General features: G+C 46.0%; 37 protein-coding genes and 3 pseudogenes. 17 read left to right on the plus strand and 23 right to left on the minus strand.

The annotated features are described in order from the left end of the window. The 8 genes and pseudogenes from N5P32_RS01615 to N5P32_RS01650 form a co-directional block, all read right to left on the minus strand. A partial coding sequence (locus N5P32_RS01615; protein WP_265727459.1) for a response regulator occupies positions 1-502 on the minus strand: 502 nt, incomplete at its 3' end. 84 nt (positions 503-586) lie between these two features. Beyond that, a pseudogene (ubiA, locus tag N5P32_RS01620) lies at positions 587-1,440 on the minus strand (4-hydroxybenzoate octaprenyltransferase). Beyond that, positions 1,437-2,012: a chorismate--pyruvate lyase family protein gene (locus tag N5P32_RS01625; RefSeq protein ID WP_265727460.1), complete on the minus strand. Its 576-nt coding sequence runs from the start codon at positions 2,010-2,012 to the stop codon at positions 1,437-1,439. Before N5P32_RS01625 ends, ubiA begins: the two are co-directional and overlap by 4 nt. A gap of 8 nt (positions 2,013-2,020) precedes the next feature. Then, on the minus strand, positions 2,021-3,289 hold the full coding sequence (locus N5P32_RS01630) for an HDOD domain-containing protein (RefSeq protein ID WP_265727461.1): 1,269 nt from the start codon (positions 3,287-3,289) through the stop codon (positions 2,021-2,023). A 97-nt stretch (positions 3,290-3,386) separates the two neighbouring features. Continuing rightward, positions 3,387-4,166, minus strand: a complete 780-nt coding sequence (locus tag N5P32_RS01635) for an amino acid ABC transporter ATP-binding protein (protein ID WP_322783802.1) — start codon at positions 4,164-4,166, stop codon at positions 3,387-3,389. A gap of 22 nt (positions 4,167-4,188) precedes the next feature. Further along, positions 4,189-5,289, minus strand: coding sequence for an amino acid ABC transporter permease (locus N5P32_RS01640; protein WP_265727462.1), 1,101 nt, complete (start codon positions 5,287-5,289; stop codon positions 4,189-4,191). A 10-nt stretch (positions 5,290-5,299) separates the two neighbouring features. Continuing rightward, complete coding sequence (locus tag N5P32_RS01645; protein ID WP_265727463.1) at positions 5,300-6,475, minus strand: amino acid ABC transporter permease; 1,176 nt, start codon at positions 6,473-6,475, stop codon at positions 5,300-5,302. 110 nt (positions 6,476-6,585) lie between these two features. Beyond that, positions 6,586-7,611 (minus strand): amino acid ABC transporter substrate-binding protein, encoded by a 1,026-nt coding sequence (locus N5P32_RS01650; protein ID WP_265727464.1) that lies wholly within the window; start codon positions 7,609-7,611, stop codon positions 6,586-6,588. A 554-nt stretch (positions 7,612-8,165) separates the two neighbouring features. Between N5P32_RS01650 and lrp the strand changes: the two genes are divergently transcribed. After that, positions 8,166-8,642, plus strand: coding sequence for a leucine-responsive transcriptional regulator Lrp (lrp, locus tag N5P32_RS01655; RefSeq protein WP_265727465.1), 477 nt, complete (start codon positions 8,166-8,168; stop codon positions 8,640-8,642). 24 nt (positions 8,643-8,666) lie between these two features. Here lrp and recG read toward each other — a convergent pair. Then, positions 8,667-10,749 (minus strand): annotated as a pseudogene (gene recG, locus N5P32_RS01660) (ATP-dependent DNA helicase RecG). Positions 10,750-10,758: 9 nt separating this feature from the next. Next, positions 10,759-11,664: a hydrogen peroxide-inducible genes activator gene (locus N5P32_RS01665; RefSeq protein WP_265727466.1), complete on the minus strand. Its 906-nt coding sequence runs from the start codon at positions 11,662-11,664 to the stop codon at positions 10,759-10,761. A gap of 110 nt (positions 11,665-11,774) precedes the next feature. Here N5P32_RS01665 and N5P32_RS01670 point away from each other — a divergent pair, with 110 nt between their 5' ends. Beyond that, positions 11,775-12,620 carry an NAD-dependent epimerase/dehydratase family protein gene (locus tag N5P32_RS01670; protein ID WP_265727467.1) on the plus strand — a complete coding sequence of 282 codons (846 nt, stop codon included), beginning with the start codon at positions 11,775-11,777 and terminating at the stop codon, positions 12,618-12,620. 75 nt (positions 12,621-12,695) lie between these two features. Here N5P32_RS01670 and N5P32_RS01675 read toward each other — a convergent pair whose 3' ends face one another. The 4 genes from N5P32_RS01675 to gmk form a co-directional block, all read right to left on the minus strand. Next, a complete protein-coding gene (locus N5P32_RS01675; protein ID WP_024024215.1) occupies positions 12,696-13,082 on the minus strand; it encodes a RidA family protein in 387 nt (128 codons plus the stop codon). A 24-nt stretch (positions 13,083-13,106) separates the two neighbouring features. Then, positions 13,107-15,251 carry a RelA/SpoT family protein gene (locus N5P32_RS01680; protein WP_265727468.1) on the minus strand — a complete coding sequence of 715 codons (2,145 nt, stop codon included), beginning with the start codon at positions 15,249-15,251 and terminating at the stop codon, positions 13,107-13,109. A gap of 62 nt (positions 15,252-15,313) precedes the next feature. Then, positions 15,314-15,538 carry a DNA-directed RNA polymerase subunit omega gene (gene rpoZ, locus N5P32_RS01685; protein ID WP_265727469.1) on the minus strand — a complete coding sequence of 75 codons (225 nt, stop codon included), beginning with the start codon at positions 15,536-15,538 and terminating at the stop codon, positions 15,314-15,316. 57 nt (positions 15,539-15,595) lie between these two features. Then, on the minus strand, positions 15,596-16,219 hold the full coding sequence (gene gmk, locus N5P32_RS01690) for a guanylate kinase (protein WP_265727470.1): 624 nt from the start codon (positions 16,217-16,219) through the stop codon (positions 15,596-15,598). 251 nt (positions 16,220-16,470) lie between these two features. Between gmk and N5P32_RS01695 the strand changes: the two genes are divergently transcribed. Together N5P32_RS01695 and N5P32_RS01700 are read left to right on the plus strand one after the other, a co-directional pair. Beyond that, positions 16,471-18,675: an EAL domain-containing protein gene (locus N5P32_RS01695; RefSeq protein WP_265727471.1), complete on the plus strand. Its 2,205-nt coding sequence runs from the start codon at positions 16,471-16,473 to the stop codon at positions 18,673-18,675. Between the two features lie 49 nt (positions 18,676-18,724). Then, positions 18,725-20,584 (plus strand): sensor histidine kinase, encoded by a 1,860-nt coding sequence (locus N5P32_RS01700; protein WP_265727472.1) that lies wholly within the window; start codon positions 18,725-18,727, stop codon positions 20,582-20,584. Positions 20,585-20,624: 40 nt separating this feature from the next. Here the strand turns inward: N5P32_RS01700 and N5P32_RS01705 are convergent, their stop codons facing one another. After that, complete coding sequence (locus N5P32_RS01705) at positions 20,625-21,827, minus strand: MFS transporter (RefSeq protein WP_265727473.1); 1,203 nt, start codon at positions 21,825-21,827, stop codon at positions 20,625-20,627. A 94-nt stretch (positions 21,828-21,921) separates the two neighbouring features. Between N5P32_RS01705 and N5P32_RS01710 the strand changes: the two genes are divergently transcribed. Continuing rightward, on the plus strand, positions 21,922-22,728 hold the full coding sequence (locus tag N5P32_RS01710) for an AraC family transcriptional regulator (RefSeq protein ID WP_265727474.1): 807 nt from the start codon (positions 21,922-21,924) through the stop codon (positions 22,726-22,728). Here the strand turns inward: N5P32_RS01710 and N5P32_RS01715 are convergent. Further along, complete coding sequence (locus N5P32_RS01715; RefSeq protein ID WP_265727475.1) at positions 22,725-23,042, minus strand: DMT family transporter; 318 nt, start codon at positions 23,040-23,042, stop codon at positions 22,725-22,727. The two genes, N5P32_RS01710 and N5P32_RS01715, sit on opposite strands and share 4 nt — an antisense overlap. A gap of 93 nt (positions 23,043-23,135) precedes the next feature. Here N5P32_RS01715 and N5P32_RS01720 point away from each other — a divergent pair, with 93 nt between their 5' ends. The 7 genes from N5P32_RS01720 (at position 23,136) to N5P32_RS01750 (ending at position 30,364) form a co-directional block, all read left to right on the plus strand. Continuing rightward, entirely contained in the window at positions 23,136-24,023 is an 888-nt protein-coding gene (locus N5P32_RS01720; RefSeq protein WP_265727476.1) for a LysR family transcriptional regulator, read from the plus strand. Between the two features lie 231 nt (positions 24,024-24,254). Beyond that, on the plus strand, positions 24,255-24,560 hold the full coding sequence (locus N5P32_RS01725) for a transcriptional regulator (protein WP_265727477.1): 306 nt from the start codon (positions 24,255-24,257) through the stop codon (positions 24,558-24,560). After that, positions 24,557-25,147 (plus strand): hypothetical protein, encoded by a 591-nt coding sequence (locus tag N5P32_RS01730; RefSeq protein WP_265727478.1) that lies wholly within the window; start codon positions 24,557-24,559, stop codon positions 25,145-25,147. Before N5P32_RS01725 ends, N5P32_RS01730 begins: the two co-directional genes overlap by 4 nt. 159 nt (positions 25,148-25,306) lie before the next feature. Beyond that, on the plus strand, positions 25,307-28,450 hold the full coding sequence (locus N5P32_RS01735) for a DUF3427 domain-containing protein (protein ID WP_265727479.1): 3,144 nt from the start codon (positions 25,307-25,309) through the stop codon (positions 28,448-28,450). 40 nt (positions 28,451-28,490) lie between these two features. Then, positions 28,491-29,513, plus strand: coding sequence for a virulence RhuM family protein (locus N5P32_RS01740; RefSeq protein ID WP_265727480.1), 1,023 nt, complete (start codon positions 28,491-28,493; stop codon positions 29,511-29,513). A 292-nt stretch (positions 29,514-29,805) separates the two neighbouring features. After that, positions 29,806-30,030 (plus strand): hypothetical protein, encoded by a 225-nt coding sequence (locus N5P32_RS01745; RefSeq protein ID WP_265727481.1) that lies wholly within the window; start codon positions 29,806-29,808, stop codon positions 30,028-30,030. Beyond that, a complete protein-coding gene (locus tag N5P32_RS01750) occupies positions 30,023-30,364 on the plus strand; it encodes a type II toxin-antitoxin system RelE/ParE family toxin (protein WP_265727482.1) in 342 nt (113 codons plus the stop codon). Before N5P32_RS01745 ends, N5P32_RS01750 begins: the two co-directional genes overlap by 8 nt. 72 nt (positions 30,365-30,436) lie before the next feature. Here the strand turns inward: N5P32_RS01750 and N5P32_RS01755 are convergent, their stop codons facing one another. After that, positions 30,437-30,571, minus strand: a complete 135-nt coding sequence (locus N5P32_RS01755; protein WP_265727483.1) for a hypothetical protein — start codon at positions 30,569-30,571, stop codon at positions 30,437-30,439. 253 nt (positions 30,572-30,824) lie between these two features. On the opposite strand from N5P32_RS01755, the gene N5P32_RS01760 reads away from it, so the two are divergent. Further along, entirely contained in the window at positions 30,825-31,658 is an 834-nt protein-coding gene (locus N5P32_RS01760) for an ion transporter (protein ID WP_265727484.1), read from the plus strand. 13 nt (positions 31,659-31,671) lie between these two features. On the opposite strand, the pseudogene hepT reads toward N5P32_RS01760, so the two are convergent. The 3 genes and pseudogenes from hepT to N5P32_RS01775 all read right to left on the minus strand — a co-directional run. After that, positions 31,672-31,983 (minus strand): annotated as a pseudogene (gene hepT / locus N5P32_RS18135) (type VII toxin-antitoxin system HepT family RNase toxin); the annotation flags it as partial. 64 nt (positions 31,984-32,047) lie between these two features. After that, positions 32,048-32,215: a nucleotidyltransferase domain-containing protein gene (locus tag N5P32_RS01770; RefSeq protein ID WP_265727485.1), complete on the minus strand. Its 168-nt coding sequence runs from the start codon at positions 32,213-32,215 to the stop codon at positions 32,048-32,050. A 23-nt stretch (positions 32,216-32,238) separates the two neighbouring features. Continuing rightward, positions 32,239-33,105, minus strand: a complete 867-nt coding sequence (locus N5P32_RS01775) for a YicC/YloC family endoribonuclease (protein WP_265727486.1) — start codon at positions 33,103-33,105, stop codon at positions 32,239-32,241. A 227-nt stretch (positions 33,106-33,332) separates the two neighbouring features. Between N5P32_RS01775 and rph the strand changes: the two genes are divergently transcribed. The 4 genes from rph (at position 33,333) to N5P32_RS01795 (ending at position 38,070) form a co-directional block, all read left to right on the plus strand. After that, positions 33,333-34,052 carry a ribonuclease PH gene (gene rph, locus N5P32_RS01780; protein WP_265727487.1) on the plus strand — a complete coding sequence of 240 codons (720 nt, stop codon included), beginning with the start codon at positions 33,333-33,335 and terminating at the stop codon, positions 34,050-34,052. 161 nt (positions 34,053-34,213) lie between these two features. Continuing rightward, the gene (locus N5P32_RS01785; RefSeq protein ID WP_265727488.1) at positions 34,214-34,942 is read left to right on the plus strand and encodes a substrate-binding periplasmic protein; all 729 of its coding nucleotides are present in this window, start codon (positions 34,214-34,216) and stop codon (positions 34,940-34,942) included. A 76-nt stretch (positions 34,943-35,018) separates the two neighbouring features. Continuing rightward, positions 35,019-37,433, plus strand: a complete 2,415-nt coding sequence (locus tag N5P32_RS01790) for a putative bifunctional diguanylate cyclase/phosphodiesterase (RefSeq protein WP_265727489.1) — start codon at positions 35,019-35,021, stop codon at positions 37,431-37,433. 106 nt (positions 37,434-37,539) lie between these two features. Then, complete coding sequence (locus N5P32_RS01795) at positions 37,540-38,070, plus strand: hypothetical protein (RefSeq protein WP_265727490.1); 531 nt, start codon at positions 37,540-37,542, stop codon at positions 38,068-38,070. Positions 38,071-38,150: 80 nt separating this feature from the next. Here the strand turns inward: N5P32_RS01795 and N5P32_RS17885 are convergent, their stop codons facing one another. The 3 genes from N5P32_RS17885 to N5P32_RS01805 all read right to left on the minus strand — a co-directional run. Next, positions 38,151-38,366, minus strand: coding sequence for a 5'-nucleotidase C-terminal domain-containing protein (locus N5P32_RS17885; RefSeq protein ID WP_322783803.1), 216 nt, complete (start codon positions 38,364-38,366; stop codon positions 38,151-38,153). A gap of 14 nt (positions 38,367-38,380) precedes the next feature. After that, positions 38,381-39,760, minus strand: coding sequence for a bifunctional UDP-sugar hydrolase/5'-nucleotidase UshA (gene ushA, locus N5P32_RS01800; protein WP_322783804.1), 1,380 nt, complete (start codon positions 39,758-39,760; stop codon positions 38,381-38,383). A gap of 249 nt (positions 39,761-40,009) precedes the next feature. Next, the coding region (locus tag N5P32_RS01805) for an ABC transporter ATP-binding protein (protein ID WP_265727491.1) at positions 40,010-40,905 on the minus strand (896 nt) is incomplete at its 5' end.

Genomic DNA, 40,905 nt, shown 5'->3' on the forward strand with positions numbered 1-40,905 from the left:
TCAAAAATTTGAGTAAACGGTATTCGGTAGGTCCCATCTCCAAAGGACGACTGCCAATGGTGACGCGTTGGCTAATCGGATCCAAGACCAATCCTTCTATTTCAATTGGTTCATCAACCCCTTGAGGCGTTGCGCGGCGTAGCACAGCTTTGAGTCGAGCAACCAACTCACGAGGTGAAAAAGGCTTGGTAATATAGTCGTCAGCGCCAACTTCTAGTCCTTGGATCTTGTTGTCTTCTTCACTTTTCGCGGTCAGTATAATGACCGGAATTTCTGCCGTCGTGGTGTCTTTTTTGAGTCGGCGAGTGAGCTCTATGCCACTGCCACCTGGCATCATCCAATCAACAAGGATTAGGTCAGGACGGTGATCCACAATAATTTCATGGGCTTGCTGAATGTTTTCTGCTTCCAGATACTCGTAACCCGCCATTTCAAGTGCAATGGCGATCATTTCGCGTATGGAAGACTCGTCGTCAATAATTAATACTTTTTTACCGGTCACAGGATTTATCCTCATCTCAGGAACGGTTTCATTAAAGCGACCTAATGTGACAATTTAGTTAAACTGTCACAACTTTGCCATATATTACATAAAATAGCTTAAAACCAAGCCTATAAAGACACAGTAACCAATCCGGTTATTGTCTAAAAAGGAGCGGAAGCAAGCTTGGCGATCGCGGTCCTTAGCTTGTTTAAACTGTTGATAAAAAGCCCAATACACATTACGAGAGACACAAAGTATAGCCAATGGAGTTCGGCTAACACACCTATCCATGTCAATAAAGACAAGGTGAATCCCTGTAAACACACAATGATGAACAAATCGTAGCGTCCAAAGAGGATGGCGGTTGATTTGATGCCGATTTTTAGGTCGTCAGGGCGATCGGTCATCGCGTAATAAGTGTCGTAGGCGATTGTCCAAAAACAGTTTGCTACAAACAGCATCCACAGCTCTGGGTCGGTAAGTGCGCCACCTTGTGCACTGTAAGCCATTGGAATGGCCCAAGAAAAAGCCAAACCCAGAAAAAGCTGAGGCAGATGGGTGTATCGTTTCATGAATGGGTACAGAGCAGCAAGCCCCAAGCCGACAAATGACAGCAAAATGGTTTGTAGGTCGGTAAACAATACCAAGACAAAGCTTAATATCGACAGTACACCAAACAGTAAAAGCGCCTCTTTTTCAGACACTCGCCCCGATGGTAATGGTCGATTTTTAGTGCGATCTACAAAGCCATCAACTTTTCTGTCGGCGTAATCGTTAATGACGCAACCTGCTGAGCGCATGCTGAAAACGCCTAAGATAAAGATAATCACCAAATGCCATTGTGGCATGCCATCGGCCGCCAGCCATAAAGCCCACAGTGTTGGCCACATTAATAAAAATGAGCCAATTGGACGGTTAAAGCGGGTTAGTTCGGCGTAATCTTGCAGCTTGTTCATAAGAATCCAGACAAAGGTTTTACGTGGTTGAGTTCATCAAAAAATGCTTCATTGACCAAAATTCCTGGTCCAAATTGGTGAAACACGGAGCGCCGAGCCCAGACGGCTTGCGGTTGATGAGGGAACATGGATTTTGGCAGTTGTGTTATTTCAATGCCACTGCGAATCAAGGCGCGATGCTGAAATAGATAGCCGCCCAAAGGCTTGTCTTGCAGGTGTTTGACTTGGCGCCAATGACCTTTTAAAGACTGAGCAGGAATAATGGATCGGGCGTAGATCAGAGGGATGCCATCGACTTTTAGCAACACGGTACGAATTCTGGCGGCTTCTCTTGGGCGCAGTTTAAGGCGCTTTTTCTCTCTCGCTGTTGGTGTTCCCCATGAGTCTTCTAAGACCTCGACAGTGAGTGTGCCAAGGCATTTAAGGCGAGCGGTGAGAGAATCATGAGTAATAAGCCAAGGCCATAAATTCTGCGTAACCTTTACTTTGTTAACACGATGTACCGGTGCCCAGCGATAGTCGAATTGCTGGGCGGCAGACGCGTTCATGACCGCTTTTTTCTTCACTGTCATACGAAAGGTTATGCGTTCATTTTGTTGATTAGGGCGACCATTTTGTGCAGCTCTGCTGATTTTTGGTAAATCTGATCTCGGCAGGACTCAGCTTCTTCAAGCGATAACCCTATTTCTAATAAGACGGACGGCTCAATTGTACCGTTATGGCGCAATTGATAGGAGACATACAGCAGCTTGGCTAGCATGGCGTGTTCTCCATAATAATGTGGTTTTTTGCTGTAGCGAATGGCCATCCAAATATTGTCTGGTAAGCTCCAGTAACGCAGCAGCCAAGACCCAAGTTGTTCTTTGGTGAAATGCAGAATCTGCATCTCAATGACGTCGGAAGGCAAGTGAGCATTGGCTTCTTGATAGCGAGACAAAATCGAAAAATGCGGCGGTAAAATGGTGCTAATGGCCAAATAACCAAAGTTATGAAGCAAGCCTGCAAGGTAAGCGTGGCCTAGCTTTGGTCGATCCTGAACGGGCATAGATTTAACCAACGCCTCCATCAACACAGCATTGGAGACAGAATCCAGCCAAAAATCTTCGTAATGTCGAGGGCCATCTTCTGGTGCTTGGAACGCGTTGCCCATAGACAGGCCTAGCGCGAGGTTCATCACCATGTCAAAACCGAGAACACGAATAATAGCGTCTTCGACCGATTCAATAGAACCCGGAGCGCCGTAATAGGGCGACGATGCCCAGCTAATGACTTGCGCGGCTAAGCTTGGATCTAATGCAATCACTTCGCACAGCTCGTCCGTGCCAGCGGATTTATCGGTCGACAGGCGAATAATGCGGTGTGAAGACGCGGGCAATGGCGGGATTTCTAGGGTTTCTTCGATGCGCTGTTTCAATCGAATGGATTGAAAACGCCCGAGTGCTTCTAAAATTTGTTCTTCGTCGTCTTCGTGATTTTCTACGGAAGGCTTAATGAGTTGAGCGTTAATCGAGATGTTTTCGAATCGGTTCAAAGGACCGGAGAACATATTTTCCAATTCGGCGGAGGTGATGTTGCGATATTGTCCACCGACCTTGGTGCGAATTGAAAAGACAGATTCTTTCAACATGCTGGCTTCGAGCAGAGTGTTCACGCTGTTCGGCTTGATTAATGGGTCGCCAGAAACATGGTAGTGGTTTACAGGCTCAAAGCGACGTTTGGTGATACGAGACACCGCTGAGATATCTAGCATATTGCTTTCAGGAAAAATAACCTGCAAACGACCTGTGTGGTCGGCTAAATGCACCACACGAAGTTTTTGAGCTGGCTGAAGGTTAATGGAGGCTTCCATGATATTTCCTGTAATGAATGACGACGATAAAAAAAGCCCCAATAAGGGGCTTTGAGAATATAACAGATTTTAAGTTTCAGTTCTGAATACTAAGTGATTAGTGATTCAAAATTTGGCTTAAGAACATCTGAGTACGGTCGTGTTGAGGATTTTCGAAGAACTCGTGAGGCTCGTTAGCCTCGACAATCTCACCGGCATCCATGAACACAACGCGGTCAGCGACGGTTTTAGCAAAGCCCATTTCGTGTGTTACACACACCATGGTCATGCCTTCTTCCGCTAGCTGAACCATGACGTCCAATACTTCTTTGATCATTTCAGGGTCAAGTGCAGAAGTTGGCTCATCAAACAGCATGATGCGAGGCTGCATGCACAAACCACGAGCGATCGCCACACGTTGCTGTTGACCACCAGATAACTGGCCTGGATATTTCAATGCTTGGTTAGCGATTTTTACGCGTTCCAAGTAATGCATCGCCATTTCTTCCGCTTGCTTTTTAGGCGTTTTACGAACCCAAATTGGCGCCAATGTCAGGTTTTCTAAAATGGTTAGGTGAGGGAACAAGTTAAAGTGTTGAAACACCATGCCCACGTCTTTACGGATCGCTTCGATGTTTTTCAAGTTGTTGTTCATCTCAACACCATCGACCAAGATCGTGCCTTTTTGGTGCTCTTCAAGACGGTTGATACAACGCGTCATGGTGGATTTACCAGAACCAGAAGGACCACACACAACAATGCGCTCGCCTTTTTTGATGCTGAAATTTATGTTCTTTAGTACATGAAAATCGCCGTACCATTTGTTTACATCGTTAAATTCGATGATTGCTTCTTCGCCCTGCGCTAGTTGGGCACGAGCCATATTTGTATCTGTCATAATAAAGACCTCAAATTCTTAACTAATTTCGCTTGTGCCCAGTTTCTAACTTACGCTCGAGAGCCATACTATAACGTGACATACCAAAGCAGATAGCCCAATAGATAAAGCCTGCAAAAGCATAACCTTCAACCGTTGTCCCTAGCCAGTTTGAGTCATGGTTAGCGGCTTGGATTCGACCTAAGAAGTCAAACATACCAACGATGTATACTAGGGTTGTGTCTTTGAACAAAGCAATGAAGGAGTTCACGATACCCGGAATAACCAGCTTTAGAGCTTGTGGCAAAATCACAAGAATCATCGACTGCCAATAGGTTAATCCCATGGCATCAGCGGCTTCATATTGTCCTTTTGGAATGGCTTGTAAACCACCACGTACTACTTCGGCCATGTAAGCGGCAGAGAATAGCGTGATACCAATCAGTACACGCAACAACTTGTTGAAATTCAGGCCTTCCGGCAAGAACAATGGAATCATTACGGACGCCATGAACAAGATGGTGATTAACGGTACCGCACGAATGGTTTCGATAAAGACCACACACACAGACTTTGCAATGGGCATCTCAGAACGTCGACCAAGCGCGAGCACAATCCCTAATGGGAACGACGCCACAATACCGATCACACCGAGCAGTACGGTAAGGAAAAGACCACCCCACAAAGAGGTTTCTACTTTTTCTAGGCCGAACACACCGCCAGCAAACAAAAAGTAAGCCACGATCGGATACACCACGATAATCGCGATAGAAAGGTACAGTTTATTGACTGCCTTGATAGCAAACGCACCGACCATCAATACCAGCATAATGACCGCTAAATTGATGCGCCACGTTTCAGCTTCTGGGTATAAACCATACATAAACTGATCGAAATAGACGGCTATAAAGGCCCAACATGCGCCACCAGCCGTACAAGATGCCTTAGAAGTCCCTTCCCACGTTGCATCTATGAATGCCCATTGTATAACTGGAGGCAGCAACAAATAGATAACATAAGCGCTAAAGAACGTGAGAAAGATATTCAGCGGGGACGAAAATAGATTTTGACGAACCCACGCGACAGCCCCAACAGACGTCACTGGTGGTGGAAGGCTAGGGGACGGTTTAAATATAATAGTCATGATTTACCTCCTAGCGCTCTACTAATGACATTTTGTTGTTGTACCAGTTCATGAATACCGAAATCGATAGACTTAATGAACCATACACCAACATACAAAGACCAATGGTTTCAATCGCCTGACCTGTCTGGTTAAGCGTTGTGCCCATTACCACCGCAACTAACTCTGGGTAAGCAATGGCGGCGCCCAAAGAGGAGTTCTTCGCTAAGTTCAAGTACTGACTGGTCAGAGGTGGAATAATGACACGTAAAGCTTGAGGTAAAACGATGAGTCGCTGAGTAAGATTGTCACGCAATCCCAAAGAGCGAGCCGCTTCGGTTTGTCCCCAGTTTACAGACAATATGCCTGCACGAACGATTTCAGCGATAAACGCACCAGTATAGGTAGATAGCGCCACCAATACGGCGACAAATTCTGGTGGTAACACCATTCCGCCGGTTACGTTAAAACGACTTTTCTGTGGTAGATCAAACTCAATTGGAAATCCTGCGATGGCCAAGAATAGGAATGTGATCCCTACAATCAAGCCAAGAGAAGACCAATACGCTGGGAACCACAAACCGGTTCTAGTTTGACGCTTTTTAGCCCAAATAATAAGGCCAACCGCGGCGGCGATTGAAAGGAAAAAGCCAAAAATAACCAAACCAAATCCATCTTGAGTGATTGGATTCGGAGAGTAAATACCACGTTTGTTCAGTAAAAAGTCAGCAAATTCGTAACTGTCACGTGGCGCTGGCAGTGCCGCAAGAACCGCAAAATACCAAAAGAACATTTGCAGCAGCAATGGAATGTTACGCAAGGTTTCAATATAAACCGTAGCCAAACGTGCCACTAACCAGTTTTTTGATAATCGTGCCAAGCCCATGACGATGCCAATCACGGTGGACAAAATTATCCCCAATAAGGAAATAACAAACGTATTGATGAGGGCAACAACAAACGCGCGTCCGTAAGTATTGGCTTCAGTGTATTCAATAAGGTGAATAAGGATTGGAAAGCCAGCAGGTTCATTGAAAAAGGCAAAACCTGTAGAAATTCCTCGGTTGTCTAAGTTGGCTTGTAGGTTGCTAAATAGGTAGTAACCCGCAAAAACCACCATAGCCAGCAGCACAATTTGAAAGATCATGGCACGAGTGCCAGCATCATTCAAAAGGCTGTTATTACTAGGATTAGTATTTTCGCTCATCTTGGTTCAGGCAATTAAATGCTCGTCAGATGTGTAAGAAAGGGGGAGAAACTCAGCGGCTGTTATGTAGCCGCTGAGCAAATACCCAAGCAGGTAGGTCGCTTTAGGTATTAACGAACTGGTGGCGCATACATGATGCCGCCCGCTTCAGTCCATAGTGCATTCAGACCACGTGGAAGATCTACAGGAGTAGATGGACCAACGTTACGTTCGAACACTTCACCGTAGTTACCTACTTGAGCGATAACGTTATAAGCCCAATCTGCTGGTAGACCTAGCTGAGCACCCATATCGCCTTCAACACCTAGTAGACGTTTGATGCCTGGGTCTGTTGTTTCGCTCTTGATCTTAGCCACGTTTTTAGACGTGATGTTCATTTCTTCCGCGTTAACTTGAACGAACATGGCCCAAGTTACGATGTCTTTCCACTGGTTGTCGCCGTGACGAACGACAGGACCTAATGGTTCTTTAGAAATAGTTTCTGGCAAGATCACGTGTGCAGATGGATCGGCTAGTTTTGTACGGTGAGCCGCTAGACCAGATTTATCTGTAGTGTATACATCACAACGACCAGAGTCATAAGCCGCTAACGCTTCGTCAGCTTTTTGTACGACAACAGGAACGTAAGACATTTTGTTCTTACGGAAGAAGTCCGCCATGTTCAATTCAGTCGTAGTACCCTGCTCAGTACACACTGTTGCACCAGCAAGTTCTAATGCTGAGTTAACACCCAAATCTTTACGAACCATGAAGCCTTGACCGTCGTAGAAGTTAACCGCGGTGAAGTCTAGACCTAGAGACGCATCACGCGTGTAAGTCCACGTTGTGTTACGAGCAAGAACATCGATTTCACCAGACTGTAGTGCTGTGAAACGTTCTTTCGCTGAAAGAGGGGTGAATTTTACTTTTTGGCCGTCGCCAAAGATAGCGGCAGCAGTAGCACGACATGCGTCAACGTCGATGCCTGACCAGTTACCTTTATCGTCTGCATTTGAGAAGCCTGGAACACCAGTACTAACACCACATTGAACAAAACCTTTAGCTTTCACGTCATCTAACGTTGCAGCAGCTGCGCCAGCACTGATAGTTGCAGCGATCGCGGCAGTCGAAAGTAATTTAGTAACATTCGATTTCATTGTATTGAGCCTCCCAGGCGTTTTATATATGTTGTTATCTTGCTGAATTTTACAGTTCAGAATTGTAATCTCAGTATTTATTGTCTAAGCAAATTTGATGCCAACATGTAATTATTCTTGTTGTAGGGTATATGCAGACGATTCCTCTAAAAGATCGCCACATCCCCCTATAGAATTACTCTTTTGAAGTGTAGTCAAGGATAAAATCTCATCTCTATGATAGGAAATGCGCATTTATTACACTTTTTTTGTTGAAAAAGCACAATGAGCTCATTAAAAAAAACGGAATGCATTTCTTCTGAATGTCAGAGTTCATGAGGGTTTCAAAGCATCTGAAATTCTATCGATGCACGCAAACAGGGCGCTTTTAACTTTTTTGTAAGTATTTATTGCTAAAAGTTAAATTTATGCATTCTTTTGGTGCGCCGATGAATTTTGTTGTGCTTTATTTGAATAACCTTACGCAATATATTGAATAAAGCACTTTCCATAATTTGCAATCTGCATGGTAGACTTGGACATTACTTGAAGGCATGTAAGGAGATCCATACCAGATGGATAACTCAGCAAAACCCCTTGATCGCTTAGACAAAAAAATTCTTCGTGAGCTGCAAATCAATGGTCGCTTATCAAATGTGGAGTTGGCGAGTCGCGTTGGACTGAGTGCCACGCCTTGTTTAGAGCGTGTGCGTCGTTTGGAGCGTAACGGTTACATTACCGGTTATTGCGCGCTCGTTAATCCCAAAAAAGTAGACGCTGGATTGCTTGTGTTTGTTGAGATTCGCCTTAAAACAACATCCCCTGAAGGCTTCAATGAATTCAAAGCCGCTGTGACTGAAATTCCAGAAATACTAGAGTGCCATCTCATTGCTGGGGACTTTGAATATCTGTTAAAAGCGCGCGTATCGAATATGGATTCGTATCGTCTTTTGCTTGGTGAGACGTTGTTAACATTGCCGCACGTTCGTGAATCTCGTACTTATGTCGCAATGGAAGAAGTGAAAAGCACCACCGTGGTCAATATTCCCTAGTTCCCCCATTTTTTTAGCGAGCGGTTACACATTAAGGTATTGGTCGTGGTTGGGAAGCCACCTCGACAATAACGGCGATACTCTGTCAGGGTATCGGCTGTGTAGCAGGCTAGCGGCCTTTTGAACATCATCCAGCAAGTTCTTATCACGTTGTAAATCCGCTACTTTGAATTCCCATAGGCCGGTTTGTCGTGTACCGAGTAATTCCCCTGGCCCGCGTAATTCGAGGTCTTTTTCTGCGATTTTAAAGCCGTCACTGGTTTCTCTCATGGTAGACAGTCGCTCTTTACCTTGTTGTCCCAGTGGCGCTTTATAAAGCAACACACAATGGCTGGCGGCTTGACCTCGCCCAACGCGTCCACGCAGCTGATGGAGTTGCGCCAGCCCGAGTCGTTCTGGGTTTTCGATGACCATTAAGCTGGAATTAGGCACGTCGACACCCACTTCAATCACAGTGGTCGCGACCAGCAATTGAATCTCGCCTGCTTTGAATTTGGCCATGATGTCGGCTTTTTCTTGTGCTTTGAGTCGACCGTGTACCAAGCCAATGGACAAATTGCCCAATTGTTCTTGTAGCAAAATCGCCGTGTCTTCAGCGGCTTGGCGTTGCAGGGCTTCTGGATTCTTCAATCAAGGTACAAACCCAATAGGCTTGTTTGCCTTCTTCACAGGCGCTCTTTACTCGATCAATGACCTCTTGGCGACGCTGATCCGATACCACGATGGTGTTGACTGGCGTTCGTCCGGGTGGAAGCTCATCAATGATGGAACAATCTAAATCCGCATACGCTGACATGGCTAGGGTACGAGGAATGGGAGTGGCGGTCATGATGAGCTGATGAGGCTGAAAGCCATGTTTCATGCCTTTTTCTCGTAAGGCCATGCGTTGGTGTACGCCAAAGCGATGTTGTTCATCAATAATCGCCAGCGCCGAACGGTCAAATTCAACCGTATCCTGAAACAGTGCGTGAGTGCCGACCACAATGTGCGCGGCACCTGAAGCGATGTCGGCGAGCTCTTTTTCTCGCACTTTGCCTTTGAGTTTTCCAATCATCCACGCGACGTTAAGCCCCAAGGGTTTGAACCACTGACGAAAGTTATTGTAATGCTGCTCTGCCAGTATTTCGGTGGGAGCCATGATAGCCACTTGATAGCCTGCCTGTACGACGGACGCAGCAGCTAAAGCGGCAACCAAGGTTTTCCCTGAGCCAACATCTCCTTGTACTAAGCGCAACATCGGATGACCTGCGCCTAGGTCTGTGAGAATCTCTTGAAACACTCGGCTTTGCGCATTGGTGGGCGAGAAGGGCAATTGTTGCAACAGTCGTTGGCTTAATTCACCTGCGGTTTGAACCTTAATTGCGGCATCTTGTTTGGCTTTCGTGCGTTTGCCTATTAAGGAAAGCTGATGCGCCATCAGTTCTTCGAAAGACAACCGGTATTGCGCAGGATGGCTGCCTGATCGCAGCAATTCGAGGTTGGCTTCTCTCGACGGGTGATGCAGAAAATGGATGGCATCACTCAGTGGCGGCAGGCTGAATTGCGTGCGGATTTCATCGGGTAGCCATTCTTGTAAATTGTAAGGCGTTAAACGCGCTAGCGCTTGTTCACACAGTTGGCGAATCTTGGTTTGCGTTAAACCTTCGGTCAGGGGATAGATGGGCGTGAGTTGTGCTGTCTCCTCCTGTGTTTCGTCCTCGCCAATGACTTTGTATTCTGGGTGATAGATTTCGAACCCTGTGCTGCCGCGGCGAATCTCACCAAAGCAGCGCACGCGTTTGCCGGCTTCCAGCTGTTTCTTTTGCGCGGCGGAAAAATGAAAGAAGCGTAAGCACAGGGTGCCGGTATGATCCTTAATCCGACACAGCAAACTGCGGCGTTTGCCCATTTTTATTTCGCTGCCTGTAATCTGGCCTTCAATAACAGCCTCGTCACCAAACCGCAGCAAGCCGATCGGCACCACGCGCGTTCTGTCTTGGTACCGGATCGGCAAATGAAACAGCAAGTCTTGTACGGTGTGGAGATGCTGCTTGGCGAGCTTCTCTGCCATGGCATCGCCGACGCCTTTTAGCTCGCGCACATCCTGAGTATCTAATCCATCCATCATGCTGTTGGCTTATAAATCCAGATGCTTGCAAGCTTCACGAATGGATTGGCTGACCACTTCGATTGCTTTTGGTCGAGGGAAGCTGGCGCGCCACGCCAATGCCACGGTGCGTTTAGGAGCAGGTGCAGTGAATGGGCGAACTTCCAAAAGATCATGATTGATATTGGTCACGGCGGATTTTGGTAACACCGTCACTCCCAACCCTGACGCCACCATGTAGCGAATGGTTTCCAATGAACTGCCGTTAACAATGGTGCGTCCTTCATTGAACTCGCTGTCGCTGACAATCGGGCACGCTTCTAATACTTGTTCACTAAAGCAGTGACCTTTGCCAAGTAGCAACAGATTGTCGGTAGAAAGTTGATCGGTCTCTATGCTTTTTAATGCTGTCCAAGGGTGTTTTTTGGGCATCAAAACCACAAATTCTTCTTCATAAATCGGCTGTGTGACGACGTCAGGCTCACGAAATGGCAAGGCGACGATAATGGCGTCTAACTCGCCGTTACGCAGCTTAGGACGCAAGTTTTCAGTGAGGTCTTCTTCGATGACTAAGGGCATCTCTGATGTGGCATTGTGCAGCGCAGGAATCATAAACGGGAACAAATACGGCGCAATGGTATAAATGGCTCCGACACGAAGCGGGCCTTTTAGTTGGTTTTTTCCAGAGCTGGCCAGTTCTTTGATCATGTTGGCCTGATCCAACACTCGCTTGGCTTGGGTGATGATTTGCTCGCCTAGTGGGGTGATGTAAACGGAGCTTTTGCTGCGTTCAAAAATCGCTGCACCAAGCTCTTCTTCAAGCTTTTTAACGGCAACGCTAAGCGTTGGTTGTGACACATAACAGCGATCGGCAGCGCGACCGAAATGCTTTTCTTCTGCTAGCATTACAATGTATTTCAATTCCGTTAATGTCATAGCACACCCTCTGACGTGGTCGATTCATTGTTAATAACTATGATAATACATATTTTGATAAAGTATACTCGTTACGAATATTTCTGTACTAGGTTGTCGGGAGAACGCGCATGGCAAACATTCTTATCGCAGGGTGTGGTGATTTAGGGTCGGACTTGGCCAGTGAGTTGGTGTCACAAGGTCATCATGTAACGGGCATACGTCGCACGCAGTCTGTGTTTCCCCATGGTGTGGAAGGCATCACAGGGGATTTGCTTGAGATGGATGACAGCATGCTTCCTGAGGCGGATGTGGTGTTCTTAATCATGACGCCAAATGGGCGCAATGAAGTGGCTTACCGTGCCGCGTACTTTGACACGGCGCAAGTATTAGTCCGTCGATACAAAAATACCGATCAGCCACCCACTGTGTTTTTTGTCTCCAGCACCAGTGTCTATGGTCAAAGCCAAGGGGAGTGGATCGACGAATCAACGCCAGCTCAGCCATCATCGGTAACCGCTGAGGTATTGCTCGACACAGAGCGACTGTTGGCGTCGGCTTTTGCCAGTGTGGCCGTTCGCTGCTCTGGCATTTATGGAGCGGGTCGCTTTCGGCTGCTCGAAACGGTATTAAGCGGAAAGGCATGGGAAGCGAACAGCTGGACGAATCGTATCCATCGTGATGATGTGGTTTCTGCTCTGGTGCTATTGGCACATTGCGCGCTGAGTAAAAAAACACTGCCAGCTCATGTGATTGTGACCGATCAAACACCTGTGTCTATGTGGGAAGTGAAGCTGTGGTTAGCGACGTGTCTTGGTGCGAATGTGGCGGTGAGCAATGGCGAAGGCTTTGTGCCCACGTCAGGAAAGCGCATTCAAGGCCAATACCTTTTCTCACAAGGGTGGCGCTTGCGGTATCCAAGTTATGTCGCGGGTTATCATGGCTTGCTCGATGCGTTTCGCGCACTGAAAAAATAGCCATTGCGAGGAATGTCAGCCACAAAAAAAGAGGCCTCGGCCTCTTTTTTTGTGGTCAGTATCAGAGCGAAGCGTTTAGTCTTCTAACACCATGATACCTTCGATTTCCACTTGTACGCCTTTTGGCAACGCGCGAACACCCATTGCTGCACGAGCTGGGTAAGGTTGCTTAACGAACTGAGTCATGACTTCGTTAACCGTTGCGAAGTTACCCAAGTCCGTCATAAAAATGTTGAACTTCACTACGTTTTCTAGAGAGCCACCAGCGGCTTCACACACGGCTTGTAGGTTTTTGAAAACCTGAGTGGTTTGCTCCACGATGTCTTCGCTGATGACTTCCATGGTTTCTGGCACCAAAGGGATTTGGCCAGACAGATACACTGTGTTACCTGCGCGAACCGCTTGAGAATATGGTCCAATTGCCGCTGGTGCGTTTTCAGTGTGAATGACTTGCTTTGACATAAATACGTATCCTATTTTAGAAGATCATTTAACAGTAAAGGTAGATGAACTTAGCGCCCAACAATGGTTTCTCGGCTGACCTTTTCCACACATCAGAACCGCTTTGATGCGGCGCATAACATCGGCGAGGCCAACGCGGCTGGAAATGGTAATGTTCAATCGTAAGCGACTGACTCGACCACGTTCAATAATGTCCAAATTGGACACTTGGAAATCCGTATCACTGATCGAGCTGGCAATCTTAGCAACCGCACCGCGTTCATTAATGTAAGTCACGATCAAGCTGATGTGCAGCTCTTCTTCGATCTCTTTGCCCCATGACATATGAATAAAACGCTCTGGATTAGAAAGATGATCCTGAACGTTAGGGCAGTTGAGATGATGAATAATAATGCCTTTATCGACCTGAACATAGCCCACAATGGGGTCGCCAGGAATGGGTGCACAACATTTCGCATAGGAAATGAGCATGCCTTCAGAGCCATTAACCTTAAACGATTTTGGCGTGATTAAGGTGTCTTCATCTATGTTCGGGAACAGCTCACGCGCCACAAGATAGCCCACATGACGACCCTTGCCGATGGACTCTAATAGATCATCCAGCGAGCTCAGTTGGTGCGTGGCCAATACTTGTGAAATTTGCTCGGTAGTCAGCTCTTCAATGTTGGTTTTAAACGCATTTAACGAACGAGTGAGCAAGCGATGACCAATCGATATGGCATTCTCGCGTTGTTTGTCTTTTAGATAATGACGAATATTTGTACGCGCTTTGCCGGTAATCGCAAAACTTAACCAAGCGACATTTGGCTGAGCGTTTTTCGCGGTAATGATTTCAACCGTTTGGCCACTTTCTAGCTGTGTACTTAGTGGTGCAAGACGGCGGTTAATTCGGCAAGAGATACAGGTGTTGCCGATCTCGGTGTGCACGCCATAGGCAAAATCAACGGGGGTTGCACCAGAAGGCAATTCAATAATTTGCCCATTCGGTGTGAAAACATACACTTCGTCTGGGAATAAATCGCTTTTCACGTTGTCGACAAATTCGACGGGGTTGCGTGCTTTTTGCTGGATTTCCAGCAAGCTTTTTACCCATTTTGTCGCGCGGTCATGGTTGCTAGGCATGCTAGATGTGCCGCCGACCTTGTATGCCCAATGGGCCGCAATGCCGTTATTGGCCACCAAATCCATTTCTTCTGTGCGTATCTGGACTTCCATCGGAATGCCGTTGGTGCCTAGTACCGTCGTATGAAGAGATTGGTAACCATTGGATTTTGGAACCGCAATGTAATCTTTGAATCGACCTTCAATCGGTTTGAACAGCGCATGAATCACGCCGAGGATTCGATAACAGCTGTCGTGTCGATCGGTGACGATGCGCACGCCCATCACATCCATGATTTCATCTAAAGACCGACGCTTCTTGTCCATCTTTTGATAAATGCTGTAAATGTGTTTTTCACGAACGCTGATACTGGCTTCTATGTAGTCTGCCGCGAGTTCCGATCGAATGGTGTCTTCCAGCTTTTGGGTGTCTTTAATGCGCTGCTGGCCATATTTTTTGTGGATGGCACGTTGAAGCATGCGTGCGCGCATTGGGTAGTAAGCTTGAAAGGCAAGGGATTCTAAATCTACCCGAACGTTGTACATACCCAGGCGGTTTGCAATAGGCGCATAAATGTCTAATGTTTCACGGGCAATACGGCGTTTTTTGTGGGCAGGCATGGCATCAAGTGTGCGCATGTTGTGCAATCTGTCCGCTAACTTAACCAAAATGACGCGAATGTCATCGGCCATGGCCATGGCCATTTTTTGGAAGTTATGGGCTTGTTTCTCAATTTGGCTATTGAATTCTAAGTGAGTCAGTTTGCTCACACCATCGACCAAGCCTGCTACACCTTCTCCAAATTGCTCGGTGAGTGCTTCGCGGCTGATGCCAGTGTCTTCAATAACGTCGTGCAGAAGCGCCGCAGTCAGTCCATCACAATCCATTCGAAGTTCCGATAGAATTTCGGCGACAGCGAGAGGATGGGTGACATAGGGCTCGCCACTTTTACGTCGTTGGCCATCGTGGGCTTGTTCGGCGTAATAGTAGGCACGTTTTACCTTCGAGACTTGCTCGTAAGGCAAATACTGACTCAAGGTCAGTGCTAACTCTTCAATGGTATACATCGCTCACCTCACTAGGGCAAAAAGGAAGTGCGACTGTTGTGATCTGAGCGACACCATAGAGATTAAAACTCGTGCAATGGGCGCTTTTGCTGATCAACATTCTTGGCGTTGATCAGGTTATCTGCGATTTCACGTAGTGCAACAACAGTAACTTTGTCGCCTTCTAAAGGCACTTTTGCGTCTTCGCCGCCAGTGGCAAGTTGACGAGCGCGTTTTGACGCGACCATCACTAGTTCAAAGCGGTTATCAACATTTTCTAAACAATCTTCTACGGTAACTCGAGCCATTTTGACCTCTGTGTTCGGTTATCTATTTTTCCAAGGGTAATTCTACTTAACGGCTTCTTACAATGACAAGAGATCATTTATAAGAATGGTATTTTTTTCTTTCATTACAGTGGTTTTCGAGCGCATTGCGGTGAAAATGGACTGTAATTGTGACAAGGCGGTATCGAAGTCGTCATTGACGATCACGAAATCGTATTCATCGTAATGCGACATTTCATTAACGGCTTTGCTCATGCGTCTTTGGATGACGTCATCTGCGTCGGTTCCTCGACCACGTAAACGCTCTTCAAGAGAGGCCAGCGACGGTGGCAGAATGAAAATCCCCATGGCGTCAGGGTAAAGTTGTCGAACTTGACGCGCCCCTTGCCAATCAATTTCTAAAATGACATCCAAGCCGTCTTCAAGCATGGTGAAAATCGATGCCTTTGATGTGCCGTAATAGTTATCAAACACTTGGGCGTGTTCGAAGAAGGCATCTTCCGCAATCATATCTAAAAAGTCTTCAACGTCTGTGAAATAGTATTCTCGACCGTGTTCTTCGCCGGTTCTTGCTGCGCGAGTGGTATGAGAAATAGATATTCGCACCTGGCTGTCTTGACTCAATAGCGCCTTGTATAAGGTCGATTTACCGGCACCAGAAGGCGCAGATAAAATGAATAAATTGCCTTTATGTTTGTCCATGGGGTTTTTTTAATCCGCCTGTCGATGTCTTTTTCAACGTTTTACTATATCACAAACCTACGAAGCAAATGTGTGTTCTTGGTAAAGACAATAGCGTGTATTCTTTATAACGTCATACAAATTGAAGAGAATGCCTGGTTACAAAAAATTTCTTAAATATTGAAGAGATTTGCAAAAATATCACTACTCTTAACGGAACGTAATCATCGTTCTAATTTACACCGCAAGTTAAAAATGGAAGGGAAACGAAGATGGATTTACCCTCTAATGACAATCCAATACTGCTGACGCCTACGCCCAGACACTATTGCAAAATCTTGTCTGTAGAAGACGATCAAGACTATCAAGAAGCCTTGCTTAACGGTTTAAGCGCGTTGAACTACGACAATAAAGAGGTTGAGTTTTTGACCGCCTCTTCTGCGGCGGATGCCGCCACTGTCATCGCGGCAAATCCAGATATATCGGTCATGTTTTTAGATGTGGTGATGGAGACCGATGTGGCGGGTTTGCGTTTAATTCGCACTATCAGAGAAGTCATTGGGAACGATCTGGTGCGAATTGTATTGCTTACTGGTCAGCCAGGTATGGCGCCAGTAGATGATTTAATTGATCAGTATGATATTGACGATTATTGGTGCAAAGCAGACCTGACTCAGTCGCATTTACAAACCATCGTACTGAGTAATTTGCGTACGTGGGAGCACCTTTCCGACATGAAGGAAGCACGCCATGGTATGCAACTGCTATTGGCCTCCAGTCAAAGAATCGCCTCAAAAAGCGACATCGTTGAATACACACACTCCATTCTAGAAGAGGTAGGGCAACTTCTAAAAATAAACAGTGGCGGCATTGTCTGTTTTCTTCACACCGAAGACGATCTGATTGAGCACGCTCGAATTGTGGCAGCCAGTGGGGAGTTTTCATCCCATGTACACCGAGATTTGTTGTCGGTTGCCAATAAGGAGGAGGTGCTTAAAGGGGCCGTTGAACAAGCGAGCAAACAGAAAGGTCATGTGTTTCTAGAAGGCTTTTCTGTGTTGTATTTCTCGAATAAAGAATTGGATGGCCGAGAATACATGGTCGTCGTGAAATTGAATCGAGCATTGGCTGCAAATGAAATTAACCTGTTGCAAATTTTTTGTGAAAATATCGGTGCAGGGTTTCGGAATGTGGCGTTGCATAACAAGCTTACTGAGCTAGCTTACGTTGACCCTATTTTAGGGCTTTACAACAAAAACTGGCTGTTACGTGAGATTCGTAACATGTTGTCTTGGGAGCGAGAAAAAGCCACGTTGTTAATGGTATACGTGGATGATTTGGCGTACACAGAATCGGTGCTTGGAGCCAAATATTGCGACCAGCTTATTTTGTCGCTTTATGATCACCTAAATGAATTTTTTGATAAAACCGCTGATATTGCTTTGTTGGAACGGGATACCCTGATGTTGGTTGTCTACGACAACCAAGACTACAACGAGTCCTCTTTAGAACGAATCATACATACCAATATTAAGGTCGAAAAGGCCACACACTCGCTTGATTTGACCATCAGCTCAGTAAAGTTTTCCGAATTCTCTTCTTATAATCCAGAGCAACTGATCAGTGTCGGAAAAAGTACGTTGGCAAGAGCGAAATACGAAGGTGTGGCGTATCTGGCCTTTTGCAATGAATTGGCCTCTGCCATGTTCGGCCGTTATGAGTTACTGCAAGATTTACGAGAGGCGATTCTAAACAATGAAATAGTGCCGTATTTCCAGCCCAAAGTGAGCCTGAAAGACAATGCCTTAATTGGCTTCGAAGCGTTAGCGCGATGGGAACACAAGACGCGCGGCTTTATCTCACCAGAGCTGTTTATTTCTTTGGCCGAAAGCAGTGGACTGATTGATAAGTTGGACCGGCAAATGTTGCGTCAATCGTGCCGAGCAATTAAGGCGCTTAAAGGGATTGGTATCAATGTGCCCATTTCGGTGAACGTGGCGGGCAATGAAATTATCCGCCCAGACTATTTTTCTAATTTTAAAACGATTCTTGAAGAAGAGCAGGCACCTGCTGAATTGATCGAATTAGAGATTACTGAGTCGCAATTGATTAATGAAAAAGCCACCATAAACAGGCATTTATCGGCGCTAAAAACATTGGGCGTGCACACGAATATTGACGACTTTGGCACGGGGTATTCTTCCCTAGCGTATTTGTCTACTTTGTCAGTATCGACGTTAAAAGTGGACCACAGTTTTGTGTGGCAAATGGAAGAATCAGAAAAAGATTTTGAAATCCTGAAAATGATTATTGAATTGGGCAATATATTGGGCTTGAGTGTTATTGCAGAAGGCATTGAGACCGAACAACAAAAAGCGCATTTGCTAAGTCTAGGTTGTGAGAACGGCCAAGGCTATTTGTTTGCTAAGCCAATGTCTTTGGAAAATACCATTCACTGGGTTCAATCTGGCCAATAATTCGATGACACTAAAAAAGTATTTCGGACGCAAGAAAACGCAAATATTTATGTGCATGTCTGCCATTGCCGTGTTCATCTCTGTACTGAGTTTTGGCAGCTACCGTTACTTTTTAGACAATAAAATCAGTCAGCTTGCTTGGACTGAATCGGAGGTGTTGTCACGTAGCGCGAGCGCTTTTAGTCGAGAAATTGGCCATATTAAGCGTGTGACCTTGCTACTACGCAACAGTGTGAATGCCCGCCTGATATCTCAACAGGCTCCAGCGTCCGACCAGATGGCATCGAGTGATGATTGGAAGGCGCGAGTCGCAGATGAATTTAGTCGCTTTGCGCAGACGTCTCGCTTGATTTCACAAGTGCGCTGGATCGCGCCAAATGGTCAGGAGTTAGTTCGTATTAATGCCCAAGATGGTGTGATCACCCGTGTTTCAGAGTCTCAGCTGCAAGACAAATCGGATCGAGGCTATGTGAAAAACGCCCCTCGTGTTGGAGACAACACCGTTTACATCTCGTCACTTGACCTCAACATAGAAAATCAAGAAATTGTGCGACCCTTTCAACCGACGGTTCGTGGGGTGGTTCGTATAGACGGGAATATGCCCGGCATTCTGGTGGTCAATTATGACCTGACAAAGCTATTTGAGCTGATGCGTTCGTTCAGCGGAGATGGCGTGAATTTGGAAATATTGGATGCGAATGGATTCTGGATGCTGTCGTCCAACAAAAGCCTTGAATGGGGCGGCATTCTTTACCCGCAAGATGCGCGATTTAACATAGCGACTCACTTTCCTGAGATTTGGCAAGAAATAAACGCCATCGATGGATTGGAAAGAATCTTCGACGACAACCGATTATGGGGGTTGCTAAAACTACATATAGACGAAGAAGAAGTGGTGAAAGAGGGGACAAAAGTACCGTTACTGTATTTTGTCGCCCAGTCTCACGCTGAAGTATTCGCTCTATGGCAAAGGACGATGCTTGCGACCATTGTGGTCATTGCGAGTATCAGTTTTTTGATGATTGCTTGGCTGGTGTGGCGTCAAATCGTAGTGCAATTCGAAACCTATCGATTGTTGAAATTGCTCCAGCAAGAAAAAGAGCAAGCCGAGCTGGCAAACCAGCAGCTACGTTTGACCAATTCACGCCTCGTGGATTTGCAGGATGAATTGGTCGAGACCAGCAAGCTATCGTCGTTAGGACTCATGGTAGCAGGGCTGGCTCATGAAATGCACACACCGTTGGGCGGCGTCAGAATGGCGTTGTCGTCGTGCAAAATTTGGCTGGATAAAGAGTCGGATTTACTCTCTAAAAAAGCAGCGGAAGGCATGAACAATTCGCTTTCTATTGCCGAAAAAAACCTTCTTCGAGCACTGGAGGTGGTCTCAAGCTTCAAACGTATTGTGTCAGATCGAACGGCGCAGGAAACCCAAACCTTCTTTTTTCACAATGTTGTGAGTGACATTATGTTCACTTACAAGCCTGTGCTAAAAAAACGTCCAGAGATTAAAGTACACATCGATGTACCGCAAAATATCAAAATGTTGGGTTTTCCGGGAATCATGTCGCAAATACTGCAAAATCTGATCGATAACGCGCTAGACCACGGATTTCAGCGATTGGACAAAGGGTTGATCACGCTCACTGCGAAACAGGACGCCGACAATTTGGTGCTGATGCTCAAAGACAACGGTCGTGGTATTTCCCCTGAAATGAAAAAACGTATTTTTGATCCATTTGCTACAACAGGGCGTACGAATAAACACACAGGGTTGGGCCTTCACCTGGTTAGCCAATGGGTGAGCGTGCTGATGAAAGGTCACATTGACGTTGAGTCCGAGGTGGGTGTTGGAACAACGTTCACGTTGACTGTTCCATTGGAGCAAAAAATCACAGAAGAAGAGAACTGATCTGGGATTTTTTGCCAAACCAAATGGGATAAGTGGCGGCTTATTGTTTTGGCTTAGGGCTTGCGATCCAGCCTAACACTAACCACACGAAACAAATCGCTAACATCACAAACAAGGGCAATGTCCAAGATTGATGCCAGTCGAACAGTGCGCCTATCATCACTGGCCCAATTGCGGCCAATGTATACCCAATCAACTGCGCCATACCCGACAGAGCCGCTGCTTGTTTTGGGCTGTGGGTTCGTAAACTCACAAATGACAAGCCCAAAATAAACCCCATGCTGATGCCAAAACCAAACGATACACACCATAGGGCCGACCAACTTGGCACAAACAAAAAACCGGATAGACTCACCAAGGTCAAGCCCGTCGAGAACAAACAAAGTCGTCGGTGACTGCCTAACTTATTGATAAATGGCGCCAAAATAAGCGACGGCAGCGCCCCCGCTAATTGCAAATAACCTTGATACAAGCCCGCAGTAGAATCGCTGTAATTGTGGCTCATCAAAATGGCTGGCACCCACGCCACCACAATGTAATTCAACAACGAATTCACCGCTAAGAAACCAGCCACTTGCCACGCTGTCAGCGAGCGCCAGACACTGGACGCGGTATCAATTTGACTGTCTTGTGGCGCTTGGTGCTGGGTTATTTTGCAGCTAAACCACACCACCAAAGGCAATATAATCAGCGCACTTTGGCACGCTAATGCAAATGACCAGCCTGATATGGGCAAATCGAAAGGCGACTGTTCTGCGTACACGCTCAAAGGGACCGCAAAACTCGACATCAAAAAACCACCAATGCTCATCATCAACACGTATATCGCCGTCAGCTGAACCACATACTGGGGGAATTCACGTTTCAGCAAACTGGGCAGCAGCACATTGCCAATCGCGATCCCTGCACCAATCAACACGGCACCAAGGTACAAAGTGCTGATTGAACCAAACGTTCGGATCATCATACCCAGGGCAATGAGACCCACGCCTGACGCCAAAATGCGTTCAATGCGAAAGTGCTGCGTTAGCCAAGACGCCACTGGGGCAAACACCGCAAACGCCAACAAAGGCAAGCTAGTGAGCAACCCCAATTGGGAACTGCTCAACGACAAATCCAAACTAATTCGTTCTAATAATGGCGGTAGCCCAGTAACCGGACCACGCAAACTCAGTGCGACTAAAAAAATAAATAATAATAAATACGCAGCGTCATGTTGCGCTAAGCGTTGTAATGATTTCATGAATATTCCACTAACAGTCGACATCAAGGTGGGTTGTTGAGCGCGTATTATAGGTGCTAATCTTCTAACTTAATTTGGTCATTTGGACAGTAAATTGCTAAATCCAGACAAATTGTCATCTCGTCTTGTGACAGATTTACACTTTGCCGATTCCTATCCGCAGCGAGTTCTGGTGTTGCGTTCAGAATCCGCACCACACATCGAAGAGACACCTTGGCATAATCATCAAAAAGGCCAGCTTGTGATGCCCTTAACTGGCGTTGTGACCAGCTTTATTAATGACAAAATGTGGTTGGTTCCACCTCGTTGCGCGGTATGGATTCCCAGTATGGTTATGCACCGTAATCAGATTTCGCCCCGCGCGGATGTGTGTATGTTGTTTGCCGATTCGGCTAACTTGGCGATGCCTGAGTCAGCGTGCACCATCACAGTAACGCCATTGTTACGAGAACTCACTACCTACCTTGCTACACAAGCTCCCAACTATTCGCCGGATTCAGCGACAGACAGGCTGGTGACTGTGCTGCTTGATCAGCTTGTGAAGCAAGAACGAGAAGAGTTTGATTTCCCTATTCCAGATGAGCCAACGCTGCATCGCCTTGCGCTTGCATTGATTGCAAAACCACACGAGAAACGCACACTAGGGGAGTGGGCCAACGATTTCGCCATGAGCGAGCGAACGTTAGCCCGTATGATAAAGCGTCATGTGCAGCTGACGTTCGGTCAATGGCGCAGCCAACTGCACATTGTGCTCGCGTTACAAAAACTTGCCATCAACCTGCCCATTCAAACCATATCCGAAGAACTGGGCTACGACTCAGTCAGTGCCTTTATTACCTTTTTTAAAAAAGCGCTGGGCAAATCCCCAAGGCAGTATCGGATAGAGCGTTGGGGACGTTAGTGGGCAAACTTTAACACCACCACGCCAAGGATAATCAGTAACACGCCCATGTAGCGAAGCAAGGATGTCGGATCGCCATAAAACCAAATACCTAGTAAAAAGGTTCCGGACGCTCCAATGCCTGTCCATACAGCGTACGCGGTTCCCATAGGGATTTCTTTTTGCGCTAACCACAGCAAGGTACCACTGACAGCCATAAAACCAATTGCCATGGCTATGCCTAATATTTTTGAGCCACCTGATTGCGCCATTTTTAGGCCAACTGGCCAACCGATTTCCGTCAACCCAGCCAACAGCAAATATACCCAACTCATGCCTTTCTCCTTATTTTCGAAGACAATGTATTTGCGCGCTAGACTATCAATAAATATGATGTATAAAAGTTAATAACTATCGAAATTATTCATATGTTGAGTCTAGAGCAAATTAATATGCTGGTATTGTCTGCCGAGCTCGGGTCGTTTTCCGCGTGCGCCAGACGTTTGGGCAAAGTTCAATCGGCCGTGAGTCATGGCATTAGCAACCTAGAGCTGGATTTGGGGGTAGAGCTGTTTGACAGAACCCCGCGCAGCCCAACCCTAACCCCAGAAGGCGAACGTTTGATTCGCAGCGCAAAAGCATTATTGGCGCAGTCGCATGAGTTTGAAAAGATTGCCGAATCCATACTTCGCCATGAAGAAAGCCACCTGACCGTAGCGGTAGATGATGCATTGTTTGCGCCTCACGTCTCGGCTGTTTTGGCGCAGTTTGCTCGTGAATACCCGCTGGTACAGCTGGATGTTATGTCGGTCGCATCAACGGATATTATCGACGCCGTTGCTAACGGCAACATGGACATTGGTGTAATGTTTTCTGAAGTGGAAGTAAACAAAAAAGTGGACTTTTGTTACGTCGGCGGCGTGGACTTTGTGGCGGTGTGCCATCCTCTTTTTCCCCTAGCGACACAAAAAGTTCTGTCTGAATCCGACCTTGCTCCTTTTCGTCAGGTGGCTGTTAGGGGTAAGCAAAAGCGAGAGTCACAAGTGCTTATTAGTATGACGCCTAATGCATGGTGGTGTACAAGCTACCACGCTGTGCTCGAACTGGTTCAACAGCAAATCGGTTGGGCGTATTTGCCCGTCGCCTTAGTCGACCCACTGATCAAACAAGGTGACATACACAAGATCGACGTCGCCTTCGACTACAAACCATGGTCTGTCCCCGTTGACCTAGTCTGTAAAAAAGGTGCCTTACGTGGCTCCGCCCATCAATGGCTATTTGACGCCTTAAAAAACGCCTTTTCTGCTGAGCGGTAGGCAGGGTGAAAAGAGTTTTTTGGTTGTTTTATCTTTAAGTGTGAAACCAGATACCGTGCGTCTGATAGAAAAACAACTGGATGCTTGTTGGCAAGACAATAAAGGCTTGTTGGGGGAATGAACTGATACAACATTTTGGATGTGCGGGCAGGCTCATCAAGATAGGACTGTATTCCTATAATGGTTTAAAATATAGGAATACAGTCCTGCTTTTAAATAGGGATAAATAAAATGCCTAAGAGAGACATGCACCGAGTGTTATTTCCCAAGCAACTCAAGGTCTTGCGTGTGTTCGGTGAAGATTTGTTGTTGGCGGCTAAACGGCGAGGCTTTACCAAGAAATTGATTTGTGACCGCACAGGGTTTGATAACAAAACAGTGAACAAAGTCTTTGCGGGTGATCCGGGCGTGGCGATTGGTACTTATATTAAAGTCATGGCCGTGCTTGGTATGGAGGACAATTTCTCGACACTGGCAGCCCATGACGAAGTAGGCGTTAAGCTACAAAACATTAAGCTACTGGAGGGCAGGAAATGAGCCGTCGAGTGGTGGAGGTTTATGCCCATTGGATGCCTATCGACCTGCCTTTGTTAGTGGGGCAGCTGACGTTCGCAGAAAGCAGCCGAGGTGGTGTGTTTAGCTTTGCTTACGATCAAGCCTTTCTAGCATCGGATTACCGCTTACAGATAGATCCACTACTAACGCTTCATGATGGTGAACTGTATAACGATTCACCTGATAAAAACTTCCGCGCATTTTTGGATTCATCGCCGGATCGTTGGGGTCGCATTCTCATGCAGCGACGAGCCGCCATTGAATTTAACAAAGGCTTACGGACAACGAGTCGACTCACTGAATTAGACTATTTGTTAGGTGTACATGACTCTTATCGAATGGGCGGGATTCGCTTTAAACTCGCTGGTTCGACAGACTTTTTAGATAATAATAGCGAGTTTGCTGCACCGCCTATGGCCTCTCTACGCGAGTTGGAATATGCCGCTCTCCAAATAGAAAAAGACGACAATATTGAGAGCGATGAATATTATCGCTGGCTAAAAATGTTGATTTCTCCTGGCTCATCTTTATGCTGTGCTCGGCCAAAAGCGTGCGTGACGGAGGTTTGATATAAAACAGACTTTGCTTAACTATGGCGAGGGATTGCTATTAACTCCGTGGTTTTTAATACGTATGATCGTTTAAGGAAGCATGGCTTCCTTTTGTAAATCTGTTTGATCTAATCGTTTTAGACATATACATCTTAATCAAAGGATTCTGAATTACTCATGCAGCAAGTTGGCATTTATGAGCAGTTGATTACTCAGCTGATCTCTTCGCGATTAGATAAGCAAACTTTTTACATTGGCGAACGTCAGCTTGAAGCCAGCGAAGCGGGCGTTTGGCTTTCCCGATTTTTGAGCCGTATTTTAGAGTTTGCCGTCAATTCTATTCCGTCTGGCGATGATCAACTGCAAGAACAAATCCACTTTGCTAACCAGCTAATGCTATGGCTCAAAGAACGACTGCAAGATGATGATTTTATCGATAAAAACCTGTTGGATTGCCAAGGACGAATTCTCACCGCCTTGTATGAACTAGAAAATCCTGTCGCAGCAAACTTGAAGCAATATGTAAAAGATGTCTTTCCTTTGACAGGGTTAACTCAAAGTGAGCTGTTCTGCGGCAGCAATGCAGGCTTATCTCTTGAATCTGAGTTGAAACGAGAAATCCTTTCTGCCGATAAAATCTACTGGTTAGTATCTTTTATTAAATGGGCTGGGATTCGCATTTTTCGAAGAGAGCTTGAAGAATTTACCCGAAGCGGTCGCGAGTTAAAAATTATTACGACGTCCTATATGGGTGCTACTGACGCTAAAGCGGTTGAGTATTTAGCCAGTCTGCCTAATACCAAAGTGAAGCTAAGTTACAACACTGAGCGAGAGCGGCTTCATGCGAAGAGTTATCTGTTCTTGCGTGATACTGGCTTTCATACGGGCTATATTGGGTCTTCAAATTTGTCCCATTCCGCGCTTACCAGTGGTCTTGAATGGAATTTAAAAATCACGTCCCAAGAAATCCCGCACATCATTAATAAATCATTGAGTACCTTTGAGACCTATTGGGCATCTAATGAGTTTGAAGCGTTTAGTGGTGACGCTACCAGCTCTGCGAAATTGAAACGGGCTTTGAAGCAGCAGCGAGGCGATAGTGATGCTAGTCAGTCGCATTTTTTCGACATCACACCATTTCCTCATCAGCTTGAGATTTTAGAAAAGTTAGCGGTTGAGCGTAGTGTTCATCAGCGTTTTAGAAATCTTGTTGTAGCCGCAACGGGAACAGGAAAAACACTGATTTCTGCGTTTGATTTTGCCCAGTTTTTAAAGACTAAACCTAACGCTAACTTTCTATTTATTGCCCATCGTGAGGAAATTTTAAAACAAGCTCGTTCGGCTTATAGAGGTGTGTTGCGAAATGGATCGTTTGGTGAGCTATGGGTAGGCGGTCATACACCAGAACATTATCGTCAACTGTTTGTTTCTATTCAGACCCTTAATAACCAATTAGAGTCGCTAAGCTTAACCGCAGACTTTTACGACTACATTGTGATTGATGAAGTTCATCACATCGCGGCAACGAGTTATCGTAAAGTATTACACTATTTTCAATCGGATATTTTGCTAGGACTGACAGCGACACCGGAGCGTCATGATGGTGGTGATATTTTAGGCGATTTTGGTGGGGTTATTGCTGCTGAATTGCGTTTGCCTGAAGCGATAAATCAACGTCACCTTTCTCCTTTTCAATACTTTGGGATAGATGACGAGACTGATCTGCGCAATATCTCGTGGAGCCGTGGTCGTTATGATATTGCTCAGCTGACAAACCTATACACACATAACCAAGCACGTTTTGATAAAATATTGCTGAGTTTGCAGGAGATCGTCACAGATCTCCATCAAATGAAGGCATTGGCCTTTTGTGTGAGTCGCGATCATGCGAATTACATGGTGCGACAATTACTGTTAAAAGGCGTTAAGGCGGACGTACTTACCAGTGATAACAGTAATGAGCGTCAGCAGAAGCAACAGGCAATTCGGTCCGGTGAAATTAATGTGTTGTGTGTCGTCGATATTTTCAATGAAGGGGTCGATATTCCAGAAGTCGATACCTTGTTGTTTTTACGACCGACGGAAAGTCTCACCATTTTCTTACAGCAGTTAGGTCGTGGTTTACGCTTGGCTAATGGTAAAGAATGTTGCACCGTTTTGGATTTTGTCGGTAACTCTCGTCCAGAATACGATTTTGCCAGTAAGTTCAGAGCGTTAGTCGGCAAAAGTAATCGAGCGATTAGTGAAGAAATTAAACAGGGCTTCCCACAAGCGCCGTTAGGTTGTCGAATTGAGCTGACGAAACGCACCCAAGAAATGGTGCTGCAAAATATTCGCCAAGCCAGTGTGAGTCGTTCACGATTATTGGGCATGATTCGGCAATTTGAACAATATTCTACATTGGATTTATCACTAGCCAACTTCCTCAAAATGCATTCGCAACTCAGTCTGGAAGATATTTATAAGAAAGATAGCTGGACCACTTTAGTAAACGAAGCAAAAGTTAATGAAGTCCAAGAGCCGAATAATACGGAACTACACGCTATTTATAAACGAGCAATCGATACGCGATTTCTGGTCTGTGACTCATATAGTTATTTGAGTTTTTTACGAGACTTGTGCCAGAACAGATTCATATTAAGTGACGATATGGATCAACGCATGGCGCTTATGTGCCATTATGATTTTTGGCAAAAAAGTGGTGTTGAGCTGGGTTTTTCTTCGCTGCAAGTGAGTCTGAAAGCGCTTGAAAATGTGCATTTACGAGCTGAGCTTGTTGATGTGTTGACGATTTTGATCAACCGTATTCAGCATCAAGAATTGCCTATGTTAGACATGATATCTAATCCGCTAACGTCACACGCTCGCTATACTCGAGAGCAAATTTTGGTCGGCTTTGGCGCGTCAACATTTGAAAAGCGCTCGCCTGCTCGTGAAGGTGTGTTAGAAATCAAAGAAGACAATGTAGAGATTTTGTTTGTCACACTGAATAAAAATGAAAAGCAATTTTCTCCTACTACCATGTATCACGACTATGCAATTAACGAGCACTTATTTCACTGGCAGTCGCAAAATAGCGCGCGACCAGATAGAGGAAAAGGGCATAGCTATGTCGAACAGAATGAAAATGGTAAGCGTGTTTTCCTATTTGTACGTGAACAAAGCAAAGATGAAAATGGTCGTACAATGAGTTTCGTGAATTTTGGCGAAGTGGATTATATTTCTCATACTGGCAGCCAACCAATGAGTATCACATGGCGATTACAACAAGCCATGCCAAACTTTATGTGGAAGCAAGCGGCTAAACTGGCGGTGGGGTAGAAAGTGTTTTTGAAACGCAATGTAAGAGAGTGAAAAACCAATGACCACTAAGTTAATCCGCAATAGCACCGCTGAGTTTTTGATTTTTACTGGACAATCTGGTGAGCAGAGCATCGAGGCCCGTTATGAAGAAGACACTATTTGGCTTTCTCAAAAACTGATCGCTGAGTTGTTTGGCGTTGATGTGCGAACGGTCAGTGAGCATTTCAAAAATATATTTCAATCAGCCGAACTCAATGAAGAAGCAGTTATCCGGAAATTCCGGATAACTGCTTCTGACGGTAAAAATTATAATACCCAGCATTACAATCTAGACGCCATTATCTCTGTCGGCTATCGCGTGAATTCTGTGCGAGCGACTCAGTTTCGTCAGTGGGCGACTCAGGTGTTGCGTGAGTTTTCTATCAAGGGTTATGTGATCGACAAAGAGCGCATGGAGAACGGAAGCTTTCTGGGTGAAGATTACTTTGAGCGCTTGCTGGAAGAAATTCGTGAAATTCGCCTTTCTGAACGACGTTTTTATCAGAAGATCACCGATATTTACTCAACCAGTGTTGATTACAATAAAAATGCGCCAACGACTCAATCCTTTTTTGCGACAGTGCAAAACAAACTGCATTTTGCGATTCATGGACAGACTGCCGCCGAGTTGATCAAAGCGAGAGTCGATAGCAATAAGCCAAATATGGGACTGACTCATTGGGCGAAAGGGCCAGAAGGAAAGGTGTTAAAAACCGATGTGGGCGTAGCTAAAAATTATCTCAGTCAGGATGAGCTTCAGTCGTTAGGGTTAATCGTCAACGCGTATCTTGATTTAGCGGAAAGTCGTGCAAGGCGTAATATCCCCATGACGATGGAAGATTGGTCGAAGCGGTTGGATATGTTCTTAGAGTTTGACGATAGAGATATTTTGACTAATGCCGGATCAATCAGCGCAAAAATCGCCAAAGACTTTGCAGAATCAGAATTTGAGAAGTATCGAGTCGTACAGGATCGGTTATTTGAAAGTGACTTCGATAAAATGGTCAAAAAGATTGAGAGTGAAGGGTCGGGGGATAAGTAAAAAATGACACCTAAGCCTAGATATGAAAAAACCGACCAGAAGTCGGTTTTTTCGCCTTAACGGCCAGCGTAACTGAATCGCTGCGTACAAGGCTGAGTTGTAAGACTTATAATAGTGATCATTTTGGTTACTTTGAATTCGATATAAACTATCTTTTTAGGATAAAGCTATAGTTCTAAACTATATTAAGGCGAGTTCATTCGAGGTTCCCAGAGTGATTGAGAAAAAGTGAGGTAGGCTAAAGTAAATTATCGGTCTATAATTAGTCCACATTTAGACTAATGGGTTTTTTATGAATATTCAAACCGTGTCCTACCTGAAAGCAAATGCCAATAATCTCTCTTTAGATGATCCTTTGCACGTCACTCAGAACGGCAAAGAAGTGTATGTTGTACAAGACTCGCATGCTTACTATGAGCAGCAAGAAACCATTGCTTTGCTTAAGCTGATCAACCTTTCTGAGCGTAGTTTGAATCAAAAGGGTGAGCTGTCTTTAGATGAGGCATTTGATGTCTAAGCCTTTCCAGGTTGTCGCTACGCCAGTATTTAAAGAGACACTCAAAAAGCTATCTGCATTCCTAACTCGCAAACATGGAGCCGTTGTGGCTGATGACGCTCGGAGTCTAATTAAGCAACAGGTTCAGGCGTTGTGTACTCATCCCTTTTCCTCCCCGATTAGTGAGCGATTGTCTGCTTTAGGTTTTATGGACTATCGACAAATGCTGGTCGCTCAGCACAACTTAGTGTTTTATCGAGTGGATGAAGAGGCGAGCAAGGTTGTACTGATTGCTGTGATGGACAGTCGACAAAGTATTGAACAGCTGCTTTATGAAACCATGCTTGTTCTGTAGATTATGAAAAAGCCCACTTTTACATAGCGTAAAAGTGGGCTTTAAAATACGGTCATGACTTATAAAATCGACTTATTCAGTCGCTTCATGAATCGTTTCTTTCGTGCTGTTGTACGCTTTTGAGGAGTCTTCTTTCACGCCTTCCCAAGTATTTGCGCAGCCAGATAATGCCAGTGTTACGGCAATGACTAATAATGGAAACTTCATGTTCAAACCTCTTTTTGTTTGGAGTTTTTACACACTACCAAAAAATTTTGTAAGAAATGACTCACTATTTTGATTTAACTTAGGATAAAGGGGTTTACCCATTTTTGTTCTTTCTTTCTGACGAAAAATCTTATGGAAAAATCCTTAAACAGGCCCATGTATTTACACCAAAAGAGATTGACCTATCCTAGCTCTGGCATAGAATGGCGTCAATTTAACCCACTCTTGGGATAATCTAGCATTGAGGTGGCGCATGTCCAGTACACTGTTTGTGCCTGCGAATTCAATTCGTCAGCGTTCAAAAGCGTTTATTGAAAACATCACGGTACAGCGTATCTTGCTGGCATTGATTTTAGTTAATGCGGTGATTCTAGGGTTAGAAACCTCGTCAGATATCATGGCTGCTGTTGGTCCGTTTTTAATCGCCTTGGACAAAGCCATTCTCGCCGTATTTGTGGCTGAGTTGAGTATCCGCTTGTTTGTGCATCGCTTTGCCTTTTTCAAAGACGGTTGGAATGTCTTCGACTTCATTGTCGTGGGGATCGCCTTAGTTCCAGCCAGTGGCCCGTTTGCTGTGCTGCGTGCGCTCAGAGTATTGCGAGTATTACGCGTACTGACCTTTGTGCCATCGATGCGAAAAATAGTCGGTGCCTTGATCAAATCCCTGAACGGTATGTTGTCTATCGCCATGGTGTTGGGGCTGGTGTATTACGTGGCTGCGGTCATGGTGACTAAGCTGTTTGGTGAGGCGTTTCCTGAATGGTTTGGTAGCCTAGGTGCTTCGCTGTATACCTTGTTCCAAGTGATGACCCTAGAAAGCTGGTCAATGGGGATTGCGCGGCCTGTTATGGAAGCCTTTCCTTATGCTTGGGCGTTTTTTATTCCATTCATTCTGATCGCCACTTTTACCATGCTTAACCTCTTCATTGCCGTCATCGTCAATGCTGTACAGACCATGCATGATGATGAACACAAAGGCGAGATAGACGCTGAAAAAGCGACACAGCAACAGTTACTAGAGCAAATGCAGCAGCTTCAACAGGAATTACAAGCACTGCGCCAAGACATTAATAAGCCGCAGGAATAAAAGGAGGATTAGATTAAAGCATTTTTATTTCTGCAATAAAGTCTTCAAAGTTTCCTAATCTGTGTTCCACGATATGTTTGACGATGTCTATATTAAGCGTTTGATAGTCGTGAACCGCGACATTGCGAAGGCCAACCATTTTCTGGAGGTTTAGGGCGAGTGGTACCGAAAGTATTCCGGCTTTTTTTAGTAGCTCAAAGCTGTCGCGGCAACTCTGTGGAATGCCGGTTTGGTGTTGTTTGTTGATTATATTTGCAGCATCAATGCTGGCTTCGCAGGCGCGCTGTAGATTTAGAATAATGGAATCTTGGCTGGTGTAGTCTGTGTCGAAGCCATTAGCAGATCAACTAAATCTACATCTTGATTGAACTCGATTGCTAACGTTTGTTCTAGATCGAAGCGTGCCACTGAATCCATTTTTTATCCAGTAGCACGGCGATGTCGATATCACTAGAGAGTGTAGCACTGCCATCGGCTTGTGAACCGAACAAGTAAATCAGCCTGACATCAGGCATCAGCTGCTTTACCGCTTGGGTTAGGTTCGCTTTATCTAGCATGGCGTCATCTCTAGTTTTTTGGGTTACTCAATATTCTGGATCTGTTCTCGCATTTGCTCAATCAAGACTTTCAATTCCACGGCGCTTTGCGTTGTTTCTACCACAATAGACTTAGACGATAGGGTGTTGGCTTCGCGGTTAAGCTCTTGCATTAAAAAGTCTAAACGGCGGCCGATGGGGCCTTTTTGTTGTAGCTGACGGCGGACTTCTTTGGTGTGGGTGGCGAGGCGATCCAGTTCTTCGGCGACGTCGGCTTTTTGTGCCAGTAGGACGATTTCGGCTTCGACGCGCATTGGGTCTAGGTCGACTTTAGCGGCGTCGAGTTTGTCGAGTAGGTTTTGTTTTTGTGCGGCGATGATTTCTGGCAGTTTGGCTTGTACTTCTACGACGATGGCATCGATGGCGTCTAAGCGCTGTTCGATGATGTCTTTGAGCTGTGCCCCTTCGCGTAGGCGAACTTGGATCAGTTCGTCGACCGATTTGTTAAAGAGTTCCACTACGGCTTTTTTCATCAGGTCAAAGTCACTACCTTCGTCGCTGAGGATGCCTGGCCATTTCAGGATATCAAGCGGGTTGGCTGGATCAAGGTCTTTAAACCACGTGCCGAGGGTGTCGATGGCGTTTGCCAAGGCTTGGGCGTTGCTTGGGTTAATGGTTAAGTTGGTGGCGGCTTTGTCGACGCCTTGGAAGCGCAGTTGGCACTCCAATTTGCCGCGATTCAATTTTTTACGCAGCACATCACGAAACGCAAACTCTAGCTCGCGGAAGTTTTCTGGTAGACGGAAGCTGGGTTCTAGGTAGCGTTGATTCACTGAGCGAACTTCCCAGCTGATGGTGCCCCAATCGTATACGGCTTCTTGGCGTGAGAAGGCGGTCATGCTTGCTGTCATGTTAAGTACCTACATAAAAAATAAATAGAGAGACCCGTGCACGATTACTGTGCTTGCCAATACTTTGTTAAAAAAGGTCTCAGAGAAGAACAAAGGCGACATTGTAGCCTAACGAGGCGGGGTTCGACAGGTTTGCTAAATGTCATGTTTTCCTATCGCTGGGGGCGCAATTTTGTGCGGGTTGGTTATAATTGCGGCTTTATGGTTAATCGATAGAGAGAGCAAGTATGCGTCCAAGCGGTAGAGCAGTAGATCAATTACGTCCCCTTAAAATCACTCGTAATTTTACTAAGCACGCGGAAGGTTCCGTTTTAATTGAGTGTGGCGATACTAAGGTTATTTGTACTGCGACTGTTGTTTCTGGCGTGCCTCGTTTCTTAAAAGGTAAGGGCCAAGGTTGGATCACAGCGGAATACGGTATGTTGCCTCGTTCTACGGGCAATCGAATGGATCGTGAAGCGGCTCGTGGTAAACAAGGCGGCCGTACGGTTGAGATTCAGCGTTTGATTGGTCGTTCGTTGCGTGCGGCAGTGGATCTTAAAAAGCTAGGCGAAAATACCATCACCATTGACTGTGATGTGATTCAAGCTGATGGCGGTACGCGTACCGCGTCGATTACGGGCGGCTTTGTTGCCTTGGCAGACGCGATGCGTGTCTTGGTTGAGAACAAAAAAGTCAAAGAGAATCCAATCGTGTCGCAAATTGCTGCGATTTCGGTGGGCGTTTACAAAGGCGTTCCAGTATTGGATTTGGATTACCCTGAAGATTCCAATGCCGAAACGGACATGAATGTCATTATGAATGACAAAGGTGGTTTCATCGAAATTCAAGGCACGGCCGAAGGCGAGGCGTTTAGCGATGAGCACATGATGGGGATGTTGGCTGTGGCGCGTAAAGGCATTGCGGAAATTATTGAAGCGCAGCGCGCTGCATTGTTTAATAAATAAACAATCCAATACGAATCTATGTTGTATAAAAATCTGGCTACGGCTGGATTTTTTTGGTTTGTGGTTAAAATTTGGTCAGTTTATTGCAGATGACTCCAGTGTGTTTGGGCGTGCTGTTTACTCGAAGTGTTTAATTACGGATAGGGTTTAATGATAACTTGGTGCGTCGTGCGTTGTTTGCTGGTGTTTTGCTGCCTGTGTGTGCGTCTGGGACGATGGCGCACGCAGAAGAAATTGTGTTGCATACGATACATTTGCCACCTCACATTATTGATTCCAATGTACTGCCTGCCCCAGCGAGCTTTGGGGACGTGGGTGATGTGTACGGCTTTGACGTGGATGTCTTACGGGCCGCTTACGCAACGCAGGGTGTGACAGTGCGCATTGAACTCACGCCCTGGAAGCGCATTATGCGTGATGTTGAGGCCGGTTTGGTGCTGGGGGCGGTGTCTTGTCGGCAATTACCAGTTCGTGACAAGTTTGCGCTGTTTTCTGATCATCTGAGTGATTCTGCGAATGCCTTCGTGACGCGTCGAGGGCATTTGGATGGCCAAAGCCCAACACTGGCTTTATTGCATAAATACAATGTCGCCGCGGTGAATGGCTGGGCACAGTCGGATATTTTGAATGGGGCTAAGCTGCCATATTCTTTGGTGTCTGGGTTGGATCAGGGTATCAATGTGGTGTTGCGGCGCAATCAAGATATTTTCATGACGGAACGTGACAGCGCCATTTTTGCGTCGAAGCGCATGGGCGTGTTTGATCAGCTTAGCTTCTACGATGTTGAAGGCGTAGGGCGAGATCATTATGACGTGTGTTTTAGCAAGGCTTTTCCTGATGCAGAAAAAGTGGCGCGATATTTTAAACAAAGGGCTCGATGTGTTGGATAAGAGCGGACAACGAGACGCCATTTTTCAGCGATATGGATTTTCATCGGGACATTGAGACCTAAACAAGTGAGGGATTATGTTAGCACTGCGCAAGCGACTTTCTTATAAACAGGCCAAATGGGCTTTGTTGTTATTGCTGTTGCTCAGTCTGTTGATGAGTGTTTTTCAGATCGTAGCGGATTGGCATGAAGAAAAGCAAACCATTCAAAAGCAGGTGTTGTCGACACTGCAGATTGTCAAAGACTCTGCCACTGAAGCCGCGTATTCGTTGGACGAAGATCTGGCTAAAAAAGTTCTAACAGGACTCATGAAGTCGAACAATTTTCATACGGCCAGATTGGACGATGACTTAGGGAACGAGTTAGCAAGCGCGTTTCAGCCGTTGCCCGCGGTTTTCTTGCGAGGGTTATCCAGTCAGCTTTTTAGTGACCTGCCGTCGAATTTTACCTTGCCGCTGTATCGCGACGCTCATTTTCAAGTAGGCATGTTAACGGTCACCATCGACAGGGTAGCGCTGGCAAATGGCTTTCTTCGTCGTAATATTCGCTTACTCCTGACCTCGCTATTTTCGGCATTGTTGCTGGGGGCGGCTATGTTGATGCTGTTTTATGTGCAGACGTCTCGGCCACTTTCTCGTTTGATTGAGCAATTGAGTATTTTGGAAAATGTCGATAAAGCCCCAACGCAAGTGCAGCTGAACCTGACTTCGCGCGACGATGAATTGGGTATTTTGGCTCGCACCATTACGGCGCTTTGGCACAAACGCAGAAAAGTAGAAACCGAGCTGGCTAAAAGCGAGGCGTATTTTAAAGCGGTGTTGCATCAATCCAGCGAGTGTATGTTACTGACCAATCTCAAAGGCCAAATCTTGGACAGCAACAGTGAAACATGTCGCCTGTTGGGCTACGACAATCGCACCTTGTTGACGTTATCCATTCAAGCCATCGACCCCGAGCAAACCCCCAGTTTGTTGAAAGAGTGGGCGGATTATTCTCAGGGTGAGGCAAAAGTCTTTGAAGCACAATACCACCGCAGCAATGGCGAGGCTTTTCCCGTTGAAGTGTGCGGCAACATCATTCGATTGGATCATGAGCTGTTTTTCTTGGCGTCTTTTCGTGATATTACGCAGCGTAAAAAAGACCAAGAACAGGTGCGTGTGTTGGCGTATTACGATGCGCTGACAGGACTGCCGAATCGACGCTACCTCAACCAGAATATGGGGCAAGTCATCAAAGAGGCACGCAATAATGGTCATATTGGTGGTTTGTTGTTTATTGATTTGGATCGGTTTAAAAATGTAAATGATTCCATGGGACACCATGTTGGTGATGCCTTGTTGATTGAAGCCGCGAAACGCATTGTCGCTTGCTTGTCGGCTTCTGACGTGGCGGTGCGTATTGGTGGCGATGAATTTGTTTTGCTGATTCCTTCTTTTGGAAACACGTCTGAGGAAGCTCGGGGGCGAGCAACAACGCTGGTAGAAACATTACTGGCGCAGCTTTGTCAGGTCTATCATTTAGAAAAAACCGATCTGTTTATCTCGGCCAGTATTGGCATTAGCTTGTTTCCTTTGGATGGTGTGAACGACGTTCAAGTCTTGCGCCAAGCGGACACGGCGATGTATGAAGCGAAAGAAAGTGGCCGCAACGGGTATCGTTTCTACCGACAAGAAATGCAGCAACAAGTCACAGAACGCGCCTTGCTGGAAAAAGCACTCCACAGCGCAGTGAGTAACGATGAGCTGTATTTGGTGTATCAGCCTCAGGTGAATGAAAATGGCTTGCTGATTGGCTTTGAAGTCTTGTTGCGTTGGAGCAATGACGAGCTGGGTTTGGTTCCGCCCGATCGCTTTATCCCGATTGCTGAGGAAATGGGCATGATCGAGGAAATAGGGTATTGGGTCATGGACACGGCATGTCGGCAGTTAACCGTTTGGCAAGAAAAAGGTTTGCCGTTGTCTTTTAGAGGCATTGCGATCAACATCAGCCCGTATCAATTCGCCAAAGACAGCTTTGTCGATACGGTGAAAGAGGTGATTGATAACACGCACGTTGACCCGAGCTTGTTGGACTTTGAAATCACCGAAGGCATGCTGGTGGAGAACATCGCTTCAGTGGCTGAAAAAATGTGGTTGTTAAAAGAACAACAAGTGCGTTTTTCGATCGATGATTTTGGAACGGGGTATTCATCGTTACGCTATCTTCAACATTTTCCCATTGATCAGCTCAAAATAGACCAGTCCTTTGTGCGTGATCTATCAAGCGATCCCAACAGCCATGTCATTATTAACACCATTGTTTCCATGGCAGCCCACATGAATTTGTCGGTATTGGCGGAAGGGGTTGAAAGTTATGCAGAAAAAGGCATTTTGGAAGCCATTGGCTGCGCGCGCTTTCAGGGATATTACTTTTCGAAACCGGTAAAAAGCGACCTCGCGACACAATATTTAAGCCACAGCACACTTTTCCCTATGGCGCCTCACAAGGTCTAGTACCATCGTTTGGCGCTAAATGTCAGTCATTGTGCGCGTTTTTGCGCCTTACAAGTCTGTTTGACTCTGCGATTATTTATTCACAATAACAATAAGGAGAAGCAAGGTGAATAGACTGATTGGGGCGGGTGTTTGTGCTGGCATTATGCTGTCGATGACACTGAGTACGGGGGCGAATGCATCCAGCAATGCGTTGGCTGGAAAGTGGCATCTGCAAGACGCAGACAGCACGCAAGCTAAGTTGGAAGACGCGGTTGAGAATGTGGCACAAGAGATGAACTTCTTTATTCGTGCCCTGGCGCGACCGGTGCTGAAAAAGCAAACGCAGGTGTGTCAGCAATGGTCATTAGGGTGGCAAGCGGAGCAGTTTCAATGGCAATGCGATGACGCTGTAGCCGATGTTATTCCAACCAGTGCCAACGGAGAAGTGATTAAAAAAGACGACGAAGGGATTGAGATTTCTGGCACGTATCAGTCTATGAGCGATGGCGTGGTTGTGGTGCTCACCTCAGAACGAGGTAAGCGGACCAATACATGGAAGCAAATCAGTGAGAACGAATTGCAGTTCACCGTGAAGTTAGAGTCCGAAAAGCTACCAACGCCGTTAACCTGGTCGCTAACCTATAAAAAGCCGTAAGCCTTCCATTTGGTTTGTAGTCAAAAAAGCCCCAGTGAAATCTACTGGGGCTTTTTTGTGTGCTGATTAGAAAACAGCGATTAACGTTTTACCGCACCCGTTGGCGCGAATTTAGCGCCATCTAACGGGTAGTTGTTTTGGATGTATTCCACTAACACATCGGCATCCACATAGCCTGAGTTGACGTAGTTTGGATGATCGACAATTTTAGGGTAGCCATCACCGCCGGACGCTGTGTAGTTGTTCATCGCAATGCGGTAGGTTTTACCCGCTTCTAATGCTTTGCCATTCACCATGATGTTCGATGGCTTTATCGTCTTTCAGCGTCAGAGACACACCACTGAACACGAGCAAATGCGCCAGTACCGGCTTGTTTTGCCGCCGCCACAGAAAGGTAGTCCGTTAGCTCAGCGGCAGTGAAGTCTGCATAAGACACCATGTTACCGAATGGCTGTACTTTCAAGACGCTCTTATACGTCACGACGCCTTTTTCTAGGTTGTCACGGATACCACCGGAGTTCATTACACCGATGTCTGCATTGACTTTGTTTTTCATTGCCAATGAAATCAGGTTACCTAGGTTGGTTTCTTGATTACGAACAACGCTGCGATCGCCAATAAAGTCCGTGTTTGAAAAACCGATTTCTACGTTCAGTTCAGTCTGACCTTTTTCTTGGAATGGCGTTAGCATTGCAAGCATGGTGGGGTCTTGAGCAATTTCTTCTTCAATGAAGACGCGTTCAGATTTGCCGTCTGCATTGGTGATTTTTTTCTTCAAGTTCACAGGAATCAGTTTGTACTCAGACCAAACAATCGCGCCGTTTTTGTACACAAAGTCTAGACGGCCAACGTATTTGCCCCATTCATGCGCTTGAAGAATCAATGTGCCGTTTTGCTCATCCGGTTGGAAAAGAGGGTTTTGCGAGTGGCCACCGACAATCACATCAATACCCGGAACGGTGCGTGCGAGTGTCACATCGCCCGGCGCGTTACCACCGTAATTGCCATCTTGATAATGGCCCATGTGCGTCACGGCCACAACAAGGTCGGCTTTCTTGCGTAATTCAGGAATCAAGGTTTTCGCCACCGTAATGGGCGATTCAATTTTGATGCCTTCTAGGAACTCTGGATTACCCAGTTTCGCTGTGTCGTCTGTGGTGAAGCCAACCACTGCGATTTTAAGGTCATCCACTTGGAATATTTTGTACGCGTCAAACAATGGCTTGCCGGTTTTCGCATCCAAGATGTTCGCAGAAAGGAACGGGAAACCTGCCCAATCTTGTTGTTTTTGCAATACATCAAGCGGGTTGTCGAACTCATGGTTACCTAATGCCATCGCATCGTATTTCAGCATGTTCATACCGCGAAAATCAGGCTCCGCGTCTTGCAGGTCAGACTCTGGCACGCCCGTGTTGATGTCGCCGCCAGACAGCAGTAGTGAATTACCGTTGTCCAATGCGACTTCTTCACGAATGTTATCGATCAGAGTTTTACGCGCGGCCATGCCGTATTCGCCATTGTTGTTTTGCCAGAAACGACCGTGGTGGTCATTGGTGTGCAAAATAGTGACTCGGTATTCTTTGTCTTCTTGCCAATCGGGCTTTTGTGGCCCCATCATGGAACAAGCCGTCACTGAAAGAGCGACGCCCGTTACGGCAAGATTGGCGATTAAACGCGTTGTAAATTTCATGGTTCCTTTCCTTACATGATATTAGTCAGCAGTTCTTTGATTATGGATAACCAAATCTCACTATGGAGTGATTTGTTTGATTACGGTTCTCAAAATGTATCTTATATTTATGACAAGTTCGAGAGACGGTGTAATAATTTTGACCATTTGTGCAAAATCATGCGCTTTTGAGATAAAAAAAGCCTGTGATGGAGAAAGTCTCCGTCACAGGCCTGCTTACAAAAGCCAAAACGTTATGAAAAAAACGGTTTAGACATCAAGGCGTTTGCCCGATTCTTGATCAAAAACAACAGCCTTAGAAGTATCAAACATCATTTTGATGATAGACCCTGGCTCGGCTGGGTACATTGGGTTAGAACGACAGTTGATTTCGGCGTCGTTAACACGCGTCAAAATCATGGTATCGGCACCCATGGGTTCTGTTACTTCTACTTCTACGTCCGTTGTGGTCACAAAAGGTTGCCCTTCTTTGTGTGGTTGAGGCTCGGTGATCATTTCTGGACGCAAGCCCAGTAGAACGGTTTTGCCTACGTAGTTTTTTAGCGACTCTGGTTTAGGGAATGGCAAAGCAACGGTGGTGCTGGTGGCCAGTTCCAACATTGGCGCGCCATCTTGCTCAACCACTTTCGCAGGAATGAAGTTCATCGCTGGAGAGCCCATGAATCCTGCCACGAATAAGTTTGCTGGGTTGTCGTAAATTTCTTGTGGTGTTCCAAGCTGCTGAACTTGGCCATCTTTCATGACCGCAATGCGGTCAGCTAGCGTCATGGCTTCGATTTGATCATGGGTTACATAAACGATGGTCGTGCCTAATTTTTTGTGCAGCTTTTTAATCTCTGTACGCATCTCTACACGCAATTTAGCGTCTAGGTTAGACAGCGGCTCATCAAACAAGTAAAGCTGAGGGCGACGCGCTAAGGCTCGACCCATGGCAACACGTTGACGCTGACCACCAGACAATTGTGCTGGCTTGCGATCTAACAAATGGTTGATTTGCAGCAATTCTGCAACGCGTTGTACTTCTACATCACGTTCTTCTTTCGGCACTTTGCGCATTTCCAAACCAAACGAAATGTTTTGCGCTACGCTCATGTTTGGGTACAAGGCATAAGACTGGAACACCATCGCGATATCGCGGTCTTTGA

It is taken from the genome of Marinomonas pontica (assembly GCF_026191375.1).
In the GTDB taxonomy this organism is placed as follows: Bacteria; Pseudomonadota; Gammaproteobacteria; order Pseudomonadales; family Marinomonadaceae; genus Marinomonas; species Marinomonas pontica.

What these genes read in the sequence shown, in the direction of transcription:
- N5P32_RS01770 (WP_265727485.1), bottom strand. Translation starts at nt 32,215, where the DNA reads ATGCTAGATAAAGCGAACCTAACCCAAGCGGTAAAGCAGCTGATGCCT.
- ushA (WP_322783804.1), bottom strand. Translation starts at nt 39,760, where the DNA reads ATGAAATTTACAACGCGTTTAATCGCCAATCTTGCCGTAACGGGCGTC.
- N5P32_RS01745 (WP_265727481.1), top strand. Translation starts at nt 29,806, where the DNA reads ATGAATATTCAAACCGTGTCCTACCTGAAAGCAAATGCCAATAATCTC.
- N5P32_RS01735 (WP_265727479.1), top strand. Translation starts at nt 25,307, where the DNA reads ATGCAGCAAGTTGGCATTTATGAGCAGTTGATTACTCAGCTGATCTCT.
- N5P32_RS01700 (WP_265727472.1), top strand. Translation starts at nt 18,725, where the DNA reads ATGTGCATGTCTGCCATTGCCGTGTTCATCTCTGTACTGAGTTTTGGC.
- N5P32_RS01790 (WP_265727489.1), top strand. Translation starts at nt 35,019, where the DNA reads ATGTTAGCACTGCGCAAGCGACTTTCTTATAAACAGGCCAAATGGGCT.
- N5P32_RS01750 (WP_265727482.1), top strand. Translation starts at nt 30,023, where the DNA reads ATGTCTAAGCCTTTCCAGGTTGTCGCTACGCCAGTATTTAAAGAGACA.
- gmk (WP_265727470.1), bottom strand. Translation starts at nt 16,219, where the DNA reads ATGGACAAACATAAAGGCAATTTATTCATTTTATCTGCGCCTTCTGGT.
- rph (WP_265727487.1), top strand. Translation starts at nt 33,333, where the DNA reads ATGCGTCCAAGCGGTAGAGCAGTAGATCAATTACGTCCCCTTAAAATC.
- N5P32_RS01695 (WP_265727471.1), top strand. Translation starts at nt 16,471, where the DNA reads ATGGATTTACCCTCTAATGACAATCCAATACTGCTGACGCCTACGCCC.
- N5P32_RS01755 (WP_265727483.1), bottom strand. Translation starts at nt 30,571, where the DNA reads ATGAAGTTTCCATTATTAGTCATTGCCGTAACACTGGCATTATCTGGC.
- N5P32_RS01680 (WP_265727468.1), bottom strand. Translation starts at nt 15,251, where the DNA reads ATGTATACCATTGAAGAGTTAGCACTGACCTTGAGTCAGTATTTGCCT.
- N5P32_RS01705 (WP_265727473.1), bottom strand. Translation starts at nt 21,827, where the DNA reads ATGAAATCATTACAACGCTTAGCGCAACATGACGCTGCGTATTTATTA.
- N5P32_RS01635 (WP_322783802.1), bottom strand. Translation starts at nt 4,166, where the DNA reads ATGACAGATACAAATATGGCTCGTGCCCAACTAGCGCAGGGCGAAGAA.
- N5P32_RS01630 (WP_265727461.1), bottom strand. Translation starts at nt 3,289, where the DNA reads ATGGAAGCCTCCATTAACCTTCAGCCAGCTCAAAAACTTCGTGTGGTG.
- lrp (WP_265727465.1), top strand. Translation starts at nt 8,166, where the DNA reads ATGGATAACTCAGCAAAACCCCTTGATCGCTTAGACAAAAAAATTCTT.
- N5P32_RS01625 (WP_265727460.1), bottom strand. Translation starts at nt 2,012, where the DNA reads ATGACAGTGAAGAAAAAAGCGGTCATGAACGCGTCTGCCGCCCAGCAA.
- N5P32_RS01775 (WP_265727486.1), bottom strand. Translation starts at nt 33,105, where the DNA reads ATGACAGCAAGCATGACCGCCTTCTCACGCCAAGAAGCCGTATACGAT.
- N5P32_RS01760 (WP_265727484.1), top strand. Translation starts at nt 30,825, where the DNA reads ATGTCCAGTACACTGTTTGTGCCTGCGAATTCAATTCGTCAGCGTTCA.
- N5P32_RS01715 (WP_265727475.1), bottom strand. Translation starts at nt 23,042, where the DNA reads ATGAGTTGGGTATATTTGCTGTTGGCTGGGTTGACGGAAATCGGTTGG.
- N5P32_RS01645 (WP_265727463.1), bottom strand. Translation starts at nt 6,475, where the DNA reads ATGAGCGAAAATACTAATCCTAGTAATAACAGCCTTTTGAATGATGCT.
- N5P32_RS01730 (WP_265727478.1), top strand. Translation starts at nt 24,557, where the DNA reads ATGAGCCGTCGAGTGGTGGAGGTTTATGCCCATTGGATGCCTATCGAC.
- N5P32_RS17885 (WP_322783803.1), bottom strand. Translation starts at nt 38,366, where the DNA reads ATGGTGAATGGCAAAGCATTAGAAGCGGGTAAAACCTACCGCATTGCG.
- N5P32_RS01650 (WP_265727464.1), bottom strand. Translation starts at nt 7,611, where the DNA reads ATGAAATCGAATGTTACTAAATTACTTTCGACTGCCGCGATCGCTGCA.
- N5P32_RS01740 (WP_265727480.1), top strand. Translation starts at nt 28,491, where the DNA reads ATGACCACTAAGTTAATCCGCAATAGCACCGCTGAGTTTTTGATTTTT.
- rpoZ (WP_265727469.1), bottom strand. Translation starts at nt 15,538, where the DNA reads ATGGCTCGAGTTACCGTAGAAGATTGTTTAGAAAATGTTGATAACCGC.
- N5P32_RS01725 (WP_265727477.1), top strand. Translation starts at nt 24,255, where the DNA reads ATGCCTAAGAGAGACATGCACCGAGTGTTATTTCCCAAGCAACTCAAG.
- N5P32_RS01670 (WP_265727467.1), top strand. Translation starts at nt 11,775, where the DNA reads ATGGCAAACATTCTTATCGCAGGGTGTGGTGATTTAGGGTCGGACTTG.
- N5P32_RS01640 (WP_265727462.1), bottom strand. Translation starts at nt 5,289, where the DNA reads ATGACTATTATATTTAAACCGTCCCCTAGCCTTCCACCACCAGTGACG.
- N5P32_RS01675 (WP_024024215.1), bottom strand. Translation starts at nt 13,082, where the DNA reads ATGTCAAAGCAAGTCATTCACACTGAAAACGCACCAGCGGCAATTGGA.
- N5P32_RS01720 (WP_265727476.1), top strand. Translation starts at nt 23,136, where the DNA reads ATGTTGAGTCTAGAGCAAATTAATATGCTGGTATTGTCTGCCGAGCTC.
- N5P32_RS01665 (WP_265727466.1), bottom strand. Translation starts at nt 11,664, where the DNA reads ATGACATTAACGGAATTGAAATACATTGTAATGCTAGCAGAAGAAAAG.